Source organism: Erythrobacter sp. (assembly GCF_035194505.1).
GTDB lineage: Bacteria > Pseudomonadota > Alphaproteobacteria > Sphingomonadales > Sphingomonadaceae > Erythrobacter.
Genome location: NZ_CP136573.1, coordinates 1012440 through 1067703, shown reverse-complemented (window position 1 = coordinate 1067703; position 55264 = coordinate 1012440). Strand labels below are relative to the sequence as shown.

Sequence of the window (55264 nt, the reverse complement as noted above, 5' to 3'; positions counted from 1 at the left end):
GGCCGTCAAGGTCGATGCGCAGAACGCGGGCGATCCGCTTTACGTGCCGCTGACGGGTAACGAGGACGGCGCGGCCTTCAGCGCGGCGAAGGAGCTGATCTTCAAGGGCGTGGAGCAGCCCAGCGGCTACACCGAGCCGTTGCTGCACGCTTGGCGTCTGAAGAAGAAGGCGGGTTAGGACAGCGCCTTTGCCAGCGCGATAAACTCCGCGACGCTGACAGTCTCGGCGCGGCGGGTTTCGTCGATACCGAGCACGGCGAGCGCTTCCAGCGCACCCGGCACGCCCTTGAGGCTCTGGCGCAGCATCTTGCGGCGTTGGCCGAAGGCGGCTTCGGTGAGGCGTTCGAGCATCCGCGCCGAGACGCCTTCCGGCATCGCAGCGGGGGTAACATGCACGATCGCGCTCATCACCTTGGGGGGCGGGGTGAAGGCGCTGCGGTGGACCTTCATCGCAAAGCGTGCCTCGGCGCGCCATTGGGCGAGGACGGCAAGCCGCCCATAGGCATCCTCCCCGGCGGCGGCGACGATCCGGTCGGCAACTTCGCGCTGGAACATCAGGGTGAGGGACTGCCACAGGGGCGGCCAAGCCTCGCCGCCGAGCCAGCGCACGAACAGCGCGGTGCCGACGTTGTAGGGCAGGTTCGAGAGCACGTGGAACGGCTCTGCGCCCATCAGTTCGTTGTGATCGAGCTTGAGCGCATCGCCCTCGATCACCGTAAGTTGGCCGGGGAAGGCCTCGCTCAGTTCGGCGAGGGCGGGAAGGCAGCGGCGGTCCATCTCGATGGCGGTGACCTTCGCGCCGGCGCGCAGCAGCGCGCGCGTCAGTCCGCCGGGTCCGGGGCCGACTTCGAGCACGCGGGCGCCTGCCAGATCGCCCGGAACGGCGGCGATGCGCGCCAGCAATTGCTCGTCGAGCAGGAAGTTCTGCCCCAGTGCCTTGGACGCCGACAGGCCGTGGCGCTGGATGACATCGCGGATCGGGGGAAGGTCAGCCATGCGCCGCCGCCCGCGCCTTGGCCATGCCGGCTGCCATGGTGATCGCCGCCGCCATCGCGCCGGGATCGGCAAGGCCCTTGCCTGCGATATCGAAGGCCGTGCCGTGATCGGGCGAGGTGCGGATGATCGGCAGGCCAAGCGTCACGTTGACGCCTTCGTCCACTTCCAGCGCCTTCAGCGGGATCAGCGCCTGATCGTGATACATGCACAAGGCCGCGTCATAGCCGGTGCGGGCGCGCGGCATGAACAGCGCGTCGCCGGGGACCGGACCGAAAGCGGCGATCCCCTCGGCCCGCAAGGCGGTGATGGCAGGCGTGATGATGCGCGCTTCCTCGTCCCCGAACTGCCCGCCTTCGCCCGCATGGGGATTCAGCGCGGCAATCGCGAGGCGCGGCGCGACGATGCCGAAATCGCGGGCCAGACCCGCAGCGACAATCCGCGCCTTGTGAATGATCAGATCGGAGGAAAGCAGCGCCGAAACCTCGGCCAGCGGCACGTGGACGGTGAGCGGCACGGTGCGCAAGCTTGGCCCTGCCAGCATCATCACCGCATCGCGATAGGGCTTGCCGCAGGCATTGGCGAGAAACTCGGTCTGCCCGGGATAGTCCCAGCCGATTGCCGCCAGCGCGCCCTTGGCCACCGGTGCGGTCACCAGCCCGCTCGCTGCGCCCGCGAGCACGCATTTCGCCCCCCATTGCAGCGAGGCCAGCGCGAGGCGTGCGCCATCGCTCGAAGGAGCAGCCGGGTGCCACGGGCCGTCTAGCAAGGCCAGCACCGGCAGACCGACAGCGCTGGCGAAGAGCGCTTCGGATGGCTCGGCAATCGGCACGATCGGGCAATCGATCCCCAGCGCCTCGGCCGCGCTCCGCAGCAACGCCGGACCGCCGACCACGAAGGCGGGCGGGGTGCGGCGTTCGGCGCGCAGCCGCGTCCATGCGCCAAGGATCACCTCCGGGCCGATCCCCGCAGGATCGCCCAGAGAGATGGCAAGAGGCGCTGCGGCTGCGCTCAATTGTATTCGATATAGGCGTCGTTACGCAGATCGCGCAGGTAGCGCTGGGCGCGCTTGTTGACGCGTTCCTGTTCGATCTGGTCCATCACCGCCGCAAAGGACGGTGCGCCCGCATCCTTGGGATCGTCCCGTCCGCACAGCATCAGCACGCGCACGCCTTCCTGCACGCCGCCGAACAGCGGGGTGGTCTGGCCGATTTGCAGGTTGAGGATGATCGCTCGCAGCTGTTCGGGAAGGTTGGCGGCCTTGATCTGGTCGTTCGAGACGACCTGCGCGCCAATCGCCGCCGCGCCCGCATCGACATCGCCGCAACCGCGCAGGCCCTCGACGAACTTGCCGAACTGTTCGACCTTGGCGCTCGCCGCGGCTTCCGAGATGCCAGCGGGGAAGTTGACCGAGATCTGCTTGAGGCTCAGCACCGCCTCGTTGGGATCGGCCATCAGCACCTGACGCTTGTTGATCAGGTAGATGATCGAAAAGCCGCCCGGAATTTCGATCGGGCCGTTGAGCTGGCCCGCCTGCATTTCGCGCGCCACTGCGGCAATCTGCGGGGGCAGCTGGCTCAACCGCACCCAGCCCAGATCGCCGCCGACGACCGCCGTGGTCGCCTCGGAGAACTGGCGCGCATAGGCGACGAAGCTGCCGCCCTGTTGCAGCTGCTCGATGATCGCCTGGACGTTCTTGAGCACCGCATCGCGGTTTTCGGTGGTGGCCGAAAGGTAGATTTCGCCGAGGCGGTATTCGTCGGTGCCCTTGGCCTCGTTCATGCGCTTGAGCACGTCGTTGACCTCTTCGGCCGAGACGTTGACGAAGGGCATGATGTTGCGGCGCAGGAGATTTTCCCACGCCTGTTCGCCTTCGATCTGACGCTTGAGCGAGGTGGGCGAGGAACCGATCGACTTGAGGTAATCGTCCATCTTCTTCGGCTCGTTGCCGAAGTTCTGTGCGGCCAGCTGCAGATAGGTCTTCTCGACCTCGTCAGGGGTGACCTTGAGTTCTGCCGCTTCGGCTGCCTGGATCTTGAGCGTTTCGTCGATCAGGTTGCGCAGCACCTGCACGCGCAGACGCAGCAGCTCGTCCTCTGGTACGGGTGCATCCGATGCGGCGGTAACGAGCGCCACGCGCTGGTCGATATCCGTGCCCGTGATGACGAAGCCGTTGACCACCGCGGTCGCGGTGCGGCGATCGGGATCGGTCTTGCCGAAGATGGTGATGTCCTCGGGCAGGCCGAAGGGGTTCTCGGCGGTCGGCACGGCAACGGTCTGCGCGCCCGCAGCCATCGGCGCCACGGCGAGGCCGAGCATCCCGGCTGCCGCCAGTGCGGTTCCGGTCTTGGCCAGAAGGCCCTTGGAAAACAGCTTCACACTCACTCGTATAATCCCGCTTTGCGGCCCCATGGATGGGCGAAGAATTCTGCGCGACCCCTCACGCATGCCCAGCCGTTGCCATGCAGCGGCTGAATGGAAGCTTGCTCCCGCCCGATCACCTTGGGCAAGGCCTGCTACCTGTCGGGGTGCCTTTAGACCGGATTCGCCGCCCTGCCAAATAACTTGGTCTCACCGGAAGCCCAGGTTCCGCAATGCAAAGAATAGCTGGAACGTGTTGCCGCGCCGCGCGTCGCCCGCATCGATGAAATCGCGCCGCCAGGTCGCGCCGAATTCGATGCAGTCGTCCGAATAGGCGATGCCGAGTCGTGTGCGGATCGGTTCGAACCCGTCGGGCTGGAACACCGGATCTTCGGCGGCATCGGTGAGGTTGAACACCCCCGATCCGAAGGCCGACCAGCGCCGCCCGATGGCCACACGCGCAGCCACGCGCAGCTCCTCGCGGTCGCGCAGGTCTTCCACGGTCTGGATGTCGCGGTTCAGCCGCAGATAGCCGACTTCGACATAGGTGCGGCGCGAGCCGATGGCCGCGTCGATCTCGTTGCGGCGGATCGCGAGGTTGTCCTTGTCGAGCCGGAAGCGGTGGGTGACATTGAGGAAGTCGCGGTAACGGATCTGGGTGCGGCCGACAAAGTCGGACACCCGGTCTGACAGGCCTGCGCCGGGCGGAAAGATCTGCTCTTCGGGCTCGTCGAAGCGATAGGACTGGCCGATCGTGGTCGACACCTTCCAGCCCGGGCGCTGCAATTCCCAGTCCACCCCCCAAGTGACGCGGGTGCCGTCTTCCACCCGGTCGTAGCCGGGGAAGCGGTTCAGGGCGAAGAGGTTCGAATCCTCCAGATCGATCGCGCGCGCGTCCTCGTTGGGCAGATCGAGATTGCGCAGCTTGGGGCTGGCGACGAGCTGGACGCGCGGCTTGAACACCTGGGTCCCGCCGAAGATCTCGCCCACAAAGGGCCATTCGATATCGAGCGCCGCAGTGGCGATGCCGCGTGTCGTCCAGCCTTCGGTGCCGCGATAGCTCGGGGTCGTCGTGGCGAGGATATTGTCGGTATTGTAGATGTCGCCCCGCACCAGTGCGGTCAGCGTTACCATCTGGCCAAGCCCGGTCAGCCGCCGCAGGTCCCACCGGGCTCCGGCAAAGGCGCGCTGGGTATCCTGCCCGTCATTGCGCAGGAGCGCGAGGCTGTTGACCTGCAACTCCACCTTGCCGCCCAGCACCGGATCGGCCACCCGCTGGCGGAAATCGAGCGCGGGCAGCGCGAGCGGGATCTGGCCCTGCTGGGCATTGATCCGCAGCGTCTGCGTGGCCCACCCGGCGAGCGAGAAATAGGAGTTTTCGGTGATCCGCTCGAGATTGATGGTCGAGCGCAAGCGGTCATCGCGGCTGAGATCGTAGCGGCGCAGGAAGGTGCGGTCGCTGGCGAGGCGGATCGATCCGGTCAGGCTCCAGTCCGGCGAGAACTGGAAGCGGCCATTGCTCTCGATATAGCCGCGCAGCTGGTTCTGGAAGCTCTGGCCGCCAGTGAAGTCGGTCAGGCGGTCGCTGGCAGTGAGATAGCCGGTGATCTGATAGGCACCCTTGTCGGTCAGGTGCCGCCAGTTGGCGCTCGCCATCGGGGCGACGCTGGAAAAGACATAGGCGCCCAGCGTCAGATCGCGGTTATCGCCAAGCCGCCAATAGTACTCGCCATTGAGCTCCAGCCCGTTGACCTGGCTGATGCGGAAATCGGGGACGAGAAAGCCGCTTTCTGCCTTGCCGTCGGTGCGCAGGGCAAGACCGGGGAGCGGCAGAATGCGCGCGCCGAACAGCTCCAGCATCGCGCCGGTGAAGCGCACCCGCTGGGCCTTCTGGTCAAAGGTGACGCGGGTGGCGGTGATGCGCCAGCTCGGGTTCTTGGCGCAGCCTTCGTCATCCGTGACAGCGCAGGCCGAATAGGCAGCATCGGCCAGCACCGCGACGCCGTCCTCGCCCCGTTCGGCCGAGCGCGCGGCAAGGCGGCCCCCGGCGCGCAGAGCGATCAGGAGCTCGGCCATGGCGCCGGCCTCGAAGGTCTCGGTCAGCTCGACCTGATCGGTGAACAGCTGGTTGCCGGCATCGTCGACCAGCCGGATATTGCCGCTGGCGATGATCTTCCCACTCTTGCGGTCCCACACGACCTCGTCGGCGCGCACCGAGCGATCGTCCGAGCGCAGGATGACATTGCCGCGCGCGGTGACGGTTTCCGTCTCGTTGTTGTAGGCGATCTCTTTCGCCTCAAAATCGATCTGGCGCGGCGCGGGGGTTCCGGCCTGCGTGGGAGCGGCAACCGGCTCCTGCGCGGCAAGCGGCGCGGCGCATCCCGAGAGGGCAAGGGCAAGGACAAAACGTGGGCCAGCGCCCCGCGTTGGCACGCGCAGGGCGGTATCCGCGGCCTTGCGCGTCTCCACTGGCGAGCCTCCCGACATGGCCTTGCCTATTGCACCGCTCGCGCCTAATCGCAATCGCGTTTGCCGCCTTGTGCGCACGGAATGTCGCACCTGCCGGACACCGTGACAGCCACCCGGCCTGATGCTTTTTCGGGAGACCCCATGCAGATCCTCTTTACCGCCACGCCGCCCGCCGATGTCCGCCTTCAGGCGCGGATCGTGAACCAGGGTGCCAGCCTCACCGGGCTCGATCAGGCGCTGGTCGAAGGGGCAGCGGCGGCACGCTTTTCAGGGCGCACCGGACAGGTGTTCGAAGGCTTTGCCAGCATCGGCGGCAAGGTGCAGCGCATCGCGCTGGCGGGTGCGGGCGAGCCCGGTTCGGCCGAGCGCAAGCTCGAACTGGAGCGCGCAGGCGCGGCGCTTACGGCCAAGTATCTCGTCTCGGGCGAGACCGCGATGGTGCTCGATCTGGCGGGCGCGGGGCTTTCGGCCGATGATGCGGCAGCGATGCTTCTTGGCCTGCGCCTTCGCGCATGGCGCCACGACACCTATCGCACACGGCTTCCCGCCGACAAGCGGCCGAGCCTTGCCACGGTCCACGTCATCGGCGAGCCGGACGGCACGGAAGGCGCCTGGGCACGCGAGCTCGCACTGGCCAAGGGCGTCGAGTTCACCCGCAAGCTGGTGACCGAGCCTGCCAACATCATCTACCCCGCAACCTTCGTCGCCGCTTGCGAGGAAGCCTTCGCGGGCACCGGCGTTGAAATCACCGTACTGGGCGAGGCCGAGATGACGGCGCTTGGCATGGGCGCGCTGGTCGGCGTCGGGCAGGGGTCCGAGCGCGAATCGAAGCTGCTGGCGATCCGCTGGAACGGCGGTGCCGCCGGAGACAAGCCCACCGTCTTTGTTGGCAAGGGCGTCACCTTTGACACCGGCGGTATCTCCTTGAAGCCGCCGCCGGGCATGGAAGACATGAAGTGGGACATGGGCGGTGCCGGTGCGGTGGCAGGGGCCATGCTGGCGCTTGCCGGTCGCAAGGCCAAGGCCAATGTGATTGGCGTCATGGGCCTCGTCGAGAACATGCCTGACGGCAAGGCGCAGCGTCCGGGCGACATCGTCACCACCATGAGCGGCCAGACCGTCGAGGTGCTCAACACCGATGCCGAAGGGCGGCTGGTGCTGTGCGACGCGCTGCATTGGGCGCAGGAGCAGTATGATGCGGCGCGCATCGTCGATCTTGCCACGCTGACCGGCGCGATGATCATCAGCCTGGGCAATGAATATGGCGGGATGTTCGCCAATGACGATACGCTCGCCGCGCAGCTGAGCGAGGCTGGCCTTGCCAGCGGGGACAAGCTGTGGCGCATGCCGCTCGGCCCCAATTACGACAAGATGATCGATTCCCCTGTAGCCGACATCAAGAACGTCGGCCCGCGCGAGGCCGGATCGATCACCGCCGCGCAGTTCCTGCAGCGATTCATCAAGGCCGGCACCCCCTGGGCGCACCTCGATATCGCGGGCATGGTGTGGGCATCCAAGCCCGGCCACAGCTGGGACAAGGGCGCGACCGGCTATGGCGTGCGCCTGCTCGACCAGTTTGTGCGGGATGTGGTCGAGGGTTGATCCGCATTTCCGGCCTCAAGTAGCGCAGCGGTAGGCCGGGCTGGCCTCAAGTAGCGAAGCGATAGGCCAACAATCATGCCGAAGATGCGCAAAAAAAGCGACCTGCCGTCCAAGACCTGCCTCGCCTGCGGGCTGCCGTTCTCGTGGCGCAAGAAGTGGGAGCGGGACTGGGACAATGTGAAGTATTGTTCCGACCGCTGCCGCCGAAGCCCTCAAGTAGCGAAGCGGTAGGGCAACAAGGACTCCGCCGTATGAAAATCGATTTCTGGCAGGTCACCGACGATCCGGTCGAGAAGGTTGTCACGCTGATCGCCCGCCGCGCGCTGGGTGAGGGCGAGCGGGTGCTGGTCGTCTCGGATAATCTCCAGCAGCGCGAAGCCATTGCGCGCGCGCTGTGGCAGGCGGGACCGGAGAGCTTCCTCGCCAATGGCGAGGCGGGCACACCCGGAGCCGAAGCCCAGCCGATCCTCCTTTCCGCCGAACCCGTAGCCGCCAATGACGCAAGCCACCTGATCCTTGCCGACGGCCATTTCCGCGACAGCGAAGGATTTGCGCGGGTTTTCCTGTTATTCCCTCCCGACGGCGCGCCTGCGGCCCGTCAGGCATGGCGCGCGCTTGACGGGCGCGAGGGTGTGACACGGTCCTACTTCGCACAGGAAGAAGGGCGCTGGGTGAAGAAGGGCTGATTTTTCGCAGGCAGGGGAAGGAGCGCAAAATGCGGTTTGCGGCATGGATCATGGCAGGCAGCGCTGCCGCATTGCTGGCGGCCTGCGGATCGGAAACCTCGGGCGAATTCACCACCCAGACCGGCGAGAGCGCGGAATACACCATCGATGAAAAGAGCGGCGAGACCCGCATGACGGTTGACGGGCCGGATGGGCCGGCCACGCTGCGATCGGGGGCCGAGGTTCCGCTCAGCCTGCCCAGGGGTTTCAGCCTTTATCCCGGAGCCAAGGTCGTCACTAACACGGTGGTGAAGAAGCCCGATGGCGAGGGCGTGATGGTGATGTTCGAGACCCCTGATGCCCCTGACAAGGTGATCGCCCATTATCGCCGCGAGGCCGATGCGGCGGGCATCGCCATTTCGGTCGCGATGACGACCGAGCGCACGGTCATGATCGGCGGCGAAGATGATGGCGGCCGGCTCACCTTCTCGGCCAATGCCAATGCGGGGGCGGGCGATGGCGAGCCGACTTCGGTGCAGCTGATCATCGGCAGGAAGACGGGCGGCTAGGCGGCGTCTTTTGCAGGGCCACGGGGCGCTTGCCATTTTGCAGCGCAGCATCTAACGCGCGCGGCCAATAACCCCCCTCTTAAAAAAGACGTTCACAGGAGCATAGTCATGGCGGTCACCCGCACCTTTTCGATCATCAAGCCCGATGCCACCCGCCGCAACCTGACCGGTGCGGTCACCAAGATGCTGGAAGAAGCCGGCCTGCGCGTTGTCGCCTCCAAGCGCATCCACATGACCCGCGAGCAGGCCGAAGGCTTCTACGCTGTCCACTCCGAGCGTCCCTTCTTCGGTGAACTGGTCGAGTTCATGATGAGCGAGCCGGTGGTGGTGCAGGTGCTCGAAGGCGAAGACGCCGTCACCCGCAACCGCGACATCATGGGCGCGACCAACCCGGCCGACGCTGCGCCGGGCACGATCCGCAAGGAACTGGCGCTCTCGATCGGCGAAAACACCGTCCACGGTTCGGACAGCGAAGAAAACGCCGCGATCGAAATCGCGTTCTTCTTCAAGCAGGAAGAAATCGTCGGCTGATTTTCAGCGCTGACACGATGCAAAGGGCCGTCCCGCGAGGGGCGGCCCTTTTGTTTTGGGCTCAACCCGCCTGAGAAAATCGCGCGAGTTGTTCGGCATGGGCGCGGTGGTGGCCTTCTTCGCTTGCCGCCATCACCTTGTGCATCGCGGTGAGCGCCGCATCCGGCAGCGGCAGGCCGAGCGCGGCATAGCAGCGCGTGATTGCGCCCTGCCAGTCTGCGCCCAGCTCCTCGAAAGTCAGCCGCGCCACCGGCCCCTGCCAGCTTGCCAGCACCTCGGTCATCCGTTCCTCTCGCAAGGCAATCTTGTGCTGCCAGCGCGCTTCGATCGCGCCGATTTCGCAACTGTCCGACTGCACTGCCATCTGGTTCGCCGCGAGGCTGACCGCGCTCTTGAGCACTGCGCTGCGATCACGCTGGGCAATCACCAGTCGCGCGTCGGGGAATTCCGCGAGGAGGGTGTCCAGATCCTCGGCAAAGGCGGGTACTTTCATCACGCGCGGCTTGTCCGCAAGGCCGCGATGGGTCGCGTCGGTTTTGAGGATGCGGGAGAATTCGCGGTAGACGGGGGCGGGGTCCCGGGCCTCGCTCCATGCCGAATAAGACGGGATGTGCCACTGGCTTTCGTAGATCGAGTGGTGGAGCGCGGCGGAGATCCACGCCAGTTCCTCCTCCACCTCGGCCGGAGCCATGGGGTGGATCGATTGCAGCCACGGATTGAGCAGGCCGAGCATTGTCAGCTCGGTCGCGCTCACCAGCCGGTTGAGCCCGAAACGCGAGGGCACGGGGTGATAGGCGTCGCAATAGCGGGTGTGCGAGAAGGCCGGATCGGCCGCCAGCAGCTTGTGAATGCGCGTGGTGCCCGAACGCATGTGGCCGATGACGATGATCGGCGGCGCAAGGCGGGTTTCGAGCAATGCGGGCCGGTCGTGCCACAGCTGCCCGAGTGCGAGGCGGTTCTTCACCGCACGGTGCAATTGCCCGAAGGCCATGGCGCGGCCCAGCGGGTTGAGATCGGCCTCGGCAATCATACTCGCGCACAGCCGTTCGAACCGCTCGCGGAAATCGGCGACGTCTTCGTCCGGGCGACCGCCATGCTCGGCGGCCTCGGCCTCGGTGCCGAAGGGCTTGGCGGCGAGCGCCCACAGGGCTTGCGGATCGAGCGCGGGCGGGGGCAACCAGCCGCGCTCCCACGCCTTGCCCAGAAAGTCGCTTGCCCGCTGCGCCAGTGGACCGCGTGCCAGCAGGTGATCGCGCACAGGAGGTGCCATCAGAACTCGTCCGCGATGTCCATCAGGCGGCTGAGGCGCTTGGGCGCCGCGCCCCGCCAGCTGCGCTCCAGCCATGCCGCGACCTCGTCCCAGTCCACGTTCGCGCGGTTGAGGATGATCCCCACCCATCCGCTGGCGCCGTAATAGGCGGGCTTGAAATAGACCTCCGGCTGGCTCTCGACGAGGTTCAACAGCTCGTCCATCGAGCCGGTGCGCACCAGCAGGGCGATGTGGGGGGTGCCATGGTGCTGATCGGCGAAATAGGCGAAATACTTGCCGCTCTTCTCCCCGCCGACGCGAAAGCCCGGGCTGCCATGGCTCTCGCGCTCGTCGGTTTCGGGAAGGGCGAGGGCAGCCGCGCGCACTCGCGCCAGCAACGCCGCCGGATCGCGCCAGCGGGCGACATATTCGGACACTGCGCGGGGATAGAGCTGGTGCTCGGCAAAGCGCACGCGCTCGGCGAGGCTCGCGGGGGTGTCACCGGGCGCGATGGCGACTTTGGCTTGCGCCAGCACCTCGCCCGCATCGAGCTCAGGGGTCACCAGATGGACGCTCGCCCCGGCATGGCTGTCTCCCGCCGCAATCGCGCGGGCAAAGGTGTCGAGCCCCTTGTATTTGGGCAGCAGCGAGGGGTGGATATTGAGCATGCGGCCCGCCCACCGCTCGACGAAGCCGTCCGACAGGATGCGCATGTAGCCTGCAAGGACGATATAGTCCGCGCCAGCCTCAAGCACAGCGGCTTCCATTGCGGCATCGTGGCCCGCGCGGTCCATGCCCTTGTGCGACAGCGCGAAGACCGGCACGCCTTCGAGCGCGGCAAGGGCGAGACCGGGTGCCTCGGGATCATTGCTGGCGACCAGCACCACCTCGTAGGCCGCGTCCGCCATCCGGCTGGCATAGAGCAGCGCGGCCATATTGGTGCCCGCGCCGGAAATGAGGATGGCGATGCGGGCCTTATCAGCCAAGATGCGTCGCGCTCCAGTCCGCCTTGGCCGACCAGGTTTCCACAGAGCCGCGCACGGTGCAGCCCTTTTCGCCCTCTGCGATGTGGCCGACACTGACCACGGTCTCGCCTGCCGCTTCGAGCCGGGCGGTGACCTCGGCGACCTTGTCTGTTGCAACCGCCAGCACCATGCCGACTCCGCAGTTGAAGGTGCGGGCCATTTCTTCCGGCTCGATCGCGCCCTGCGCCTGAAGGAAGGCCATCAGACGCGGCTGCGGCCACAGATCGGCATCGACATGGGCGTGTGCACCCACCGGCAGAATGCGCGGTATATTCTCGAGCAGCCCGCCGCCGGTGATGTGGGCGAGCGCGTTGATATGGCCTTCGCGGATAAGCGGCAGCAGGCTCGCGACATAGATGCGGGTCGGCGCGATCAGTGCGTCGATCAGCAGCTGGTCCTGATCGAACAGGGCAGGGCGATTGAGCTTCCAGCCCTTGTCCGCCGCCAGACGCCGCACCAGCGAGTAGCCGTTGGAATGGACGCCGGACGAGGCAAGGCCGATCAGCACGTCGCCCGGTGCGACCTTGTCGCCGGTGAGCTGCTCGCCGCGCTCGACCGCGCCGACGCAGAAGCCCGCCAGATCATAGTCGCCCGGCGCATACATCCCCGGCATCTCCGCCGTCTCGCCGCCGATCAGCGCGCATCCGGCGATCTTGCAGCCCTCGGCAATCCCCGCGATCACGCGTTCGGCGACCCCGTTCTCGAGCTTGCCCGTGGCGAAATAGTCGAGGAAGAACAGCGGCTCCGCGCCCTGCACGATGAGATCGTTGACGCACATGGCGACCAGATCAATGCCGACGTGATCGTGCCGGTCATGTTCGATCGCGAGCTTCAATTTGGTGCCTACGCCATCATTGGCGGCTACCAGCAGAGGGTCGGTATAGCCCGCCGCCTTGGGATCGAAGAACCCGCCAAAGCCGCCCAGCTCACTGGTTGCGCCGGGGCGTGCGGTGGCCTTTGCCAGCGGGGCGATGGCTTTGACCAGCGCGTTGCCGGCGGCGATCGAAACACCCGCATCGGCATAGGTGTAGGGAGAGTTCTTGATCGTCATACACGCCCCATAGCCTTTCGCGCTTGGAATTCCACCCGCCATTGGGCAAAGGGTTTGGCGTTTCCCCAATGCGTGCCGCTTCCGCCCTGTCCGGCCCTGATGCCGCCCCCGCAGCACCCGCTGCTGCGCGCCGCTGGCTGCGCCCGGTCGCCTCCGCGGCGCTGGCGATTGCGCTGCTGGGCGGCGGCTATGTCCTGCTGGCGCAGGTGGCAGGGGAACGCGGCATCGCGCCGACGGCAGCAACCTCCGACATAGAGGTGAAGGGCGTCAGCGTCGATGTGACGGCCGGCAGCGCCGAGGAGGCGCGGGCCAAGGGCTGGCGCGACGCACAGAAGCTCGCCTGGGCCAAAGTCGGCGGACCGCAGCTTTCCGAAGGCCAGCTGGATGCGCTGGTCTCGGCCATCGTGATCGAGCGCGAACGGCTCGGGCCCCGGCGCTATATCGCGACCTTGGGCGTGGTGTTCGATCGCCAGCGCGCAAGCTCCTATCTCGGCGGCGGCCCGCAGGCTTCGCGCTCGGCGCCGATGCTGCTGATCCCGGTCGAGGTGAGCGGCGGGGCCTACACCACTTACGAACAGCGCAATGCGTGGCAGCGCGCCTGGGCCGAGTTCAATCCCGGAGCCAGCCGCATCAACTATGTCCGGCCGAGCGGGGCCGGAGGCGATTCGCTCTTGATCAATTTCGGCCAGACCGGGCGGCATAGCCGCGTATGGTGGCGCAGCACATTGGACCAGTATGGCGCCTCGGACGCGCTGATGGCTTTCGCACGGCTCGATCATCAGTTCCCAGGCGGGCCGGTGAGCGGCACCTTCACCGCGCGCTACGGCCCTGACAGCCGCCCGCTCGAAAGCTTCACCCTGAAGGCGGACAATCCCGACGCACTGCCCGCTATGCTCGCTCAGGCGGTGGAGCGGATGGACGCGATTTTCACCGCAGCGCTTGCCTCAGGCAAGCTGCGCCCCGACCCGAGCCTGCGGCTTGGCTCCGGCGGGGTGATCGATCCGGCGATTGCCCGCCTGATCGAGATCGGCCGAGCCGCGCGCGAACGTTCTGCCGCCGAGGCCGCTGCTGCTGCGGCCGGCGTGCCGCGGATCGAGGCTCAGCCGATCACCGGGATCGAACCGGGCGAGGTGATGGTTCGCACCATCGTCGTGCAGTTCGCCACGCCTGATGCGGGCGCTTTCGACAATGCCATCGGCGCGGTGCGCTCCGCCGGCGGCGTGCGCGGAGTCGGCGTTACCAGCACCGCGATCGGCGGCACATCGGTGATGAGCGTGAGCTTTGCCGGATCGCTGGACGAGCTTGCCGCCGCGCTCGAAGCGCGCGGATTTTCCGTGCGGCGGGGGGCAAACGCGCTCGCCATCAGCCGTTGATGACGGGGCGCGAGATGCTGCGCGCATGAGCCGCCGTTCCCCCTCCCAGATCGCGCTGCCGCTGAGCGCCGGTGCATCCGCCGAAGCGCGCCGGATCGTTGTCGGCGCGGCCAATGCCCATGTCATCGAGGCCTTGCAGGAACCGGCACGCTGGCCGTTCCATGTCGCCGTGCTGACCGGCCCGCCGCGCTCGGGCAAGAGCCTGATTGCGCGCTGGGCGCAGGGTCTCGCGGGGGCGGAGCGGCTCGAGGTGATCGACGATGCCGAGAGCCTTGACGAGACCGCGCTGTTCCATCGCTGGAATGCGGTGCAGCAGGGCGGAGTGCGCGAAAGCGGGGCCTTGCTGATCATCGTCAACACCGATGAAGAACACGGCGGCTGGCGTATCGGGTTGCCCGATCTCGCCTCGCGCATCGGCGGCTCGCTCCAGCTGGAAATCGGCGCGCCCGATGATGCCTTTGCCGCCGATCTGATCCATGCGCTGGCCGAGCAGCGCGGCCTTAGCCTGCCCGATGGGGCTGCGGAATATTGCGTGCCGCGCACCATCCGCAGCTTTGCCGCAATCGAGGCGCTGGTAGCGACAATCGACCGCATTTCCCTTGAACGCCAGACGCCTGCCACCATGTCGGTGTGGCGCGCGGCGCTTGAAGCCCTGCACGGGCCGGAGCAGCAACGCCTGTTCTAGGCGCGCGCGAGTTGCATCGTGCGGCGAATGATGGGAATGTGAGAGGCCATGTTCGAGGATCTGATCAGCTATCTGGACTCGGTTCGCGCGCGCGATCCCGCGCCGCGATCGCGCTGGGAGATCCTGCTCTATCCCGGAGTATTGGCGCTCGGTTTCCACCGCATCGCGCACTGGCTCTTCGAGGCGCAGCTGTTCTTTGCAGCGCGCTTCGTGAACCATTTCTCGCGTCTGCTGACCGCGATCGACATTCACCCGGGGGCGACCATCGGGAAGAACTTCTTCATCGACCATGGCTTTACCGTGATCGGCGAGACGGCGGAGATCGGCGACAATGTCACGATCTACCAATGCGTCACGCTGGGCGGTACCAATCCTGCCAATGGCAAGGGCGGCAAGCGCCACCCGACCATTCGTGACAATGTCATCATCGGCTCGGGCGCGCAGATCATCGGGCCGATTGTGGTGGGTGAGCGCGCGCGCGTGGGCGCCAATGCAGTGGTCACCGAGGATGTGCCCGCAGGCGCGACGATGATCGGATTGAAGGCCCGCTCGACACTGGTTCCGGCCGAGGAATGGCTCCGCGAATTCATTCCCTATGGCACGCCCTGCGATGATCCGCCTTGCGATGAACAGGGTCGGTCAAGCCGGGACTGCGTGGAAAAGCTCGAGGGCGAAATTGCCGCTCTGCGCGAGGAAATGGCAGTGATGAAGGCGCTGCTCGCCGAGCGCGAAGCCGCGCCTGCGCCGGTGCGCGTGCGCAAGAGCGGGACGAAGGACTAGGCTTGAGGTGAGGGATTGAGCAGTTCTGGGCAGTTGCCGGGTCTTGCCGGACAAGCGGTGGCCTTTCCCGGCCGCGGGGCGCAGCAGGTCGGGTTCGAACGCGCTGAACTGATGCGCATCCTTGATCTTTACGGACGGATGGTCGCTGCCGGGCAGTGGCGCGACTATGCGATGGATTTCGATCGCAACGCCGCCACCTTCGCTGCTTTCCGCCGCGCCGCCGAACGCCCGCAGGCGCGGGTGGAGAAACGCCCGGCCTTGCGCGGCAAGCAGGGCATGTGGACGTTGTTCGGGGAGCATGGCCAGGTGCTCAAACGCGGCCATGACCTGGCCAATGTCCTCGCGCCGATGGAGCGGCGGCTGCTGAAGGCGGTCGACGACTAGGCTCGCTCGAAAAGGGGGAAATGCGTGAAATCTTGGGTTCGTCTGGGGCTGCTCGCCGCGCTGGCGGCTGCTGTTCCCGTGATGCCTGCGCTGGCGGGGGCCAAATACACCGCGCAAGGCTTTGCCATCGATGCACAGCAGCCCCCGCGCGTGGTTGTGGTGCGGCCGATGATCTTCGTTGGCGTGCTCGATTCGCAGAACCGCCAGATCGGAGACCCGGAGTGGCTCGCCGAGACCCATATCAATCTGCAGGCCGCACTGAAGCGCAACCCCTCGGCCAAGGCAGTCCAGTGGCGCTTTGCCGACTGGAACGCGCCTGACTCCAAGCCCCTGTCGGACGCCGTGTGGCAGCCAGCGCGTTTCATCAACGGCGATCTGATCTTCAAGGTGCCGCAGGGCACCATGCCGGTGAAGCCGGGCGAGGATTGGCAGAAGCGGCTGAAGGCCATTCCCAAGGGCTACTACGAATATGCCCTGCCGACCGGCGCGGTTGAGGAGTTGCGCGCAAGCGATCCCGAGGCGCAGTTCGCCCTGCTCATCAACATGCACGATGCCTACACCACCGACGGCGCCAAGCTCGCGCGCCTGCTCGGAGGGATGGGCAATGTGCTGAGCGAGGGGGTCAACACCATGGCCCTGCCGCCGCATCACGGCTTTGCGATGCTGATCGACCTCAGCAACGGCAGGATCGTGTGGTTCTATAATGACGGCGCTTTTGGCGGTGATCTGCGCAAACCCGCATCCGCCGACAAGCGCGTGGCCCAGATGCTGACAGGCTGGCCGCTGCCGCGCTGAACGGGATGCAAAGCAAAAGGCCCGCCCCCTCGCGGGGACGGGCCTTGATGGTTCGCGTTGCCGCTGGCGGGTTTAGCCGCGCGCCGAGCTCGGGCCGGTGCCGGTCACCTTCTGCATGGCGCGCAGGATGTTGCCCGACTGCTCGCTGCCCGACTGCGGGGCGACGAGATTGGTGAAGGAATTGATCTCTTCCCAGCGAGCAGCGAAGCCTTCGACGGTGCGGTCTTCATCCTTGAGCCACACGGCATCGTTCATGACAGTCCACGAAGAGTGGAAGCCGCCAGCGCCTGCGCCGACGATGGCGTTGGTCGGTGCGTCTTCGCTGACGAGGAACAGCGCGGCAGGCACGACGTTCTCGGGCGCGAACAGCTTGAAGGCTTCTTCAGGGAAGAGGTCTTCGGTCATGCGGGTGCCCGCGACCGGCGACAGGGTGTTGCAGCGCACGTTGTACTTCGCGCCTTCCAGTGCCAGCGTCTTGGTGAGGCCTGCGAGACCCAGCTTGGCCGCGCCGTAGTTGGCCTGGCCGAAATTGCCGAACAGACCGGTCGAGGAGGCGGTCATCAGGATGCGGCCATAGCCCTGCTCGCGCATCAGTTCCCAGCACGCCTTGGTAGCGAAGGCCGAACCGGTGAGGTGCACCTTGACGACGAATTCGAAGTCGGCCGGCTCCATCTTGGCGAAGGTCTTGTCGCGCAGCACGCCGGCATTGTTGATCAACACATGGACGCCGCCCCACTTCTGCTTGGCGTCGGCGACCATCTTTTCCATCTGCTCATATTCGGTGACCGACGCGCCGTTGGCGATCGCCTCGCCGCCCATCGCCTCGATCTCGGCAACCACCTGAGCGGCGGCATCCGAGGTGCCGGTACCATCACGCGAGCCGCCGAGGTCGTTCACCACGACCTTCGCGCCGCGCCGCGCGAGTTCAAGCGCATAGGCCTTGCCGAGGCCGCCGCCGGCGCCGGTGACGATGGCGACCTTGTCCTTGAAGCTGATGCTCATGTTCGTTCTCTCCTGTCTTGCGGGAGGGCGGAGCGCTGTGCGCTTTACGCCCGCGTAAACCGATTTGCGGGGCGCTGCGTGGCACTTTCATGAGCGCCTTGCAACTGCCGAACTGACAGGGCTGCTTGCCGTAGGGTCAGAGAGCGGAAGAAAGCCGGCCAAGCGAGGGAATCAGCGCGTCAAACGAATCGATCACGCCGTCCGCGCCAAGCTCGTGCGGGGGGCGGTCGCAATAGCCATAGGCTGCCGCGATCACCGGAACCCCGGCTGCCTTGGCCGCGCGCACATCGTAGGTCGAATCGCCGATGAAGGCGAAGCGGCCGCCTCCGGTCACTTCGCGTGCCTTGAGGACGGGGGCAGGGTGGGGCTTGGCGAGGAATTGTCCGTCCTCGCCCTTGCCCATGGAATCGCCGCCGATCACGGTTTCGAAGGCATCGATCAGATCGAGCTGGGTGAGCACGTTGCGGGCGAAGGCCTCGAACTTGTTGGTCACCACCACCATGCGGATCTGGCGCGCGGCCAGTTCGGCCAGGGCCTCGCGCACGCCGGGGTAGGGCACGGTGTGGACGGCGTTGTGCTCCTCGTAATAGCCGAGCATCGCCTTGTAGAGCCGCTTGAACTCGTCTTCGGGCAAGCCCCCCTGTGCCTCGACTGCGCGGGCCAGCATGATCTTGGCTCCTCCGCCGATCAGGTCCTTCGAGCTTTCCACCGACACCTCGGCAAAACCGCCAAGCACCAGAGCGTGGTTCACCGCCGCGCCCAGATCGCGGAAGGTATCGAGCAGTGTGCCGTCGAGATCGAAACCGATCGCGTCAAAGGGGATATCCGTCATGCGCCTCGCGGTGGCGGATGGATCATCAAACCGCAAGCATTTGCTGGCAGGCGCGGGTTTGCCTACAGGGACTCGCATGACTGATACGACCACGCCGTTCGCCGCCATTATTCTTGCCGCGGGCAAGGGCACCCGCATGAAGAGCGACAAGCACAAGGTGCTGCACCCGATTGCGGGCAAGCCCATGATTGCGCATCTGCTCGATAGCTTCGCGACCCTGTCGCTGGCGCGCACGGTGGTGGTGGCGGGCGACCGGCGCGAACAGCTTGAAGCGGCGTTGCAGGGGCGGGGCGTTACCATCGCCTTGCAGGAGCCGCAGCTTGGCACGGCCCATGCCGCGCTGATGGCGAAGGCGGCGCTCGCTGATTTCGACGGCGATGTGCTGGTGTGCTTCGGCGATTGCCCGATGGTGCGCGCCGAAACCGTGCAGGCGATGTTTGATCGTCTCCACGGCGCGGACAGCCCGGCGACGGTGGTGCTCGGCTTCGAGCCGGAGGATCCGCTGCATTATGGCCGGGTGATCGCGGACGACGATGGCCGTATCCTCAAGATGGTCGAATACAAGGATGCCGACGAAGGCGAGCGCGCCTGCCACCTGTGCAATTCGGGGCTGGTCGCGGCCCGCGCTGCCGATCTGTTCGCGCTGCTCGAACGGGTCGGCAACGACAATGCCCAGAGCGAATACTACCTCCCTGATATCGTCAACATCGCGATTGCCGACGGGCGCGCCTGTGCGGTGATCGTGGCACAGAGCGCCGACGAGGTGGCGGGCATCAACAGCCGCGCCGAACTCGCAGCCGCAGAAGCCCGCTGGCAGGCCGCCCGCCGCCTTCGGGCGATGGACGAGGGCGCAACCCTGATCGCGCCCGAGACGGTGTTCTTCGCCCATGACACGGTGTTGGGCCGCGATGTCACGATCGAGCCCAACGTCTTCTTCGGCCCCGGCGTGCGCGTTGCGGACAATGTGCTGATCCGCGCCAACAGCCACATCGAGGGCGCTTCGCTCGCCAGCGGGGTCAAGGTCGGGCCTTTCGCGAGGCTAAGGCCCGGCACGGTGCTGGAGGAAGGCAGCTTCATCGGCAATTTCGTCGAGGTGAAGAACGCGGTGATGCACGCCGGAGCCAAGGCGAGCCACCTCACCTATCTGGGCGATGCCACCATCGGCGCGGGCGCGAATATCGGCGCGGGCACCATCACCTGCAATTATGACGGCTACTTCAAGTACAAGACCGTGATCGGCCCCGGCGCCTTCATCGGATCGAACTCCGCGCTGGTCGCTCCCGTCACCATCGGGGCGGACGCGATTGTTGCGGCAGGCTCCACTGTCAGCCGCGATGTGGCCGCAGGCGAGCTCAGGATGGTGCGCGCCGAGCAGCTGGTGAAGGACGGATGGGCGGATCGCTTCCACGATACCATGAAGAAGAAAAAGGCGGCGGAGAAGAAGGGGTGAGCGAGGGTAGCAATCTCAGCTGTTGGCTCTGCGACCGCCCCTTGGGCGATATCGAGCAGTGGCATCATCCAGTCCCGAAGGCCAAGAAGGGCAAGGTGAAGGTGCCGGTCCACCCGATCTGCCACAAGACCATCCACGCGAACTTCACCAACAACGAGCTGGCGCGGATCGGCGAGGATGCGGAGAAGATCCGCGACAATCCGGCGATCGCCAAATTTGTCGCCTGGATCGCCAACAAGCCCTCCGATTTCGACGCACCGACGCGCTAGCAATCCGCGTTCCGCTCAGGCGTCCTGCATCCGGGCAGCGTCCCCGCCGCTGGCGATGTAGTCGGCTTCCCATTGTTCGAACTCGCTGCGGCTCAGCAGTTAGCGCTGGCGCGCTTCGTGGAAGCTGATCGCCTGATCGCGCACCGCCCGCACCACGTCGTCCTTGCGCGCCTTCGACCAGTGCACGCGGTGATTGCGCGGCAGGCCGTAGCGCTTGATCGCCTCAGCGATGGAAACATCTCGGGGGTAGGCCATGGGTCAGCTCCTTGCGTATCCTTGCGTTGTCGCCCCATGGCGCCAATGTTGACGGGCAGGCTTAACGAGACCCTGTCGAAGATGGTTAAGCAGGCGTTGAGCGCCCCTCTCGTGCCTTGCTTGCGATGAGCCGAGGCAAAACTGTCGGGCCGCTTTACAAACCCCTCGCGCGGCAGGCTTTTGCGGGCGCAAAAAAAGGGCGACTCCATTACTGGAGCCGCCCTTGTTTTCGGGCCTTGAAGGGCGTGCTTACTCGCCGCTGCGCGCGTCCATCAGGCGCTGCATCAGGTAAATGAACTGGAGCGCCTGCAGCTTGGCGCGCTGGTCATTATCGACCCCGCCCGAATGGCCGCCGGTGGTGTCCTCGAAGTAGTAATAGGGCTGGCCCAGCTCCTTCAGCCGCGCGGCACCCTTGCGGGCGTGAGCGGGGTGGGTGCGGTCATCCGCGGTCGAGGCCCAGAGGAAGGGCGAGGGGTAATCCACCCCGGCCACGATCTTCTGGTAGGGCGAATAGCCCTCGATCCACTTGCGCTGTTCGGGGATGCGCGGATCGCCATATTCGCCGATCCACGAGGCCCCGCGCCCGATCAGGTGATAGCGCAGCATGTCGAACAGGGGGATCTGAACGATCGCCCCGCCGAACAGATCGGGCCGCTGGGTGAAGGCCGTGCCGACCAGCAGGCCGCCTTGCGAGCCGCCCTGGATGCCGAGGTGCTGGGGCTTGGTGAAGCCGCGCTGCACCAGATCCTCGGCCACGGCGATGAAATCGTCCCAGGTGCGCTGCTTGTTCTCGCGGATCGCGGTCTGGTGCCAGCCGGGGCCGAATTCGCCGCCGCCGCGCATGTTGGCGAGCACATAGGCGCCGCCCTTCTCGACCCACAGCTTGCCTGTGCTGCCAAGGTAGCTGGGCAGGCGCGGCACCTGGAACCCGCCGTAGCCGGTCAGCAGCGTTGCGGTGGAGCCATCGGCCTTCATGCCCTTGGGCTTGACGATGAAGTAGGGGATCTTGGTCCCGTCCTTGCTGGTCGCCTCGTGCTGCTCGACGTCCATTCCCGCCGGATCGAAGAAGCTCGGCGAGGTCTTGATCTTGGTGGGCGGCGCGGTGCCGTCCGAATAGTAGAGCGTGGTCGGATTGAGGAAGCCGCTGACCATGTACATGATCTGGTCGGTTTCGTCCGAAGAGGAGGCGATGCCCAGCGTAGCATTATCGGGCAGGGCAACCTGCTTGCTCGCCCACTGGCCGTTCTCGAAATTGAACTGGAGCACCTTGCCCACGACATTATCGAGCAGCGTCACGAACAGCGAGGAGCCGGTGATCGAACCGCCCTGCTTGGTCTGGCGCGGCCCCGGCGCCCAGACGAGCGTCTTTTTCGCGCCGTTGGGATTGGCCTTCCACTCCTCCAGATCCATCGCGATCAGGCTGTCGGCCGCGAAGGCCTGGCCATCGACGCTCCAGTCCTCGTCGATCGAATAGAGCAGGTGTCCATCGACGATCCCGTAGAGCGAGGCCTTCTTGGGCATGTCGAGCTGCAGCCACGCGCCGTCCTTCCAGACGTAGTAGAGGCTTTCGTGGAAGCTGATGCCGCGGAAGGCGGTGCGGGCATGGATCGTGCCCTTGTTGTCGCGCAGCAGGTTTGCGCCGGCCCAAACATCGCTCGGCTCACCGCGGAAGATTTCCTCGGCCGCTGCAATGTCGGTGCCGCGCTTCCACACGCGGGTGGTGAAGGGGTACTCGCTCTCGGTGACCGTGCCTTCGCCGAACTTGCGGCCCACCAGCAGCGTGTCCGCGTCGATCCAGCTGATGCCGCCCTGGCTCTTCTGATCAAGCACGAAGCCGCCCGCGACGAACTGCTTCGTCGCCATGTCGAATTCCCGCATGATGGTGGCATCCTCGCCGCCATCGGAGAGCGCGATCATGCACTTGTTGAGCGCCGGCGGCAGGCAGGTCGATCCCTGATAGACCCATTCCTTGCCATCGGCCTTGGCGAGCGCATCGATGTCGAGCACGATCTCCCATTCGGGCTTGTCGCTGCGATAGCTTTCAAGGCTGGTGCGGCGCAGGATGCCCTTGGGGTTCGCCTTGTCCTGCCAGAAATTGTAGAGCCCGTCGGGACGGAAGCTGACCATCGGGATGCGGTCATTATTGTCGAAGATTGCCAGCGCCTCGGCCTTCGCTTGCGCATAGCGCGGATCGGCCTCGAAGGCGGCGAGAGTGCGCTCGTTCTCCTTGGCGACCCAGTCGAGCGCTTCGGGCGAGCGGGCTTCCTCAAGCCAGATGTAGGGATCCTGCTGCGGGCCGGGCACGCCGTCCACGGGGGTTTCTTGCGCGGCCGCGCCGGTCGTGGAGGCGACTGTCATTGCGAGAGCCAGTGCGAAAGTGGAGACAAGTTTCAAGCGTCCTCTCCTCAGGGAATTGCTGGAGGATGTTGTGCCGAGGCAAGGGCGCAAAGGGAAGGGGATACAAACAAAAAGGGCGAGCCATTGGCCCGCCCTCGTTGGTCGTTCGTCGATTGGCCGGAGGGCTTATCCCTCGACGTGCTCGGCAAGGACGGTCAGGCCCTTTTCGTTCACTTCAGCAAAGCCGCCGCGCACCTGGATGATCTCCGGCGCGGCATTCGCGCTGGCATAGACCTGCACCGCGCCGTCGCGGATGGTGCTCATGAAGGGCGCATGGCCTTCAAGCACACCGAATTCGCCCTCGGTGCCGGGGACGACCACCATGTGGACGTCCTCGGAACGGACGAGCTTGGCCGGGGTGACGAGTTCGAAGTGGAGGGGCATGATGCCTTACGCCTCTTCGGCCATCTTCTTGGCCTTCTCGACCACCTGGTCGATCCCGCCGACCATGTAGAAGGCCTGCTCGGGCAGGTGGTCATATTCGCCGTCGACCACTGCCTTGAAGCTCTTCACGGTGTCTTCGAGCTGCACGAACACGCCCGAGATGCCGGTGAAGACTTCCGCGACGTGGAAGGGCTGCGAGAGGAACTTCTGCAGCTTGCGCGCGCGGGCGACGATCAGCTTGTCCTCTTCCGACAGTTCATCCATCCCGAGAATGGCGATGATGTCCTGCAGGCTCTTGTACTTCTGCAGGGTTTCCTGAACACGGCGGGCGGTTTCGTAGTGCTCTGCACCGACGACGCGCGGTTCGAGCACGCGGCTGGTCGAGTCCAGCGGGTCCACCGCCGGGTAGATACCGAGCTCCGAGATCGCGCGCGACAGGGTGGTCGTGGCGTCAAGGTGCGCAAACGAGGTGGCGGGCGCCGGGTCGGTCAAGTCGTCCGCCGGCACGTAGATCGCCTGCACCGAGGTGATCGAGCCCTTGGTGGTCGAGGTGATGCGCTCCTGCAGCTTGCCCATGTCGGTCGCGAGGGTCGGCTGGTAGCCCACCGCCGAAGGAATACGGCCGAGCAGAGCCGACACTTCCGAACCCGCCTGGGTGAAGCGGAAGATGTTGTCGACGAAGAACAGCACGTCCTGGCCTTCGACGTCGCGGAAATATTCCGCCATGGTCAGACCCGAAAGGGCGACGCGCGCACGGGCGCCCGGGGGCTCGTTCATCTGGCCGAACACGAGCGCCACCTTGGAGCCTTCCGAGGTCGCATTGCCATCGGCGTCCTTGGCGATAACGCCGGCGTCGAGGAATTCGTGGTAGAGGTCGTTGCCCTCGCGGGTACGCTCACCCACGCCGGCGAAGACGGACACGCCGCCGTGGCCCTTGGCGATGTTGTTGATAAGCTCCTGGATGAGCACGGTCTTGCCGACGCCCGCGCCGCCGAACAGGCCGATCTTGCCGCCCTTAGCGTAGGGGGCGAGGAGGTCGATCACCTTGATGCCGGTGACGAGGATCGCGGCTTCGGTCGACTGGTCGATGAAGGCCGGAGCTTCGGCGTGGATCGGGGCGGTGGTTTCAGCGCCGATCGGGCCACGCTCGTCAATCGCTTCGCCGACGACGTTCATGATGCGGCCGAGCACCTTGGGGCCAACCGGCACGGAGATCTGCGCGCCGGTGTTCACCACTTCGCTGCCGCGGGTGAGGCCTTCGGTCGCGTCCATCGCGATGGTGCGCACGGTGTTTTCGCCAAGGTGCTGGGCGACTTCGAGCACCAGCGTCTTGTCGCCGTTCTTGGTTTCGAGCGCGGTGAGGATCGCGGGCAGGTCCCCGGGGAACTGCACGTCGACGACAGCGCCGATGACCTGCGAAATGGTGCCGTTGGTCGACTGGTTCAGCACCGGAGCAGGCGCCTTCTTGCGGGTGGTGGTCTTGGCTGCGGTTGCCATGTCTCGTTCCTTGCCTTCGATTAGAGCGCTTCAGCGCCAGCAATAATTTCGATGAGTTCGGTGGTGATCGCGGCCTGGCGGCTGCGGTTGTACTGGATGGTGAGCTTCTGGATCAGCTCGCCCGCGTTGCGCGTGGCGTTGTCCATCGCCGTCATCGAGGCGCCCTGTTCCGAGGCCTCACGTTCAAGCAGCGCGCCGAACAGCTGGGTGCGCACATAGCGCGGCAGCAGTTCTTCGAGGATTTCCTCTTCGCCCGGCTCGTAATCCACCACCGCGCCAGCATCGTCGGACGAGGTCGGGGCGGGGACGGGGATCAGCTGGGTGACGGTCGGATCCTGTGCCAGCGCCGACTTGAAGGTCGGGAAGATCAGGTGCGCGACATCGAACTTGCCTTCGTCGAACAGCGCGATCAGCTCGTTCGCAATCGCTTCCGCCTCGGCAAAGCCCGGGGTCTTGGCGACGGTGGTGTCGAAGCCCGCGCCGACCAGCGAGGGGAATTCGCGCTTCAGCGGCGCGCGGCCCTTCTTGCCGACGAGATAGAATTCGACCGACTTGCCAGCCGCCTGCAGCTCGCGCGCCTTGGCCTTGGCGGCCTTGACGAGGTTCGAGTTGAGACCGCCGCACAGGCCCTTGTCGGTGTTGACCACCACGAGCAGGTTGCGCTGGTCCGAACCGGTGCCAGCCAGCAGGCGGGGCGCGCCGTCACCGGCGACCTTGCCCGCGAGGCTTGCCATCACGGCCGACAGGCGCGTGGCGTAGGGCCGGCCGGCCTCGGCCGCAGCCTGGGCACGGCGCAGCTTGGCCGCCGCGACCATCTGCTTGGCCTTGGTGATCTTCTGGGTCGATTTGACCGAGTTGATCCGACCTTTCAGTTCCTTGAGTGAGGGCACTGCCGGGTGTCCTTACGCGAACTGCTTGCCGAAGGCTTCGAGCGCGGCCTTGGTCTTGTCCGCGACTTCGCCTTCGAACTTCTTCGAGGTGCGGATCTCGGCCAGAACAGCGCCGTGTTCGCGGCGCATGTAGTCGAGCATCTGCGCTTCGTATTCGTTCACGCGGTTCACCGGGATGCTATCCAGGAAGCCATTGGTGCCGGCGTAGATCGACACGGTCTGCTCTTCGAAGGGCATCGGCGAGAACTGCTTCTGCTTCAGCAGCTCGGTCAGGCGCGCACCGCGGTTCAGCAGCTTCTGGGTCGCGGCATCGAGGTCCGAGCCGAACTGCGCGAAGGCCGCCATTTCGCGGTACTGCGCAAGATCGAGCTTCATCGAGCCCGAGACCTTCTTCATCGCCTTGGTCTGGGCGGCACCGCCCACACGCGACACCGAAAGGCCGACGTTAATCGCCGGACGGATACCCTGATAGAACAGGCCGGTTTCGAGGAAGATCTGGCCGTCGGTGATCGAGATCACGTTGGTCGGGATGTAGGCCGACACGTCACCCGCCTGGGTTTCGATGATCGGCAGCGCGGTCAGCGAGCCGTGGCCGTTGTCCTCGTTCATCTTCGCAGCGCGCTCGAGCAGGCGGCTGTGGAGATAGAACACGTCGCCCGGATAGGCTTCGCGGCCCGGAGGACGACGCAGCAGCAGCGACATCTGGCGGTAGGCGACGGCCTGCTTGGAAAGGTCGTCATAGACGATCACGGCGTGCATGCCGTTGTCGCGGAAGAACTCGCCCATGGCGCAGCCGGTGTAGGGCGCGAGGTACTGGAGCGGGGCGGGCTCCGAAGCGGTCGCGGCGACCACGATGGAGTATTCCATCGCGCCGTTTTCTTCGAGCTGCTTGACGATCTGCGCCACGGTCGAACGCTTCTGGCCGACGGCGACATAGACGCAGTAGAGCTTCTTCTTCTCGTCGTCGCCCTGGTTGGCTTCCTTCTGGTTGATGAAGGTGTCGATCGCGACAGCGGTCTTGCCGGTCTGGCGGTCACCGATGATCAGTTCGCGCTGGCCGCGGCCGACGGGCACGAGCGCGTCGATCGCCTTGAGGCCGGTCTGCACGGGCTCCGACACGGATTCGCGCGGGATGATGCCCGGGGCCTTCACTTCGACGCGCATGCGCTTGTCGGCGACGATCGGACCCTTGCCGTCGATCGGGTTGCCGAGCGCGTCGACGACGCGGCCGAGCAGGCCCTTGCCGACCGGCACGTCCACGATGGTGCCGGTGCGCTTGACGACATCGCCTTCCTTGATCTCGGCGTCCGAGCCGAAGATCACGACGCCGACATTATCGGCTTCGAGGTTGAGGGCCATGCCCTGCACGCCATTGGCGAATTCGACCATCTCGCCGGCCTGAACCTGATCGAGGCCGTGGATGCGGGCGATCCCGTCACCCACCGACAGCACGGTGCCGGTTTCGCTGACTTCGGCCTCGGTGCCGAAATTGGCGATCTGGTCCTTGATGACCTTCGAGATTTCTGCGGCGCGGATTTCCATTGGTTTGTCCTTTAGGCCTTCATGGCTTGGGCAAGCGAGTTGAGACGGGTGCGGATCGAGGCATCAATGCGCTGCGATCCGATGGTAACGACAAGGCCGCCGAGCAGGTCGGGATCGACCGAGGCGGAGAGCATTACAGTGCGGCCTTCGCGCGCGGTCAGCTTGGTCTTGAGTGCAGCCAGCTGATCGGCCGACAGCGGGTGGGCGCTGGTGACGGTGGCCGCCACTTCGCCACGCTGGGCCGCGGCAATCGCGCGGAAGGCAGAGATAATCGCCGGCAGCTTGGCGAGGCGGCGGTTGGCCGCAAGCACGCCGAGGAAATTGGCGGTCAGCGCATTCAGCTTCAGCGCCTTGGCGACGGCGGCAATCGCCTTGCCAGCCGCGTCGCGGGTGAGCTGCGGATTGGTGGTGAGCGCGGCCAGATCGCCCGATTCGGCGAGCGCGCTGGCGAGCTTTTCGAGATCGCTCTCGACAGGCGTCACCTTGCCGTTCTCGCTCGCGAGATCGAACAGGGCAGAGGCGTAACGCCCAGCCAGGCTAGCCTTGATACCGGCGGAAATATCCACGCGCTTGCAATCCTCTCGGAAGCCAAAATGGGTAATGCTTGGGCCTTGGGGACAGGGCACGCACAAAGGGTGCCCGCCAAAGCTGGCGCGCGCCTAGCAATTGATTCCCGCTCGTGCAAGCCAAGAGGGGCGGGAATTGTGCAGGTGCGAAGAAATGCGGCGCTAGGGCTGCTTCAATTCGCGCCCGCCGCCGGTCTTCGGCCCGCAGGCATAGACCAGCCGTTCGTTCGGAGTTTCGGGCAGCAGGGCGGTGATGGCCGACTGCTGTTCGCCCAGTTTGCGCGCTGCCTCGCTCACGCCGCAGGCGGGCGGGGCATATTGGCCGCGCGCGTCCAGCACCTTGTCCATCGCGTCCTTGGAAAGAAGGTAGCGGTCTGAGCGGAAGCTGCGGCTCGCCGGATCATAGCGGTTGACCGCGACCGCGGCCTCGTCCTCCAGCACCAGCACGCGGCTCCATTCGCCGCCTGCGGCTTGCCCGTACTGGGTGCGGGTGTTGACGCAGCCGTCCGCCGCCCAGTCGAAAGCGACATCGTCGGTGCGCGCGGTTGTGACCCGGCTGCGCTCGGGCACGAGGGTGCAGATCAATGCGCCGTCGGCCGCCTCGCTGTCTGCTGCGGGCGCGTTACCGCCCGCTTCGCTCGTGCTCATTGCCGCTGCGACCCGCTCCTCGATGGCCGCCAGCCCGGGGCGGGTGACCCACAGCAGCACTGCCGCTGCAAAGAACAGGGCGGCCATCCCCGCCGTGATCGCAGCGCGGCGGCGGGTTTCTGGGATGCGCCGCCACAGCACCGCCGCATAGCCGCAGCCGACCGCCGCCATCAGCGCCAGCAGCGCCAGCGCCATGGCATTTTCGCGCTCGGCCAGAACGTCCATCTGCGCTTTGAGCATGGCGGCCTCGCGGGCTTGGGTGTCCTTTGCTGCGCGCTCGGCCAGCCGTTCGCGGGCGGCGGCCTGTTCGGCTTCGAGCCGCTGGCGCTCCTCGGCATTGAGGTCTGCGAGCGAGCGGCAGGGCAGGGCGTTCACCACCGGCTCCACCTTGTTCTCGCGCAGGAAAGGCAGCAATTCGGCAAGGCTGACGGCGAAGTAGAACTCCGCATCCCCGCTCGCCGAATCCGCACTGAAGCTGTTGACCCCCAGCACCCGTCCGCAAGGATCGAGCAGCGGCCCGCCCGAATTGCCGCGCGCAATCGGCGCAGTGTGGAGCAGGGTGTCGAACTGGCGCGAGGGGCGCTTGCCGGACAGGAACCCGCGCGATTTCACCGCCGGTTGTGCGCGAAAAATATCTGTTATTGCAAGGCCTTGGGCAAGATCGACATTCATCGGATAGCCCACCGCCGAGACCTCGCCCAGATCCGCGCCACCGCCACCTGCAAGCGTCAGCGGCGGCAGGCGCAGGCTGCCCTTGGTGATTTCGAGAAGGGCGAGATCATTGCGCGGCGAGACCGCGATGATGCGGGCAAAGGTGCCGCGCTCACCCTCGGACGGGACCACGCCGATGCGCAGCGTATCGTCCTGCGCGGCCTCGCTTACCACATGAGCGTTGGTGACGATCATCGTGGGCGAGACCGCAAAGCCGCTGCCGTGGCTGACGGGCGCATATTCGCCGCCCCGCTCGCCAATCAGCACCACCCGCACCACCCCGCGTGCGGCAGCATCGATATCGGCGGGATCGGCCAGCGCAGGGGCGGCAAGGGCGGCAAGCAGCAGCGCAGCCCAGAGGCGAAGCAGGCGTGTCATGAACGGACCCATAACCGCCTTCTTCCTGAACGCGACATTGCGCGCAAGAGTTGGGGGTGCATGGGGCCATCCCTTATGCCAGAATGTTTCACGTGAAACATTTTGAGAACATTTCTGACGAGGAGCGCTGGCAGGCGGTGCTGGCGAAGGACCGCCGCTTCGACGGGGCCTTCCTAACCGGCGTCCATTCGACCGGCATCTATTGCCGCCCCTCCTGCCCGGCGCGGGCGCCCTTGCGCAAGAATGTGCGCTTCTACATGACCTCGAATGAGGCTGAAGATGATGGATTAAGAGCTTGTAAACGTTGCTCTCCAAACGCGCAGAGCGCCGAGGAAGCCTGCGTCCTCGCCGCTATCGCCGCGATCCGCGAGGACGGCGCGATGACGCTGGAGGCGCTGTCCAAGCTCACCGGATATGCCCCCACACACTTCCAGCGATTGTTCAAACGCAGCGTCGGATTATCCCCCGCAGCCTTTGCCAGAGCCTGCCGCGAGGAGCGCGTGCGTGAGGCTCTGGCGCAAGGGCAAGGGGTAGCCAAAGCCCTGTCATCTGCGGGTTATGGCGGGGTCAAACAATTCTATGCGGAAACGAAAGGCAGGCTGGGAATGAGCCCGAGCGACTGGAGCAAGGGCGGCGCGGGCCGCCTGATACATTGGGCGGTGCTGGCGACCTCGCTGGGGCCGATGCTGGTCGCCGCTACGACCAAGGGCGTGTGCTGCCTTGCCTTCGGTGAGGGCGAGGCGGAATTGCAAGCGCGCTTCCCAAGAGCGCAACTGGTGCCAGCGGGCGAGGACTTTCGCGCGCTGTTTACGGACGTTGTGGCGGCGGTCGAACAGCCCGGCCCGGGCAATGCCGCGATCCCGCTCGACGTCCACGGCACCGCCTTCCAGCAGCGCGTCTGGGAAGAACTGCGCCGCATCCCTCACGGCGAGACGCGGAGCTATGGCGAACTGGCGGCGGCTCTGGGCAACCCCAAGGCGAGCCGCGCGGTCGGCGGGGCGAATGGGGCGAACAATGTCGCGGTGCTGATCCCCTGCCACAGGGTGATCGCAAGCGACGGGTCGCTGGGCGGCTATGCCTATGGGCTGGAGATCAAGGCGGAGTTGCTCAGGCGCGAGGGGGCGTGAGGCAGCGGGACCCCGGAACACGTCCGGGGTGACGAGGGGCGTCTTATCCTTCGTCATTGCGAGCCGAAGGCGTGGCAATCCATGGCCTGAGGTCTCCGCCAGCGGTACCTCTCGTCGATGGATTGCTTCGTCGCCTTCGGCTCCTCGCAATGACGAGGTTTGCCCTCAATCCAGCTTGGGCGGCATCCCCGGCTCGCACTTCGCCATCGCACGCTGGTAGGCTTCGCGCTCGCCGATGCGCTTCAGGTACGCTTGCAGGTTCGGCAGGTGGTCAATCGCCATCCCGCTCATCGTGCGGCTGGTGGTGAGCTGGAAGCCCATCATGATGTCCGCGGTGGTGAGCTGTGCGCCGCCGAAATAGTCGGCCTCGCCCAGCCGCTTTTCGACGATCGCCCAGCCTTTCGCGAAGCGGTCCGCCACAAACGGCGGCATCTCGGTGGCGCCCATGAACTGCGCCACCAGCGCCATCATGCCGTTGGTCATGAAGGTCGCATTGGCCCAGTGGTAGAAGAACAGGTGATCGGCGAAATCGGGGTGGTCCGCGCCCGGCACCAACGCCGTATCCGGCGCATATTTCGCCACGATGTAGTCCATGATCGCGCCGCTTTCGCCCAGCACGAGGTCGCCATCGGTGATGACCGGGGCGATGCCCATCGGGTGCAGCGCCTTGTATTCGTCGGGCGCCAGGCGGTTGTCGGTGCGGCGGGTGTAGAGCTTGAGGTCGTATGCGATCCCCAGCTCCTCGGCGAGCCAGACGATGCGCTCGGACTGCGACAGGCGCAGGTGGTGGATGGTCAGCATGATATCGGCTCTCTCCCTAATTGCTTCGCGCCCATCCTTCACGCGCAGGCTCGAGAGAGTCGAGAAATTTTTCGGCCGTTTCCAGATATTCGCGCTGCTTGGCCGCGCCCATCCGGTCCCAGGTGGCATAGATGCGCCCGATGCGGTGATTGCTTTCGAGGCGGGCGCGGTTCGCGTCCATGAAGTGCCAGTAGAGCGGGTTGAAGGGGCAGGCGTTCGGGCCGGTCTTCTGGGCGACCTTGTAGCGGCAGCCCGAGCAGTAGTTGGACATTTTGTTGATGTAGTTGCCCGAGGCGGCATAGGGCTTGGTCGCGAGCCTGCCGCCATCGGCATAGAGCACCATGCCCGCCACGTTGGGCAGCTCGACCCATTCGAAAGCATCGGCATAGACCGCGAGATACCAGTCGGCGACCTCTTGCGGATCAATGCCCGCGATCAGGCAGAAATTGCCGAGCACCATCAGCCGCTGGATGTGGTGCGCGTGGGCATCCTCGCGCGTGGTGCGGATGCAATCGGCAAGGCAACGCATGTCGGTTTTCCCGGTCCAGAAGAACTCGGGCAGCGGGCGGTGGGCGGCCATTTCATTGGCCTCGGCCAGCTGGGGCATCTGGTGCCAGTAGAACCCGCGCACATATTCGCGCCAGCCGATGATCTGGCGGATGAACCCCTCGACGGAATTGAGCGGCGCGCGGCCCTTGCGGTATTCGTCCTCGGCGCGGCCGCACAGTTCGAGCGGGTCCAGCAGCCCGATATTGAGGCTGGTCGAGAGCATCGAATGGTAGAGATCGTCCGATCCATGCACCATCGCGTCCTGATAGGGGCCGAACAGGGTGAGGCGGCGGGCGAAGAACGCCTCGGCGGCCTCCAGCGCCTCAGCCCGGGTGACGGGCCAGCCGAAGGGTTCGAGATCGCCGAAGTGGTCGGCAAAGCGTTCGCCGACGAGTGCGATGACCTCTTGCGTGATCGCATCGGGGGCGAACTTGGGGGTGGGCGGGGCGCGCAGGCCTTCCTGAGGCGGCTCGCGGTTTTCGCTGTCGAGGTTCCACACGCCGCTCGTGGGCTTTTCGCCGTCCATCAGCAGCCCCGTCTTGCGGCGCATCTCGCGGTAGAAATACTCCATGGTGAGGTGCTTGCGCCCCTCGGCAAACCTGCGGAAATCCGCGTGACTGGCGATGAAGCGCGTGTCGGGCAGGATGGAGACGGGGCAGGGGAAGCGGCCCTCCCATTCGAGCATCGCATTGTGCACCCGCCACTCGCCGCTTTCCGTGACGCGCACTTCGGACGGGGCGTGGCGTTCGATGGCGCGGGCGACTTCGCCGGTGAAGTTGCCGGTGTTTTGCGCGTCGTCGAGCCGAACGTAATCGACCTCGAACCCCTCCGCGCGAAGCTCTTCGGCAAAGTGGCGCATGGCAGAGAAGATCAGCACGATCTTCTGCTTGTGGTGCTTCACGTAAGTCGCCTCGTCCCACACCTCCATCATAAGAATTGTCGCTTCGGACGCACTCAGCCCTTCAAGGCTCGAAAGATTGCGCGACAGCTGGTCGCCGAGGATCGGCACGAGGATGGGGCGGGTCATGCGCAGGGATACGCGTGGGCCTCGGGTTTGGTTGCGTCAGACGAAGGAATAGGGGTCCACATCCACGCCCACCCGCACGCCGGGGGCGAAGCTGACCGCGCTGATCCAGTCGCGCAGCACGGCCTGAAGATTGGCGCTGCGCTTGGCGTTGACGAGGAAGCGGTAGCGATAGCGTCCGCGCAGCAGCGCCAGCGGGGCAGGGGCCGGGCCGAGGATCTGCACATCGGCCAGCCGCGGGCGCGCATCGCCCAGCCGGATCGCCGCCTCGCGCGCTTCCTTCTCGTCTTCCGAGGAGAGGATGATCGCCGCCCAGCGCCCGAAAGGCGGCGCACCGGCATCGCGGCGGGCGGCGGTCTCGGCGGCGTAGAAGGCGTCGCGGTCCCCGTCGGCCAGCGCGGCGATCACGGGCGCATCAGGGTGGCGGGTCTGGATCAGCACCTCGCCCGGCTTGGCCCCGCGCCCCGCACGTCCCGCGACCTGCGCGACCTGGGCATAGGTGCGCTCGGCCGCGCGCAGATCGCCGCCTTCGAGGCCAAGGTCCGCATCGACCACGCCCACCAGCGTCAGATCGGGGAAGTGGAAGCCTTTCGTGACGAGCTGCGTGCCGATGATGATGTCGATCGCCTTGCCTGTCGCCTCGGCGATGAACTGCGCGGCGCGCTCGGGCGTGTTGAGCGTGTCAGACGTCGCCAGGGCGATGCGTGCCTGCGGGAAGAGGTCGCGCACCTCGTCGGCAATGCGCTCAACCCCCGGCCCGCAGGCGACGAGGCAGTCCCTCTCCCCGCATTCGGGGCAGGCCTCGGGCACGCGCGTCTCGAAGCCGCAATGGTGGCAGGCGAGCCGCGATGACAGGCGGTGTTCGACCAGCCATGCACTGCAAGAGGGGCATTTGAAGCGATGCCCGCAATTCCTGCAAAGTGTGAGCGGGGCATAGCCGCGGCGGTTCAAAAACAGCAGCGATTGCTCGCCGCGTTCCAGCCGCGCGCGCAAGCCCTCGACCAGCGGCCCGGCGAGCCAGCGTTGGCTCCCCGGTTTCTCTTCGGTGAGGTTGATCAGCCGCACGCTCGGCAGGCTCGCCCCGCCGAAGCGGCTGGGCAGATCGAGCTTGGTGTAGATGCCTTGGGCGGCCATGTGCAGGCTTTCGAGCGCGGGCGTGGCGCTGGCGAGCACCACCGGCACGCCTTCAAAGCGCGCGCGCATCACCGAGACATCGCGGGCGTTGTAGCGCACCCCGTCATCCTGCTTGAAGCTCACCTCGTGGGCCTCGTCGACCACGATCAGGCCGAGGTTTGCATAGGGCAGGAACAGCGCCGATCGCGCGCCGACCACGACCTGCGCGGTTCCATCGGCAATCGCCCGCCAAGCGCGGCGGCGCTCGGTCGATTTCAATGAGGAGTGCCACAGCACCGGCGCGGCACCGAAACGCGCGGCGAAGCGGGCGAGGAAGTTCTCGGTCAGCGCGATTTCGGGCAGCAGGACCAGCACCTGACGGTCCATCCGCAGCGCCTCGGCGACGGGTTCGAAATAGGTCTCGGTCTTGCCGGAGCCGGTCACCCCGTCGATCAGGAAGGGGGCAAAGGCGCGCGCCTTGACCGCCGCGACCAGCTGGCTCGCCACCGCAGCTTGCTCGGGCGAGAGGTCAGGCGGGGCATGATCGGGATCGGCAGGAGGGTAGGGCCGGTCGATGGTGACAGTCACCGGTTCGAGCAGCCCTGCGCCCGCCATCCCGCGCAGCACGCCTTCCGAGACTCCGGCTTGTGCCGCAAGCTCGCGCATCGTGCCCTGCTCGCCCGCGAGCGCCTCCAGCGCGGCCTTGCGCTGGGCGGTCAGGCGGCCGGTCATCTCCGCGCCCGAGAGGCGATATTCGGTCATTGTCGCAGGCCCGCCCAATGCCCCGCCGCTCGACAATGCCATGCGCGCGACGCTGGCGAGCGGTGCGCAGTAATAATCCGCGGTCCATTCTATCAGGCGGCGCAGCGCCTCGGGCAGGGGCGGCACGGGCAGGACCTCGAGAATCGGGCGCAGGCGCTCGAAGGCGATGTCCTCGCCGGGCAGGCGGCCCTCGTCCCACACGATGCCTGTCACCTTGCGCGGCCCCAGCGGCGCCACCACCACGCTCCCCGCAGGCGCGGCGACGCCTTCGGGCAGCCGGTAATCCAGTGGGCCGAGCGCGGCGTTGAGGACAAGCAGGCGGATACGGTTCATCGTGGGGTTATATGGAGACCGGCATAGGGTGCGGGCAAGCATGGAGAGACGTGAAATGACCGGGATTGTCGAAGCTGCCCCCACCCGCCGCGCGCTGCTGGCCGGAGCCGTGAGCGCGGGTGCGCTGCTGCTGCTGCCCGCCTGTGCCAGCACCGGGCCTGCCTTCACCATGGAAGAGGTGGTGCGCCGCCTGCTGCTGGCCGCGTCCGAAAGCGCTTTTGCCCGCCTGACCGCGCCCGGCGGCTTCTGGGACGAACAGGTGGCGACCATCGGCCTCGACCGCTTTTTGGGAACGCGCGGCAACACCCTGTCGCGCATCCTGACTTCGCAATTGTTCAAGGACCGGCTGGAGGAACGCGTCGCCACTTTCGCCATTGATGCGAGCTTCCGCGCCGCGCCGCTGGTGACCGATGCGGTCGAGGTGATCGGCTTTGCCAATGCGCTGGAACTGGTGCGCGGCGGGCCGACGGCCGCGAGCGACTTCCTGCGGCTGGAGCTGGGCTCGGCGCTGATCGACGGGATCGTGCCGGAACTGGGCGAGGCGATCCGGCTCGCCAATGATCCGCTGCTGGGCGAGGCGCTGGGCGCGCTCACCGGCGTGCGGGTGGGTGAGGTTGCGGGGCGCATCGGGCGCGCAGTCGATGATGCGATCTGGGGCGAGATCGGGCGCGAGGAAGCCGCGATCCGCGCCGATCCGCGCTCCACCCGCGATCCGGTGCTGATCGGGGTGTTCGGGCTCGGCAGCCGGGTCTAGAACCGATAGGTCAGCACAGTCTGCGGCACGTGGCTGATGCGTCCGGGCCGGTCGCCGCGCGGGAAAGCCAGCAGCCAGTAATTGGCGCCCACCTCCAGCTTGTCGCTGATCTGGTAGACGATTCCTGCCTGCGCGCGCCATTGCTCGGTCGAGGCACCTTGCCCGGCATTGCGGCCCTGCAGTAGCCCGAGCCATTCGCCTCCCACATTCGCGCGCCAGCCTTTGCCGAGCGGCTGGCTATACTGGATGCGCTGGCGCAGGCGCAGTTCGACCCGGTCTGCGCCGTCGAAGAAGCGTTGCTCCAGCCGGGTACGGAATTCGAACTTCCCTGCGACGAATATCACCTGCTGGTGCGGGCGGATTTCGGTGTTGCCGCCTGCGTCGAACACTGCCGCGCCGCCGCCGATTCGCACATCCTTCGCCACGGTCTGCTCGATGGTGAAGCGAATGGATTGCTGTTCGTCGCCGCGCGCCTGTTCGCGCCAGCGCTGGCTCGCATCGACGGTAAGGCGGGTTCCATCGGCAATATCGCCCGTGGCATTGACGATTTGCCACAATTGCACGTCTTCATCGGCAGCCATTGCTTTCGATGGTTGCCAAGCCGCGAGTCCGGCGGCAAGCAGCAGCGCGAAACGCATCGGCATCCGTGTCATGCTCGCCCCCTAGGCCGCATATCCCGATGCTGGCTACCTGAAAAATGCTGGAGTGAACCCATGAAATTCTTCGTCGACACCGCTGAGATCGAGGCGATCCGCGAACTTGCGGCCACCGGCCTGCTCGACGGGGTGACGACCAATCCCTCGCTGATCGCCAAGTCGGGGCGGGATTTCATGGAAGTGACCGCGGAGATCTGCGGCATCGTCGATGGCCCGGTCAGCGCCGAAGTCGTCGCGCTGGATCACGCGACGATGATGAAGGAGGCCGAAGTCCTCCGCAAGATCGCCGACAATGTCTGCATCAAGGTGCCGCTCACCGTCGATGGCCTCAAGACCTGCAAGGCGCTGTCCTCGGAAGGCACGATGGTCAATGTCACCCTGTGCTTCTCGGCCAATCAGGCGCTGCTCGCGGCCAAGGCCGGGGCGACTTTCATCTCGCCCTTCGTCGGCCGGCATGACGATAACGGCTTTGACGGGATGGACCTGATCGAGGACATCCGCCTGATCTACGACAATTATGCTTTCGAGACCGAAATTCTGGTCGCCAGCGTGCGCCACACCACTCACGTCTTGCAGGCGGCCAAGATCGGCGCCGACGTGATGACCGCGCCGCCGGCTGTGATTCACGCTCTCTTCAAGCACGTGCTGACCGACAAGGGCATCGAAGGCTTCATGGCCGACTGGGCGAAGACGGGCCAGAGCATCCTTTAACCCCCATGGCTGACCAGTCCCCGCTCGATCTGTTCAAGCAGGCGCTGACCGGCGCGAGCCGTGCGATTGCGCGCGACGCGGAGGTCGAGGTTGCATGGAGCGCCGATGTGCCGGGCGCGGCGGGCAACCGCTTCCGCGTGCCGCTGCCGGGGCGCGATCTGCCGGCCGATCAGGTGACCGAAGCGCGCGGCTTCGCCGATAGTTTTGCGCTGAAGCTGCGTCACCATGATGCCGCCCTCCACGCCAAGTCCGCGCCGCCCGAGCCGATTGCGCGGGCCTGTTATGATGCGATCGAGCAGGTGCGTTACGAGGCTTTGGGCGCGAACCGTTTTGGCGGGATCAAGGCCAATCTCGATGCGGCGACCGAGATGCGCACCGCATCCGACAAGATCGTGCGCGCGCAGAATTCCTCCGAGGTTCCGCTGCAAACCGCGCTGGCCCTGCTGGTGCGCGAGGCGCTGACCGGCGAGGTGGTGCCCGCGAAGGCGGCTGGCGGGATCGAGCTGGTGCGCGACTTCCTCGAAGAGAAGGTCGGTGGGGATTTTGCCGGTCTGGCCGAAAAGATTGGCGATCAGGAAGCCTTCCAGAAGCTCGCGCTCGACATGCTGCGCGAGCTTGATCTCACCCGCCCGACCGACGCGCCCGACGAGAGCGACAGCGACGAGCCCGATGACGAGGACGCCCCCGACGACAGCGAGGGCGAGGACGAGAACCAGGGCGAGGGCGATCCGCAATCTGCGGAAATGGCTGGCGACATGGCCGAAGGCGAGGGCGAGGGCGAGCAGTCCTCCGACACCCAGACCGACAGCGAGATGTCCGACGGCGATCCTTCCGACGACGGCGACGGCGCCGAAGCTCCGGTGCGCCCCAATCGCCCGCAGGCCGAAGTGCCCGCGAGCGTCGATTACAAGGCCTTCACGACCCGCTTCGACGAGGAAGTCGCCGCGCCAGACCTGTGCGACGCGGAAGAACTTGATCGCCTGCGAGCCTATCTCGACAGCCAGCTGACCGGCCTTCAGGGCGTGGTGACGCGGCTCGCCAACCGCTTGCAACGCCGCCTGATGGCGCAGCAGAACCGCAGCTGGGATTTCGATCAGGAAGAGGGCGTGCTCGATGCCGCGCGTCTCGCACGGGTGATCATCTCGCCCGGCACGGCGCTGTCCTACAAGGTTGAGCGCGATGTCGAGTTCAAGGACACCATCGTAACGCTCCTCATCGACAATTCCGGCTCGATGCGCGGCCGCCCGATCAGCATCGCCGCGATCAGCGCCGATATTCTGGCGCGCACGCTGGAGCGCTGCGGGGTCAAGACCGAAATCCTCGGCTTCACCACCCGCGCGTGGAAGGGCGGGCAAAGCCGCGAGGCATGGCTCGCCGATGGCAAGCCGCAGAACCCCGGCCGCCTCAACGATCTGCGCCACATCATCTACAAGCAGGCCGACGAGCCGTGGCGCCGCGCGCGCCGCAATCTCGGGCTGATGATGCGCGAGGGGTTGCTGAAGGAAAATATCGACGGCGAGGCGCTGATCTGGGCGCATTCCCGCCTGCTCTACCGCCCCGAAGAACGCCGCATCCTGATGGTGATCTCCGACGGCGCGCCGGTGGACGATTCGACGCTGTCGGTGAACTCCGCAGGCTATCTCGAGGCGCACCTGCGCGGCGTGATCGAGTGGATCGAGAAGGTCTCGCCCGTCCAGCTGGTCGCCATCGGCATCGGCCACGATGTGACGCGCTATTATCGCCGCGCGGTGACGATCATGGACGTCGAGCAACTCGGCGGCACAATCATGGAGCAGCTCGCGGAGCTGTTCGAGGATGAGAAGGGTGTGAAGGGGCGGTGAGCCTGCGCGAGGAAAGTGTGGAGTATATCCACCTGCCTGCGGGCTCGGCGCTACCGCCGCTTGAGCCTGCCCTCAGGCGCGTGATCGTGATCGTCGAACAGGATGTAACCAGCCAGTGGCAGGATGAGGTCAGCGAATGGATCGTGGACAGCGGCTGCCTCTACATGATGGCGTGGGGTTGCAACTGCTCATCGTGGGACGACAGCGTCGACTGGGCAAACCTCAAGCGCATCGGTGGTGCCGAGCTGACTGACGACAATCACGTCATGACCACGTGGCACGCTGATGAGCCTTTGTCCGAGGTCTTCTTCCATTGTCTGATGTGTGCTTTTCACCCGACGCTCGACCTTCATCTCGTGACGATCCTCGATGTGAACGAGCAGGAACGGTCGTCCGAGATTGTCTCGGCTTACAATCAACAGCACAAATCTCTGGAATTGGGGAACTCTGAATGAACGTCACCGAAGCTGTCACCACCCGCCGCTCGATCCGGGCCTTTCTCGACACGCCGGTCGATCTCGCCACGCTTACCCGCGTGATGGACAAGGCGCGCTGGGCGGCCTCGGGCTGCAATTACCAGCCGTGGGAAGCCAGCATCGTCACCGGCCAGGCCTTGAAGGACTTGCAGGCAAAGATCATCGCCAACGGCCCCGGCGCCGCCGAATATGACTGGGCCGCACCGGGGCAGGAAGAAGCCTACAAGGCGCGGCTTGACGGTGTTTCGGCTGGCATGTTCGGCGCGATGGGGATTGCGCGTGATGATGGCGCGGGGCGCATGGCCGCAATGGCCAAGAACACCACCAGCTTCGATGCGCCCGCGGTGCTGTTCGTCTATTTCCCGCGCCTGATGAAGGAGCCGCAGTGGTCCGACGTCGGCATGTGGCTGCAAACCGTAGCGCTGTTGCTGCGCGAGGAGGGGCTCGATTCCTGCTTCCAGGAATTCATGGCGCTCTATGCAAACACCATCCGCGACTTCCTCGGCCTCGATCACGAGCGCTACATGTTCTTCTGCGGCATGGCGATCGGCCACCGCGATCCGGACGCACCGGTGAACAATTTCGAGCGCGAGCGCGTGCCGCTGGGTGAGCAGGTCAAGTTCATCGGGTTCTGACCCACCTCGTCATTGCGAGCCGCAGGCGAAGCAATCCATGGCCAGAGTTGTCCGAGGGCGCGCCGTCCATCCATGGATTGCCGCGTCGCCTGCGGCTCCTCGCAATGACGAGATAATTGACGGCGCGCGCTCTGCTGGCCAAAGCACGCCCCCATGACCGACGTGCCTCTGAAACTGTTCAACTCGCTCACCCGTTCGCTCGAGGTGTTCGAGCCCGTCCATGCCGGCGAGGCGCGCGTCTATACCTGCGGGCCGACGGTCTATAACTACCCGCATATCGGCAATATGCGCGCCTATGTGTTTGCCGATGTGCTGGGGCGCACGCTGAGCTGGAAGGGGCTGAAGCTCACCCACGTGATCAACATCACCGATGTCGGCCACCTCACCGATGATGCCGACGCGGGCGAGGACAAGATGGAGAAGATGGCTGCCGAACGCGCGCAGTCGATCTGGGACATCGCCGAGCATTACAAGCAGGCCTACTGGGCCGATGTGCGCGCATTGAATATTCGCCAGCCGGCGCAGTGGACGGTCGCGACCGACTACGTCCCGCAGATGATCGAATTCGCCAAGGGCATTGCGGACAAGCACTGCTACGAGCTCGACAGCGGGCTCTATTTCGACGTTTCGACCGTGGCGGACTACGGCCGGCTGGCGCGCGCCAACACCGAAGAGGGCGAGGGCCGGATCGAAGCGGTCGAGGGCAAGCGCAACGCGGCTGACTTCGCGATATGGCGCAAGACTCCGGCGGGCGAAACGCGCCAGATGGAATGGGATTCGCCCTGGGGCCGGGGCGCGCCGGGGTGGCACCTCGAATGCTCGGTGATGAGCGGCGAGGTGCTGGGCTTTCCCTTCGACATCCACACCGGCGGGATCGACCACCGCGAGATCCACCACCCCAACGAGATCGCGCAGAACCAGGCGCATTGCTGCACGAACGGGCTCGACGATCCGCGCAATTCCGGCGCGCGCATCTGGATGCACAACAACTTCCTCGTCGAGCGTTCGGGGAAGATGTCGAAGTCCTCGGGCGAGTTCCTGCGGCTGCAACTGCTGATCGACAAGGGCTACCACCCGCTGGCCTATCGTCTGATGTGCTTGCAGGCGCATTATCGCTCTGAGCTGGAGTTCTCGTGGGAAGGCTTGGGCGCTGCACTGACGCGTTTGAAGCGGATGGTGATGGGGATCGCCAAGTGGCGTGACCAGCTTCGTCTGCCCGAACGGGAAGTGCCCGGCGATAGCTGGGAGCGCGAGCGCGTGACCCGCGATCTGGTTGCGCGTTTCGATGCGGCCATCGCCAATGACCTCAACACTGCCGAGGCGCTGACAGTGCTTGAGGAAATGCTCGGGCTGAAGAAGGTCGCGTCCGAATGCATTGTCACAGCGGCGAGCAAGATGGACGCGGTGCTGGGGTTGAACCTGTTCAGCCTCACCCGCGCCGACCTGCGCATCCGTCCCAAGGCTGCGACCATCACCGAGGACGAAATCACCGCCGCGCTCGCCCGCCGCAAGGAGGCCCGCGCTGCCAAGGACTTCGCCGCTTCGGATGCGATCCGCGACGAGCTTGGCGCCCTGGGCGTTGAAGTGATGGACGGCGATCCGCTCGGGTGGGAGTGGAAGCTCTAGATCGGTTCGAGGCGAGCGGAACACATCCTCCCCCGCCCGGGCTTGATCCGGGGCGACGGGTAGATTGAGCTTGCGTCCAACGGTCCCGAAGTTAAACCAGTTGCATGATGCAACCGATTCTCTGGCTCATCCTCGCCGCGATCCACGCCATGCCCGCGCTCGCGCTGTTTCGGCCGGCGACGCTGACGACGCTCTATCGCCTCCAGCCGGACAATCCGCTGTTCCTGTTGATGCACCACCGCGCGGGCCTGTTCTTTGCGGTGTTCGTGGCCTGCATCTTCGCCGCTTTCGTTCCGGAGGGACGGCGGCTGGCGGTGCTGGTGGTGGGCATCAGCATGGTGAGCTTCCTGCTGCTCTACTGGCAGGCCGGATCGCCCGCGCCCTTGCGCAAGATCGCCCAGATTGATCTTGCCGGACTGCCGGTTCTGGCAGGGGTGGCGTGGCTCGCTTTCCGGCAGTAACGCTGTCGCCATGACCATTCTCGCCATCTCCGGGCTGATCCGCCCGATGCTCGAACCGCATCTGCCGGCCAATCTCGATGTGCGCTGGTTCATGACCCACGAGGAGGCGATGGACGCGGTTGCCGAGGCCGAAATCGGCTGGTTCGACATGAACGATCAGGCCGCGATGGCCGAAACCCTTCGCGCGGCGAAAAAGCTCAAGTGGCTCAATTCGATTTACGCGGGTCTCGATTTCCTGCCGATGGATGTGCTGATCGAACGCGGCATCACCGTCACCAACGGGGCCGGGATCAATGCCATCACCATCGCCGAATATGTGCTGATGGGGATGCTCAACATCGCCAAGGGCTACCGCGAGGTGGTGCGTGCGCAGGACCGGCACGAATGGCTGCTCGATTCGCCCGGCAAGCGCGAACTGGCCGGATCGAAGGCGCTACTGCTGGGATATGGTGCGATCGGCAGGCTGATCGAGCCGCGCCTAAAGGCCTTCGACGTCGATGTTACAGTCGTCCGCCGCAGTGCGGGGGAGAACACGCTCGGCCCGGATGAATGGCGCGCTCGCTTAAGCGAATTCGACTGGGTGATCCTCGCCGTGCCCTCTACCCCCGAGACCGAAGGGATGATCGGAGCGGCAGAGTTGGCCGCGATGAACCGCGAATGTGTCATCGTCAACATCGCGCGCGGCTCTGTGATCGACCAGCCGGCGCTGGTGGAAGCGCTTGAAAAGAAAGCGATTTCTGGTGCATTTCTCGATGTGACCACGCCCGAACCTCTGCCTGCCGATCACCCGCTCTGGAGCCTCGACAACGCCCATATCTCGATGCACCTGTCGGGCCGCGCGCAGAGCAAGATGTTCATCCGCTCGGGCGAGCGCTTCCTCGAAAACTTGCACAAATATCTGCGCGGGGAGCCGGTTGCCCCGGTTTTTGATCCACGCCTCGGATATTGAATCGCACGGCCGCATTGCGCCTTGGCGCTTTTCTGCAATACTTGGGGCTTGGGTTGCGTCATCACGACGCCGTCATGATGCCGGGCTATCCGCATGGGGGCGGGTAGCGCAAGGCCGGCAAAGGCGCGCATCGCGCCGCATATGCAGTTGGGGGGAATTGCAGCAATGAGCGATACCAAGAAAGCCTCGGACGTCTTTGTCGAGTGCCTCGAAGCAGAGGGCTGCGAGTATATTTTCGGCGTTCCGGGGGAAGAAAACCTCGATTTTCTCGATTCGCTCAGCCGGTCGAAGCAGATCAAGCTGATCCTCACCCGCCACGAACAGGGCGCCGGCTTCATGGCTGCGACCTATGGCCGCCACACCGGCAAGACCGGGGTGTGCGTCGCAACGCTCGGCCCGGGCGCGACCAATTTTGTGACCTCGGCGGCCTATGCGCAGCTGGGCGGGATGCCGGTGCTGATGATCACCGGGCAAAAGCCGATCAAGAAGTCGAAGCAGGGCCGCTTCCAGATCGTCGATATCGTCGCGCTGATGAAGCCGATCACCAAATATGCGATCCAGATTGCCGCGGGCGACAACATCCCCAGCCGCGTGCGCGAAGCCTATCGCCTCGCCGAGGAGGAAAAGCCCGGCGCTACCCTGATCGAGCTGCCCGAGGATATCGCGGAAGAGCCGACCACCGACTGGAAGCCGCTGCCCAAGAGCATCGCGCGCCGTCCCAGCGCCGAGCCCAAGGCCGTGCGCGCCGCTGTGCAGGCGATCGAAAGCGCCAAGAATCCGGTGCTCGTGATCGGCGCGGGCGCCAACCGCAAGCTGTGCGGGCGGATGCTCGAACAATTCGTCGAGAAGACCGGCATCCCCTTCCTCACCACCCAGATGGGCAAGGGTGTGATCGACGAGCGCCACCCCAAGTTCCTGGGCTGCGCGGCGCTGTCCGCCGGAGATTTCGTCCACCGCGCGGTGGAGGATTCCGACTGCATCATCAATGTCGGCCATGACGTGATCGAAAAGCCGCCCTTCTTCATGAAGGACAATGGCGTCACCGTGATCCACGTCTCGACCCGCACCGCCGAGGTCGATCCGGTGTACTTCCCGCAGATCGAGGTGATCGGCGATATCGCCAACGCGATCTGGCAGATGAAGGAAGACATCAGCCCCAATCGCAGCTGGGATTTCGCCCACATGCTGGCCTATCACAAGGCCGAGGTCGACCACACCAGCGCGCTTGCCGCCGATACCCGCTTCCCGATCTTCCCGCCGCATCTCGTCCAGCAGGTGCGTGACGCGATGCCGCATGACGGGATCATCTGTCTCGACAACGGGGTCTACAAGATCTGGTTCGCGCGCGGATATACCGCTTACCTGCCCAACACCGTGCTGCTCGACAATGCGCTGGCGACGATGGGAGCAGGTCTGCCGTCGGCGATGATGAGCGCGATGCTTTACCCTGAGCGCAAGGTGATGGCGATCTGCGGCGATGGCGGCTTCATGATGAACAGCCAGGAGATGGAAACCGCGGTGCGCCTCGGCCTCAATCTCACCGTGCTGATCCTGCGCGACGATGCCTACGGGATGATCCGCTGGAAGCAGGCCAACATGGGCTTTGTCGATTTCGGCCTGACCTATGGCAATCCGGACTATGTGAAATATGCCGAGAGCTATGGCGCACACGGCCACCGGGTAACCTCGTCGGAGCACCTGCGCGAATTGCTCGCCCATTGCCGCGATACGCCGGGCGTGCACCTGATCGATTGTCCGGTCGATTACACCGAGAACGACCAGATCCTGAACAAGGACATCAAGCGGCTTTCGAAGGAGCTGTGATCACCGGTCAGGGTAAGGACATCTGCCATGCATGAAGTGGTCAATCCCTTCGACCTGTCGGTGATCGGCTCTGTGCCAACGCATGACTGGGCAGCGGTGGACGCGGCGCTCGCCCGCGCCCACCGGCTGGCCCGCGACCGCAGCCAGTGGAAGAAGCCGCACCAGCGCGCGGCGATCCTCCACCGGGCCTGCGAGATCATGCGCGAACGGCGCGATCATCTCGCCTTCCAGATCGCGAACGAGGGAGGCAAGCCGCTGATCGATGCGCGGGTGGAGGTGGACCGCGCGATCAACGGGATCGAACTGTGCATCCACGAGATCGGCTCTCTGCGCGGCACCGAGATCCCGATGGGGCTGACGGCGGCGAGTGATGGCCGCCTCGCATGGACCACGCGTGAGCCTATTGGCGTGGTGGTGGCGGTTTCGGCCTTCAACCACCCGCTCAATCTGATCGTCCATCAGGTCGCGCCCGCCGTGGCGGTGGGCTGTCCGGTGATCGTCAAGCCCGCGGCCGACACCCCGCTGTCGTGCTTCGAATTCATTTCGATCCTGCACGAGGCGGGGCTGGAGCCGGACTGGGCACAGGCGGTCCAGCCGCCGCGCGATGTGTCGGAACGGATGGTCAGCGATCCCCGCGTCGCCTTCTTCAGCTTCATCGGCTCGGCAGGTGTGGGCTGGTCGCTGCGGACCAAGCTTGCGCCCGGCACCCGCTGCGCGCTGGAGCATGGCGGGGTGGCGCCGGTGATCGTCGATCCCAGCGCCAATCTCGACCTTGCGGTGCCGAGCATTGCCAAGGGCGGGTTCTACCATTCGGGGCAGGTCTGCGTTTCGGTGCAGCGGGTCTTTGCCCATGTGAGCATCGTCGGCGAGCTGGCCGAGCGGCTGGCAACAGCGGCAAGCGCCTTGAAGGTCGGCAACGCAATCCACGCGGATACCGAATGCGGGCCCCTGATCCGGCCGAAGGAAGTCGAGCGCGTCGGCAAATGGATCGACGAGGCCCGTGCGGGCGGCGCGCAGATCCTGTGCGGGGGCGAGAAGCTCTCGCACACCACCTATGCGCCGACCGTGCTGCTGAACCCGTCGGTGGATGCCACGATCTCGCGCAATGAAGTCTTCGGCCCGGCGGTCTGCGTCTATGGCTATGAGGACGTCGACGCTGCGATTGCCCAGGCCAATTCCTTGGATGTGGCGTTTCAGGCGGCGGTCTTCACCAATGATCTGGCGGCTGCGCTCTACACCTATCGCAACATCGATGCCTCAGCCGTGATGGTGAATGATCACACCGCCTTCCGCACCGACTGGATGCCCTTTGCGGGCTTGCGGACATCGGGGCATGGCGTGGGGGGGATCCCCTATACCTGCCACGAGATGACCATCGAGAAGATGATCGTGTTCAGGGGTTAGGGTGTTTGTGTTACGCTCGCCCATCCGGGCGAGCGTCCTCGCTTGACGCGCAGCAAAGCTGCGCCCGCTGCGGGCGGGCGGTCGCCCTTGCGGGCCTGTGGCCCGATGGCGCCTCCCCTCACGGTCAGGCTCTTTCACCCCTCCTCCAGCAGCAGCAGGACGCAGGTCACTTCCAGCCGTTCCATCGCGCCGAAGCGGTGGTCGACCATGGCGATGGTGGCATCGGCGACCAGCTGGCCGGGGATCGCGAATTCGTGATCGGGCAGGCGCTCGATCAGGTCCTCGCCGCAGGCAACCGCATCGATACCGCAGAATTCCATCACTACGCAGTGGCGGGTACCGGAAAAGGTGATCGAGGCCCATGCGGTCTCGTCATGGCTGAGCAGGGTGCCCTTGCCCCCGGCGAGGCCGGCGAGCGCGGCGCGCACCCGGTCTGCCGTGGTGCGGCGCGGGCGGAAGGCGGCGGCGAGCGATTTGACCTCGAAATCATCGAGATCGGCAAAGGCGTGGGCGAAGGGATCGCGGTGGCTCTCGGTCAGCATCATACCATCTCCTTCATCTGGGCATTGGCGCGGTCGGAATAGCCCTGCATCCATGCGCGGGTGCGCAGCTCGGTGTCGCGGCGGGGCGAGCGGCCCATGCGCAGATCGAGCACGAAGCGCGGATCATGGGCAGCGAGCCGCCCGAATTTGGTGGCGGGCATGTCGTGTGTCCGCAGGAACGACTCGATGGTCCGAAGCAGCATGGTTTGACCTCCCTCTTGCGCGCTGACGGCGGGGCCGACACCGAACGAATCGCCCGATGTTCCTGAAATGTTTCACTACATTTCCTACTTGTCTAGGAAAAATCCTACGTGTAGGATGTTTTCATGCTTAATGACCCGCAAAACCCCGTCCAGAGCCTCGCCGGACCGCGCGCCAGACTGCTTGCCCTGTCGCAGGAGCGGGGGGTGAGTCTCGCCTCCCTGTCCGAGTTGCTGGGGCGCAATCCGACCTATCTCCAGCAATTCATTCGCAAAGGCTCGCCGCGCAAGCTGGAGGAGCAGGACCGCGCGACGCTCGCCCGCTTCCTTGGGGTGACGGAGGCAGAGCTGCGCGAGGCGCAGGATAATTCCTATGTAAAGGCCCCTAGGCGCGAAACCGGGGTATGGGTCGATGTGCCGCGGCTCGATCTCGGCGCGTCAGCCGGACCGGGAGCAGTGCCAGGGGGCGAGGGCGCCTTCGACACCTTCCGCTTCTCGCGCCGCTGGCTCGCCGAACAGGGGCTCGAAAGCGCGCAGCTTTCCGCGATCCGCGTGGAAGGAGATTCGATGGAGCCGCTCCTCAATGATGGCGACGAAATCCTCGTCGACCGATCCCCGCGTGCCTTCCGCGACGGCATCCACGTGGTGCGCCTCGGCGACACGTTGATGGTCAAGCGCGTCGCCAGCGCGGGGGCAGGGCGGATCGCGCTGCTCTCGCAGAACCTCGCCTACCCGCCGGTCGAGGTCTCGGCAGACGAGGTGGCGATCATCGGGCGGGTTGTGTGGAAGGGTGGGAGGATTTAAGCCCGCTCTCATGACGGACCAAACGACACTCCCCATTCGCGCCGCGATCATTCCGGTGACACCGCTGCAGCAGAACTGCTCGCTGATCTGGTGCACCAAGACCATGCGCGGCGCGCTGGTCGATCCCGGCGGGGATCTCGACAAGCTGAAAGAGGCTGTCGCCAAGGCGGGCGTGACGCTCGAGAAGCTGCTCGTCACCCACGGGCATCTCGACCATTGCGGGCAGACCGGGATGCTGGCCGACGAACTCGGCCTCCCCATCGAAGGCCCGCATGAGGATGACCGCTTCTGGATCGACCAATTGGACGATGACGGCCCGCGCTGGGGGATGGTGGCGAAGAGCTTCACGCCCACCCGCTGGCTGAAGCACGGGGACACGGTAACGGTGGGCGAACTCACCTTGGATGTGATCCATTGCCCCGGCCACACCCCCGGCCACGTGGTGTTCTACCACGCGCCCAGCCGGTTCGCGATTGTCGGCGACGTGCTGTTCCAGGGCTCGATCGGCCGCACCGACTTTCCGCGCGGCAATCATCAGGACCTGATCGATTCGATCACCCAGCGCCTCTGGCCGCTTGGCGAGGACGTGATGTTCATCCCCGGCCACGGCCCCACCAGCACCTTCGGCCGCGAGCGCAAGACGAACGCTTTCGTCTCGGATTATGCCTTGTCCTGAATGATCGTCATTGCGAGCCGCAGGCGAAGCAATCCATCAACCAGCATGGCTATTGGGTGCCAAGGTCCGGTCATGGATTGCCGCGTCGCCTCCGGCTCCTCGCAATGACGAGGGTGAGCTTACATCACCCCCGCGGCCGTCAGCGTCGCCACCACCGCGAGGCCGAGCTGAATCAGCATCGTCGCCAGCGTTCCGATCATCCGGCCGACCTTCAGCTTGGCGCCGTCCATGCCGAAGCCGTGCAGCACACGGCCGATGAAATAGGCCGCTGCCACGTAAGCCAGCCACCAGCTGCCGACGCCGGCGAGTTCGATGGCCGCGATCAGCACCAGCACGAAGGCGGTGTTCTCGACATAGTTCAACTGCGCGCGCATCCGGCGCTGCAGGCTTTCGTGTCCGCCATCGCCGATGCTCACCTGCAGCGCGGTGCGCAGGGCGCCGATGCGGATCCCCAGCCAGATGTTGAGCACGGCGGCAGCCGCCGCGGCGGCGAGCGTTACAGGAAGCACGGTCATGATGGAGATCCCCTCGTTTGTGTGACGCCCTTGCTAGGGTGAGCCCGAGCGGGTTGCAACGCGCGAATTTTACGCTATAGCGCGCGCCTTCCCGCCATTGCTGGCCAAGGAAAGCGCGCTCGGCTTGTGCTTGTGCGTGCGCCAACCTTGCCGTAAGGGCGGCCTTCGAGAATCACAGGCGCCAAAGTCCTAGGGTGGTGGTGCCACGTCAGTTATTTGAGGAAATGGTGCCACCATGGCTGTCCCCAAGAGAAAAGTATCGCCTTCCCGTCGCGGCATGCGTCGTTCGCACGATGCCCTGAAGGTCGAGGCATTCCACGAATGCTCGAACTGCGGTGAGCTGAAGCGTCCGCACAACATCTGCGGCCACTGCGGCCACTACAACGGGCGTCAGGTTGTTGCCGTCGGCTGATCGCCGCTGGCATTGACATTAGACCGGAGAGAAGCACGATGAGCCTGCCGCGTATCGCTGTCGATGCGATGGGCGGGGACGAAGGCGTGCGCGTGATGGTCGAAGGCGCGGCGCTGGCCCGCCGCCGTCACGAGGACTTCAAGTTCCTGCTGGTCGGAGACGGCCCGCGTATTGAAGCCGCGCTCGAAAACCACCCCAATCTTCGCGCGGCCTCGGAAATCCTGCATTGCGATGACGTGGTCGGCGGAGACGAACTGCCGAGCAAGGCGATCCGCCGCGCCAAGACCACCAGCATGGGCCTTGCCGTCAATGCGGTGAAGACCGGCGAGGCCGGCGCGGCTGTCAGCGCGGGCAACACCGGCGCGCTGATGGCAATGAGCAAGCTTGCCTTGCGCACCATGCCGGGGATCGATCGTCCGGCGCTCGCCGCGATCATGCCGACCTTGCAGGCCCATGACGTGGTGATGCTTGACCTCGGCGCCAACACCGAAGCGGACGCGCGTAACCTCGTGCAATATGCGGTGATGGGCGCGGCCTACTCGCGCATCGTCAACGGCTTCGACAAGCCGGTGGTGCGCCTGCTCAACATCGGCACCGAAGAGATCAAGGGCACCGAGGCACTGCGCGATGCCGCCGCCATGCTCACCGCCGCCGCGCGCGAGGATGGCAAGCTGGCGCTGGTGTTTGACGGCTTCGTCGAGAGCGACAAGATCAATCGCGGTGAGACCCATGTCGTCGTCACCGATGGCTTCTCGGGCAATATCGCGCTGAAGGCGATCGAGGGCTCGGCCCGCTTCGTCACCGATCTGCTGCGGCAGGCCTTCACTTCCTCGCTGCGCTCCAAGATCGGCTTCCTGGTCTCGCGCCCCGCGACCGAGCTGCTGAAGCACCATCTCGATCCCAATAATCACAACGGCGCGGTGTTCCTCGGCCTCAATGGTGTGGTGGTGAAGAGCCACGGCAGCGCCAATGCCAAGGGTGTCGCCAATGCCGTCGCGGTGGCCGCGCGCCTGCTCGAAAACAAGCTGACCGAGCGGATCGCGCAGGACCTCTCGCAACTCGGCGAGGACGCGCTGCGCAAGAGCGCACGTGGCACTTCGGCCAAGAACAACAACGACGGGAACCCCGCATGAGCGGCTCGCGCATCCTCGGCACCGGATCGGCTCTGCCAGCCCGGATTGTGACCAATGCCGAGCTGGCCGAGACGGTCGAAACCTCGGACGAGTGGATCGTCGAGCGCACCGGCATCCGCCAGCGCCACGTCGCCGGCGAGGGCGAGACCACCGCGACCCTCGCCACCGCTGCCGCGCGCGCAGCGCTCGCCGATGCCGGGGTGGATGCGTCGAGCATCGGGCTGATCGTGCTGGCCACCGCCACCCCCGACAACACCTTCCCCGCCTCCGCCACGAAGGTGCAGGACACGCTGGGCTGCAATGGTGGGATCGCGTTCGATGTCGCGGCCGTGTGCTCGGGCTTTCTCTATGCGCTGAGCATCGCCGATTCGATGCTGCGCACCGGCATGGCAAAACGCGCGCTGGTGATCGGCGCGGAAACCTTCAGCCGCATTCTCGATTGGGAAGACCGCACTACCTGTGTGCTGTTCGGCGATGGCGCGGGGGCGGTGGTGCTCGAAGCGCCGAACGCCGAAGCGAGCGCCAGCAAGGACGCGCCCGGCATTCTCGCCACGCGGCTCCATGCCGACGGGGCGCAGCACGATCTGCTCTATGTCGACGGCGGCCCCTCTACCACGCAAACAGTTGGTCATGTCCGCATGCGGGGGCAGGAAGTGTTCCGCCACGCGGTGGTGAACCTTGCCGATGTGCTGAAGGAAGTGCTTGAAGGTACAGATGTTTCGGTTGACCAGATCGACTGGGTCGTGCCGCATCAGGCGAACAAGCGGATCCTCGATGCCACCGCCCGCAAGCTTGGCATTTCGCCGGACAAGGTGGTTGTGACCGTCAACCAGCACGCCAACACCTCGGCTGCATCCGTGCCGCTGGCGCTCGATGTGGCGCGCAAGGACGGGCGGATCAAAGCGGGCGATCTGGTGATGCTGGAAGCGATGGGCGGTGGCTTTACCTGGGGCGCGAGCCTGATCCGGATGTAGCGCGCGCAGGGGCCTTGGCCCCGCGTGCCTAACACAAATGCTGAAAACGTGGGCAACCACGCGGCATCGCGTTGCAAAATCGGTGAAAAATTGTAAACCTCGAGTCTCTCGGATGGGTCGCGCCAACGAGGGAGAAAACGCATGATGCGTTCGGTAGGCACCCTGACCCGCGCAGATCTCGCGGAAACGATCAATCGCAAGATGGGCTTCAGCCGCGCGGAATCGCTCGACATGGTCGAAGCGATCCTCGGCAAGATGAGCGACGCACTCGCCAAGGGCGAGAACGTCAAGATTTCCGGTTTCGGCAGCTTCGTGCTGCGCGACAAGAACGAGCGGATTGGCCGCAACCCCAAGACCGGGGTGGAAGTTCCGATCACCCCGCGCCGGGTGATGACCTTCCGGGCGAGCCAGCTGCTCAAGGAACGGATCGCCAAGGGCTGACCGGCCTGCAAGCGAAGCACAAGGTGAGGGCTGATGGCCGGGTTCGATGACGGAAAAGACGACGGCGCGCTGCGCACCATCGGCGAAGTCAGCGAGGCGCTCGGCATCAAGCCCCACGTGCTGCGTTACTGGGAAGCGCAATTCCCGCTTTTGAAACCGCTGAAGCGCAGCGGCGGTCGCCGCTATTACCGCGCCAGCGATGTCGCGCTGGTCGAGACGATCGACCGGCTGGTCAACCGCGAGGGCTATACCCTGAAAGGCGCCGAAGCGGTGCTGCGCGCCTCGGCCAAGTCGGGTCTGGATCGTCGCAGCGAGGATCGCCGTGCCGGTGCAGACCGCCGCGCCGCAGCCGAACCTGCCGATACCCCCGGCGTCCGCCTGCTGGTGAGCGAAGGGCCGGACATGGCCGAAGTGATCGCCGGGCTTAAGGCCGTCCGCGCAAGGCTGGCGGCGGCGCTGGAGGCCTAGAGCACTTTCCGGCCATTCCGGCCCGCCCCTTGCGGGGTCTCGTCAGGAAGCCCGCTGGCTTCGTCGTGACGCTTGCCCGGGGGCCTAAGGGCCCGCGCTGCGCGCCACTCCTGTCCAGCGGGCTTCCTGACGCGATCAGGGTGGATCGGAATGGCCGGAAAGTGCTCTAGCCTACTCGGCGGCCATCAGCGCCGCTTCTCCCAGATCGACGCTGACGAGGCGCGAGACGCCTTTTTCCGCCATTGTCACCCCGAACAAGCGGTGCATCCGGCTCATCGTCACCGCATTGTGGGTGACGATCAGGTAGCGCGTGGTGGTGGTGGCAACCATCGACTCGAGCAGATCGCAGAAGCGTTCGACGTTAGCGTCATCAAGCGGCGCGTCGACTTCGTCGAGCACGCAGATCGGCGCGGGGTTGGTGAGGAACAGCGCGAAGATCAGCGCGGTCGCCGTCAGCGCCTGTTCGCCGCCCGACAGCAGCGAGAGCGACTGCAACCGCTTGCCCGGCGGCTGGGCGTAGATTTCGAGCCCTGCCTCCAGCGGATCGTCGCTGTCCACCAGCGCAAGGTGCGCTTGCCCCCCTTCGAACAGCCGGGTGAAGAGCACGCGGAAATGGGCGTCCACTTCCTCGAAAGCGGCGCGCAGCCGCTCGCGGCCCTCGCGGTTGAGGCTGCCGATCGAACCGCGCAACCGGGCGATGGCTTCGGCCAGTTCGGCCTGCTCGCCGGCATTGCTGCCGTGTTCGGCCTCGATCCGCGCCAATTCGTCGGCGGCGACGAGGTTGACCGGTCCGATCCGCTCGCGCGCGGCAGTGAGGCGTTCGAGCTCCTCGGATTCGCTGCTGGCGGGCGCGATGTCGTCCTCGCCGAAGCCGAAGCGTTCGCCCAGCAGCGGGGGCGGGCACTGGAAGCGCTCGCCGGAAATGCGGGCGAGTTCGGTGCGGCGCGATTCCTCGTTTTCTGCGCGGGCGGCAAGGCTGGCGCGGCCTTCGCGGGCCTGGGCGAGAGCTTCGGTGCGCGCGGCAAGGTCAGCATCGGCGGCGCGGGCACGGGTTTCGGCCTCGCGCATCGCGGCCTCGGCAGCGGCAAGTTCTGCCGCGAGGCGGTTGCGGGTGGCCTCGCCAGCTTCGATTTCGGCGGTGAGTGCGGCGGGCTTGGCGGCGTGGACGGCGCGCTCCTCGGCGATTTCGGCGAGGCGGCGGGCGGCTTCGGCCATGCGGCGTTCGGCATCGCTGGAGCGGGCCTTCCAGCCCGATTGCTCGGCGGTCTGCGCCGCCAGCCGCTCGCGCGCGACGGCCAGCGCCTGATCCTGCGCGGCGAGTTCTGCCAAGGCGGCCTGCACGGCGGAGCGCGCGGCCTCGTTCTTCGCCTGCGCTGCCTCAAGCGCGGCGCGCCCGAGATCGCGCGCGGGCAGCCCTTCGCGTGCGGCGAGGGCGGCGGCGCATTCCTCCTTAGCGGCCGCGATCTGGGCCTCGGTCTCGCTCTGGCTGGTCGCGAGTTCGGCGAGGCGGGCGGCGATGCGCTCCTTGGCGGCCTCGGCCTGATCCATCCGCCGCAGCGCCTGGCGCTCGGCCTCGATCGCGCCGGCAATGCTGCGCTCCTGTGCGACCAGCGCTGTCTGGAGCTGGCCGAGTTCCTCGCGCACAGCGGCATCCTCGGCCTCGGCGGCAGCAAGGGCTTGGCGCAAGGGCGGCAGCGCGGCTTCGAGCTCGGCGAAGCGGTTGGCGGCTTCGAGCTGCGCGGCTTCGGCAGCCCCTTCGCCGCGCGCCACGAAGCCGTCCCAGCGGCGCAGGTGTCCGGTGCGGGTCACAAGCCATTCGCCGGGCGCCAGTTCGCGCCCGTCATCGGCATCGACGCAATGCACCAGCGCAAGGCGGGCTTCGAGTTCGGCGGGGCAATCCTTGAGGTGCGCGAGCAGGCTGTCGGCCACCCGTTTGGGCGCAGCAGCGCCGGTCCAGAAGCGTCCGTCCTGCGGGCTGACGGGCGCGCCCAGCGGCGACTTGCCGTCACGCCCCAGCACCGCGGCGAGCGCGCGTTCATAGCCGGGGGCAACGCGCACCTTGTCGAGCGCGGCGGCAAGGCCCTGCCGCCCGGCCTCGCGCTTGGCGCGGGCTTCGCGGTCACGGGCCAGGGCAGTGTATTCGCGCTCCACCCCGGCAAGTTCGGCGCGGGCAGTGGCGAGCCGCGCCGAGGCTTCGTCGCGCGCGCCTTGCAAATCACCCTTGCGCGCCTGATCGGCAGCGAGCTTTTCGCGCAAGGCGGTGAGTGCTTGGACGGCATCTTCGGAAGACTTGCGCGCCGCGACCACCTCGGCTTCCGCATCGCCGCTCTGGGCCAGCTCAGCGCGGGTGCGTTCGAGCCGCGCCAGATCCGCCTCGATCCGCGCCAGCCGCCCCTGCGCCTGTTCCACCGCGGCTTCGGCGACGCGCCATTCAGCCTCGACCCCGGCGTGATCCGCCGTTGCCTTGGCGAGCGCGAGTTCGGCCGCGCGGCTGGCGCGTTCGCTATCCTCGGCGCGGTTGGCAAGCGCGGGGCGGGCGGTCTCGGCAGCGGCGAGCGCGGTGCGGCTGGTGGCAATTTCGGTTTCGAGCCGCGCCAGTGCCTCGACCGCGCTGCTGGTCAGCCGGTCGGCATCCGCGCGGTCTTCCTCGAGGCGGGTCTGCTGGCGGGTGAGATCGGCGAGGCGGGTTTCGGCGGCTTC

General features: G+C 65.9%; 56 protein-coding genes (2 of these 56 only partly in view). 31 read left to right on the top strand and 25 right to left on the bottom strand.

The genetic code is table 11. The annotated features are described in order from the left end of the window. Positions 1-178, top strand: partial view of a malate synthase G gene (locus tag RSE14_RS05335; protein ID WP_324076195.1) — the final stretch only. Its footprint begins 1922 nt before the window's first position; only the last 178 of its 2100 coding nucleotides appear in the window; its start codon lies off the left edge, out of view; the stop codon is at positions 176-178. On the opposite strand, the gene rsmA is transcribed toward RSE14_RS05335, so the two are convergent. From rsmA to RSE14_RS05315, 4 genes are all read right to left on the bottom strand, one after another. Further along, complete coding sequence (gene rsmA, locus RSE14_RS05330; RefSeq protein WP_324076194.1) at positions 175-996, bottom strand: 16S rRNA (adenine(1518)-N(6)/adenine(1519)-N(6))-dimethyltransferase RsmA; 822 nt, start codon at positions 994-996, stop codon at positions 175-177. The two genes, RSE14_RS05335 and rsmA, sit on opposite strands and share 4 nt — an antisense overlap. Beyond that, positions 989-2008, bottom strand: a complete 1020-nt coding sequence (gene pdxA / locus RSE14_RS05325) for a 4-hydroxythreonine-4-phosphate dehydrogenase PdxA (RefSeq protein WP_324076193.1) — start codon at positions 2006-2008, stop codon at positions 989-991. The genes rsmA and pdxA overlap by 8 nt, the downstream gene beginning before the upstream one ends. After that, positions 2005-3405 (bottom strand): peptidylprolyl isomerase, encoded by a 1401-nt coding sequence (locus RSE14_RS05320; RefSeq protein WP_416379365.1) that lies wholly within the window; start codon positions 3403-3405, stop codon positions 2005-2007. Before RSE14_RS05320 ends, pdxA begins: the two co-directional genes overlap by 4 nt. A gap of 159 nt (positions 3406-3564) precedes the next feature. Further along, positions 3565-5841 carry an LPS-assembly protein LptD gene (locus RSE14_RS05315; RefSeq protein WP_416379364.1) on the bottom strand — a complete coding sequence of 759 codons (2277 nt, stop codon included), beginning with the start codon at positions 5839-5841 and terminating at the stop codon, positions 3565-3567. Positions 5842-5964: 123 nt separating this feature from the next. Between RSE14_RS05315 and RSE14_RS05310 the strand changes: the two genes are divergently transcribed. The 5 genes from RSE14_RS05310 (at position 5965) to ndk (ending at position 9190) form a co-directional block, all read left to right on the top strand. Next, positions 5965-7425, top strand: a complete 1461-nt coding sequence (locus RSE14_RS05310; RefSeq protein WP_324076191.1) for a leucyl aminopeptidase — start codon at positions 5965-5967, stop codon at positions 7423-7425. Between the two features lie 75 nt (positions 7426-7500). Further along, entirely contained in the window at positions 7501-7656 is a 156-nt protein-coding gene (locus RSE14_RS05305) for a DUF2256 domain-containing protein (RefSeq protein WP_324076190.1), read from the top strand. Between the two features lie 20 nt (positions 7657-7676). After that, complete coding sequence (locus tag RSE14_RS05300; protein WP_324076189.1) at positions 7677-8111, top strand: DNA polymerase III subunit chi; 435 nt, start codon at positions 7677-7679, stop codon at positions 8109-8111. A 29-nt stretch (positions 8112-8140) separates the two neighbouring features. Next, entirely contained in the window at positions 8141-8659 is a 519-nt protein-coding gene (locus RSE14_RS05295; protein WP_324076188.1) for a hypothetical protein, read from the top strand. 108 nt (positions 8660-8767) lie between these two features. Next, a complete protein-coding gene (gene ndk, locus RSE14_RS05290) occupies positions 8768-9190 on the top strand; it encodes a nucleoside-diphosphate kinase (protein WP_324076187.1) in 423 nt (140 codons plus the stop codon). Between the two features lie 61 nt (positions 9191-9251). On the opposite strand, the gene RSE14_RS05285 is transcribed toward ndk, so the two are convergent. The 3 genes from RSE14_RS05285 to purM are packed head-to-tail and all read right to left on the bottom strand — an operon-like array spanning position 9252 to position 12515. After that, positions 9252-10460, bottom strand: coding sequence for a sulfotransferase family protein (locus tag RSE14_RS05285; RefSeq protein WP_324076186.1), 1209 nt, complete (start codon positions 10458-10460; stop codon positions 9252-9254). Next, positions 10460-11425 carry a phosphoribosylglycinamide formyltransferase gene (gene purN, locus RSE14_RS05280; RefSeq protein ID WP_324076185.1) on the bottom strand — a complete coding sequence of 322 codons (966 nt, stop codon included), beginning with the start codon at positions 11423-11425 and terminating at the stop codon, positions 10460-10462. Before purN ends, RSE14_RS05285 begins: the two co-directional genes overlap by 1 nt. Continuing rightward, the gene (gene purM / locus RSE14_RS05275; RefSeq protein WP_324076184.1) at positions 11418-12515 is read right to left on the bottom strand and encodes a phosphoribosylformylglycinamidine cyclo-ligase; all 1098 of its coding nucleotides are present in this window, start codon (positions 12513-12515) and stop codon (positions 11418-11420) included. Before purM ends, purN begins: the two co-directional genes overlap by 8 nt. 68 nt (positions 12516-12583) lie before the next feature. Between purM and RSE14_RS05270 the strand changes: the two genes are divergently transcribed. The 5 genes from RSE14_RS05270 to RSE14_RS05250 are packed head-to-tail and all read left to right on the top strand — an operon-like array spanning position 12584 to position 16532. Then, positions 12584-13888, top strand: a complete 1305-nt coding sequence (locus RSE14_RS05270) for a heavy-metal-associated domain-containing protein (protein ID WP_324076183.1) — start codon at positions 12584-12586, stop codon at positions 13886-13888. Positions 13889-13913: 25 nt separating this feature from the next. Continuing rightward, positions 13914-14573: a P-loop NTPase family protein gene (locus tag RSE14_RS05265; RefSeq protein ID WP_324076182.1), complete on the top strand. Its 660-nt coding sequence runs from the start codon at positions 13914-13916 to the stop codon at positions 14571-14573. A gap of 48 nt (positions 14574-14621) precedes the next feature. Further along, positions 14622-15353, top strand: coding sequence for a serine O-acetyltransferase EpsC (gene epsC, locus RSE14_RS05260; protein WP_324076181.1), 732 nt, complete (start codon positions 14622-14624; stop codon positions 15351-15353). Between the two features lie 15 nt (positions 15354-15368). Next, positions 15369-15737 (top strand): DUF2794 domain-containing protein, encoded by a 369-nt coding sequence (locus tag RSE14_RS05255; RefSeq protein WP_416379363.1) that lies wholly within the window; start codon positions 15369-15371, stop codon positions 15735-15737. A 24-nt stretch (positions 15738-15761) separates the two neighbouring features. Beyond that, the gene (locus RSE14_RS05250; protein ID WP_324076180.1) at positions 15762-16532 is read left to right on the top strand and encodes a hypothetical protein; all 771 of its coding nucleotides are present in this window, start codon (positions 15762-15764) and stop codon (positions 16530-16532) included. Between the two features lie 72 nt (positions 16533-16604). On the opposite strand, the gene RSE14_RS05245 is transcribed toward RSE14_RS05250, so the two are convergent. Both RSE14_RS05245 and RSE14_RS05240 read right to left on the bottom strand, forming a co-directional pair. Continuing rightward, entirely contained in the window at positions 16605-17534 is a 930-nt protein-coding gene (locus tag RSE14_RS05245) for an SDR family NAD(P)-dependent oxidoreductase (RefSeq protein ID WP_324076179.1), read from the bottom strand. Positions 17535-17670: 136 nt separating this feature from the next. Continuing rightward, on the bottom strand, positions 17671-18366 hold the full coding sequence (locus tag RSE14_RS05240) for an HAD-IA family hydrolase (protein ID WP_324076178.1): 696 nt from the start codon (positions 18364-18366) through the stop codon (positions 17671-17673). 76 nt (positions 18367-18442) lie between these two features. Here RSE14_RS05240 and glmU point away from each other — a divergent pair, with 76 nt between their 5' ends. Together glmU and RSE14_RS05230 are read left to right on the top strand one after the other, a co-directional pair. Beyond that, positions 18443-19816, top strand: a complete 1374-nt coding sequence (gene glmU, locus RSE14_RS05235; protein ID WP_324076177.1) for a bifunctional UDP-N-acetylglucosamine diphosphorylase/glucosamine-1-phosphate N-acetyltransferase GlmU — start codon at positions 18443-18445, stop codon at positions 19814-19816. Beyond that, positions 19813-20085 carry an HNH endonuclease gene (locus RSE14_RS05230; RefSeq protein WP_324076176.1) on the top strand — a complete coding sequence of 91 codons (273 nt, stop codon included), beginning with the start codon at positions 19813-19815 and terminating at the stop codon, positions 20083-20085. Before glmU ends, RSE14_RS05230 begins: the two co-directional genes overlap by 4 nt. Before the next feature lie 99 nt (positions 20086-20184). On the opposite strand, the gene RSE14_RS05225 is transcribed toward RSE14_RS05230, so the two are convergent. From RSE14_RS05225 to RSE14_RS05190, 8 genes are all read right to left on the bottom strand, one after another. Then, positions 20185-20340: a hypothetical protein gene (locus RSE14_RS05225; RefSeq protein WP_324076175.1), complete on the bottom strand. Its 156-nt coding sequence runs from the start codon at positions 20338-20340 to the stop codon at positions 20185-20187. A 249-nt stretch (positions 20341-20589) separates the two neighbouring features. Further along, on the bottom strand, positions 20590-22698 hold the full coding sequence (locus tag RSE14_RS05220) for a prolyl oligopeptidase family serine peptidase (RefSeq protein WP_324076174.1): 2109 nt from the start codon (positions 22696-22698) through the stop codon (positions 20590-20592). 165 nt (positions 22699-22863) lie between these two features. Beyond that, a complete protein-coding gene (locus tag RSE14_RS05215) occupies positions 22864-23121 on the bottom strand; it encodes an ATP synthase F1 subunit epsilon (protein ID WP_324076173.1) in 258 nt (85 codons plus the stop codon). A 6-nt stretch (positions 23122-23127) separates the two neighbouring features. Continuing rightward, positions 23128-24618 (bottom strand): F0F1 ATP synthase subunit beta, encoded by a 1491-nt coding sequence (gene atpD / locus RSE14_RS05210; RefSeq protein WP_324076172.1) that lies wholly within the window; start codon positions 24616-24618, stop codon positions 23128-23130. A 20-nt stretch (positions 24619-24638) separates the two neighbouring features. Beyond that, the gene (locus RSE14_RS05205) at positions 24639-25508 is read right to left on the bottom strand and encodes a F0F1 ATP synthase subunit gamma (protein ID WP_324076171.1); all 870 of its coding nucleotides are present in this window, start codon (positions 25506-25508) and stop codon (positions 24639-24641) included. A gap of 12 nt (positions 25509-25520) precedes the next feature. Beyond that, positions 25521-27050, bottom strand: coding sequence for a F0F1 ATP synthase subunit alpha (atpA, locus tag RSE14_RS05200; protein WP_324076170.1), 1530 nt, complete (start codon positions 27048-27050; stop codon positions 25521-25523). 11 nt (positions 27051-27061) lie between these two features. Beyond that, the gene (locus RSE14_RS05195; protein ID WP_324076169.1) at positions 27062-27616 is read right to left on the bottom strand and encodes a F0F1 ATP synthase subunit delta; all 555 of its coding nucleotides are present in this window, start codon (positions 27614-27616) and stop codon (positions 27062-27064) included. A gap of 162 nt (positions 27617-27778) precedes the next feature. Beyond that, entirely contained in the window at positions 27779-29353 is a 1575-nt protein-coding gene (locus RSE14_RS05190; RefSeq protein ID WP_324076168.1) for a S1 family peptidase, read from the bottom strand. Positions 29354-29445: 92 nt separating this feature from the next. Here RSE14_RS05190 and RSE14_RS05185 point away from each other — a divergent pair, with 92 nt between their 5' ends. Then, complete coding sequence (locus tag RSE14_RS05185; protein WP_324076167.1) at positions 29446-30480, top strand: bifunctional transcriptional activator/DNA repair enzyme AdaA; 1035 nt, start codon at positions 29446-29448, stop codon at positions 30478-30480. Between the two features lie 165 nt (positions 30481-30645). On the opposite strand, the gene RSE14_RS05180 is transcribed toward RSE14_RS05185, so the two are convergent. Genes RSE14_RS05180 through RSE14_RS05170 form a run of 3 tightly spaced genes read right to left on the bottom strand, consistent with a single transcriptional unit; the run spans position 30646 to position 35062 of the window. Beyond that, positions 30646-31281 (bottom strand): glutathione S-transferase family protein, encoded by a 636-nt coding sequence (locus RSE14_RS05180; protein ID WP_324076166.1) that lies wholly within the window; start codon positions 31279-31281, stop codon positions 30646-30648. A gap of 16 nt (positions 31282-31297) precedes the next feature. Beyond that, the gene (locus RSE14_RS05175; RefSeq protein ID WP_324076165.1) at positions 31298-32857 is read right to left on the bottom strand and encodes a cryptochrome/photolyase family protein; all 1560 of its coding nucleotides are present in this window, start codon (positions 32855-32857) and stop codon (positions 31298-31300) included. A 36-nt stretch (positions 32858-32893) separates the two neighbouring features. Beyond that, positions 32894-35062, bottom strand: a complete 2169-nt coding sequence (locus tag RSE14_RS05170) for a primosomal protein N' (RefSeq protein ID WP_324076164.1) — start codon at positions 35060-35062, stop codon at positions 32894-32896. Between the two features lie 40 nt (positions 35063-35102). On the opposite strand from RSE14_RS05170, the gene RSE14_RS05165 reads away from it, so the two are divergent. Beyond that, positions 35103-35816 carry a DUF4197 domain-containing protein gene (locus RSE14_RS05165; RefSeq protein WP_324076163.1) on the top strand — a complete coding sequence of 238 codons (714 nt, stop codon included), beginning with the start codon at positions 35103-35105 and terminating at the stop codon, positions 35814-35816. Here RSE14_RS05165 and RSE14_RS05160 read toward each other — a convergent pair. After that, positions 35813-36469: a DUF2490 domain-containing protein gene (locus tag RSE14_RS05160; RefSeq protein WP_324076162.1), complete on the bottom strand. Its 657-nt coding sequence runs from the start codon at positions 36467-36469 to the stop codon at positions 35813-35815. The genes RSE14_RS05165 and RSE14_RS05160 overlap by 4 nt on opposite strands. 60 nt (positions 36470-36529) lie before the next feature. On the opposite strand from RSE14_RS05160, the gene fsa reads away from it, so the two are divergent. The 9 genes from fsa to RSE14_RS05115 all read left to right on the top strand — a co-directional run bounded on the left by fsa (position 36530) and on the right by RSE14_RS05115 (position 46399). Further along, positions 36530-37183: a fructose-6-phosphate aldolase gene (gene fsa / locus RSE14_RS05155; protein WP_324076161.1), complete on the top strand. Its 654-nt coding sequence runs from the start codon at positions 36530-36532 to the stop codon at positions 37181-37183. Positions 37184-37188: 5 nt separating this feature from the next. Beyond that, positions 37189-39024, top strand: coding sequence for a cobaltochelatase subunit CobT (gene cobT / locus RSE14_RS05150; RefSeq protein WP_324076160.1), 1836 nt, complete (start codon positions 37189-37191; stop codon positions 39022-39024). Next, positions 39021-39479, top strand: coding sequence for a DUF7684 family protein (locus tag RSE14_RS05145; RefSeq protein WP_324076159.1), 459 nt, complete (start codon positions 39021-39023; stop codon positions 39477-39479). The genes cobT and RSE14_RS05145 overlap by 4 nt, the downstream gene beginning before the upstream one ends. Further along, positions 39476-40135, top strand: coding sequence for a nitroreductase (locus RSE14_RS05140; protein WP_324076158.1), 660 nt, complete (start codon positions 39476-39478; stop codon positions 40133-40135). The genes RSE14_RS05145 and RSE14_RS05140 overlap by 4 nt, the downstream gene beginning before the upstream one ends. A 153-nt stretch (positions 40136-40288) precedes the next feature. Beyond that, positions 40289-41761: a cysteine--tRNA ligase gene (gene cysS, locus RSE14_RS05135; RefSeq protein ID WP_324076157.1), complete on the top strand. Its 1473-nt coding sequence runs from the start codon at positions 40289-40291 to the stop codon at positions 41759-41761. A 104-nt stretch (positions 41762-41865) separates the two neighbouring features. Then, entirely contained in the window at positions 41866-42222 is a 357-nt protein-coding gene (locus RSE14_RS05130) for a hypothetical protein (RefSeq protein WP_324076156.1), read from the top strand. Between the two features lie 10 nt (positions 42223-42232). Continuing rightward, positions 42233-43171 carry a D-2-hydroxyacid dehydrogenase gene (locus RSE14_RS05125; protein WP_324076155.1) on the top strand — a complete coding sequence of 313 codons (939 nt, stop codon included), beginning with the start codon at positions 42233-42235 and terminating at the stop codon, positions 43169-43171. Positions 43172-43336: 165 nt separating this feature from the next. Next, positions 43337-44995: an acetolactate synthase large subunit gene (locus tag RSE14_RS05120; RefSeq protein WP_324076154.1), complete on the top strand. Its 1659-nt coding sequence runs from the start codon at positions 43337-43339 to the stop codon at positions 44993-44995. Positions 44996-45022: 27 nt separating this feature from the next. Then, positions 45023-46399, top strand: coding sequence for an aldehyde dehydrogenase family protein (locus RSE14_RS05115; protein ID WP_324076153.1), 1377 nt, complete (start codon positions 45023-45025; stop codon positions 46397-46399). Positions 46400-46533: 134 nt separating this feature from the next. Here RSE14_RS05115 and RSE14_RS05110 read toward each other — a convergent pair whose 3' ends face one another. Next, entirely contained in the window at positions 46534-46944 is a 411-nt protein-coding gene (locus tag RSE14_RS05110; protein WP_324076152.1) for a hypothetical protein, read from the bottom strand. Further along, positions 46941-47102, bottom strand: coding sequence for a hypothetical protein (locus RSE14_RS05105; RefSeq protein WP_416379362.1), 162 nt, complete (start codon positions 47100-47102; stop codon positions 46941-46943). The genes RSE14_RS05110 and RSE14_RS05105 overlap by 4 nt, the downstream gene beginning before the upstream one ends. A gap of 165 nt (positions 47103-47267) precedes the next feature. On the opposite strand from RSE14_RS05105, the gene RSE14_RS05100 reads away from it, so the two are divergent. Both RSE14_RS05100 and RSE14_RS05095 read left to right on the top strand, forming a co-directional pair. Then, positions 47268-47945: a S24 family peptidase gene (locus RSE14_RS05100; RefSeq protein ID WP_324076150.1), complete on the top strand. Its 678-nt coding sequence runs from the start codon at positions 47268-47270 to the stop codon at positions 47943-47945. Between the two features lie 10 nt (positions 47946-47955). After that, positions 47956-48621, top strand: a complete 666-nt coding sequence (locus RSE14_RS05095; protein ID WP_324076149.1) for an MBL fold metallo-hydrolase — start codon at positions 47956-47958, stop codon at positions 48619-48621. Between the two features lie 119 nt (positions 48622-48740). Here the strand turns inward: RSE14_RS05095 and RSE14_RS05090 are convergent, their stop codons facing one another. Continuing rightward, positions 48741-49136 carry an MAPEG family protein gene (locus tag RSE14_RS05090; RefSeq protein WP_324076148.1) on the bottom strand — a complete coding sequence of 132 codons (396 nt, stop codon included), beginning with the start codon at positions 49134-49136 and terminating at the stop codon, positions 48741-48743. Between the two features lie 235 nt (positions 49137-49371). Between RSE14_RS05090 and rpmF the strand changes: the two genes are divergently transcribed. The 5 genes from rpmF to RSE14_RS05065 all read left to right on the top strand — a co-directional run bounded on the left by rpmF (position 49372) and on the right by RSE14_RS05065 (position 52564). Beyond that, the gene (gene rpmF / locus RSE14_RS05085) at positions 49372-49548 is read left to right on the top strand and encodes a 50S ribosomal protein L32 (RefSeq protein WP_026092120.1); all 177 of its coding nucleotides are present in this window, start codon (positions 49372-49374) and stop codon (positions 49546-49548) included. Between the two features lie 38 nt (positions 49549-49586). Further along, positions 49587-50681 carry a phosphate acyltransferase PlsX gene (gene plsX / locus RSE14_RS05080; protein ID WP_324076147.1) on the top strand — a complete coding sequence of 365 codons (1095 nt, stop codon included), beginning with the start codon at positions 49587-49589 and terminating at the stop codon, positions 50679-50681. After that, complete coding sequence (locus tag RSE14_RS05075) at positions 50678-51655, top strand: beta-ketoacyl-ACP synthase III (protein WP_324076146.1); 978 nt, start codon at positions 50678-50680, stop codon at positions 51653-51655. The genes plsX and RSE14_RS05075 overlap by 4 nt, the downstream gene beginning before the upstream one ends. A gap of 141 nt (positions 51656-51796) precedes the next feature. Next, positions 51797-52096: an integration host factor subunit alpha gene (locus tag RSE14_RS05070; RefSeq protein WP_324076145.1), complete on the top strand. Its 300-nt coding sequence runs from the start codon at positions 51797-51799 to the stop codon at positions 52094-52096. Positions 52097-52129: 33 nt separating this feature from the next. After that, positions 52130-52564 (top strand): MerR family transcriptional regulator, encoded by a 435-nt coding sequence (locus RSE14_RS05065; protein ID WP_324076144.1) that lies wholly within the window; start codon positions 52130-52132, stop codon positions 52562-52564. A gap of 171 nt (positions 52565-52735) precedes the next feature. Here the strand turns inward: RSE14_RS05065 and RSE14_RS05060 are convergent, their stop codons facing one another. Then, a protein-coding gene (locus tag RSE14_RS05060; RefSeq protein ID WP_324076143.1) for a chromosome segregation SMC family protein crosses the window boundary here: on the bottom strand, positions 52736-55264 show its 3' portion. The gene runs 894 nt beyond the window's last position; the window shows 2529 of its 3423 coding nt (coding positions 895-3423); its start codon lies beyond the right edge, outside the window; the stop codon is at positions 52736-52738.

Bases quoted from the DNA above. Each gene is read 5' to 3' on its own strand.
- rsmA (WP_324076194.1), bottom strand. From the start codon at position 996: ATGGCTGACCTTCCCCCGATCCGCGATGTCATCCAGCGCCACGGCCTG.
- RSE14_RS05320 (WP_416379365.1), bottom strand. From the start codon at position 3,405: ATGGGGCCGCAAAGCGGGATTATACGAGTGAGTGTGAAGCTGTTTTCC.
- RSE14_RS05315 (WP_416379364.1), bottom strand. From the start codon at position 5,841: ATGTCGGGAGGCTCGCCAGTGGAGACGCGCAAGGCCGCGGATACCGCC.
- RSE14_RS05310 (WP_324076191.1), top strand. From the start codon at position 5,965: ATGCAGATCCTCTTTACCGCCACGCCGCCCGCCGATGTCCGCCTTCAG.
- RSE14_RS05305 (WP_324076190.1), top strand. From the start codon at position 7,501: ATGCCGAAGATGCGCAAAAAAAGCGACCTGCCGTCCAAGACCTGCCTC.
- RSE14_RS05300 (WP_324076189.1), top strand. From the start codon at position 7,677: ATGAAAATCGATTTCTGGCAGGTCACCGACGATCCGGTCGAGAAGGTT.
- RSE14_RS05295 (WP_324076188.1), top strand. From the start codon at position 8,141: ATGCGGTTTGCGGCATGGATCATGGCAGGCAGCGCTGCCGCATTGCTG.
- ndk (WP_324076187.1), top strand. From the start codon at position 8,768: ATGGCGGTCACCCGCACCTTTTCGATCATCAAGCCCGATGCCACCCGC.
- RSE14_RS05285 (WP_324076186.1), bottom strand. From the start codon at position 10,460: ATGGCACCTCCTGTGCGCGATCACCTGCTGGCACGCGGTCCACTGGCG.
- purM (WP_324076184.1), bottom strand. From the start codon at position 12,515: ATGACGATCAAGAACTCTCCCTACACCTATGCCGATGCGGGTGTTTCG.
- RSE14_RS05270 (WP_324076183.1), top strand. From the start codon at position 12,584: ATGCGTGCCGCTTCCGCCCTGTCCGGCCCTGATGCCGCCCCCGCAGCA.
- RSE14_RS05265 (WP_324076182.1), top strand. From the start codon at position 13,914: ATGAGCCGCCGTTCCCCCTCCCAGATCGCGCTGCCGCTGAGCGCCGGT.
- epsC (WP_324076181.1), top strand. From the start codon at position 14,622: ATGTTCGAGGATCTGATCAGCTATCTGGACTCGGTTCGCGCGCGCGAT.
- RSE14_RS05245 (WP_324076179.1), bottom strand. From the start codon at position 17,534: ATGAGCATCAGCTTCAAGGACAAGGTCGCCATCGTCACCGGCGCCGGC.
- RSE14_RS05240 (WP_324076178.1), bottom strand. From the start codon at position 18,366: ATGACGGATATCCCCTTTGACGCGATCGGTTTCGATCTCGACGGCACA.
- glmU (WP_324076177.1), top strand. From the start codon at position 18,443: ATGACTGATACGACCACGCCGTTCGCCGCCATTATTCTTGCCGCGGGC.
- RSE14_RS05225 (WP_324076175.1), bottom strand. From the start codon at position 20,340: ATGGCCTACCCCCGAGATGTTTCCATCGCTGAGGCGATCAAGCGCTAC.
- RSE14_RS05220 (WP_324076174.1), bottom strand. From the start codon at position 22,698: ATGACAGTCGCCTCCACGACCGGCGCGGCCGCGCAAGAAACCCCCGTG.
- RSE14_RS05215 (WP_324076173.1), bottom strand. From the start codon at position 23,121: ATGCCCCTCCACTTCGAACTCGTCACCCCGGCCAAGCTCGTCCGTTCC.
- atpD (WP_324076172.1), bottom strand. From the start codon at position 24,618: ATGGCAACCGCAGCCAAGACCACCACCCGCAAGAAGGCGCCTGCTCCG.
- atpA (WP_324076170.1), bottom strand. From the start codon at position 27,050: ATGGAAATCCGCGCCGCAGAAATCTCGAAGGTCATCAAGGACCAGATC.
- RSE14_RS05190 (WP_324076168.1), bottom strand. From the start codon at position 29,353: ATGACACGCCTGCTTCGCCTCTGGGCTGCGCTGCTGCTTGCCGCCCTT.
- RSE14_RS05180 (WP_324076166.1), bottom strand. From the start codon at position 31,281: ATGCTGACCATCCACCACCTGCGCCTGTCGCAGTCCGAGCGCATCGTC.
- RSE14_RS05175 (WP_324076165.1), bottom strand. From the start codon at position 32,857: ATGACCCGCCCCATCCTCGTGCCGATCCTCGGCGACCAGCTGTCGCGC.
- RSE14_RS05170 (WP_324076164.1), bottom strand. From the start codon at position 35,062: ATGAACCGTATCCGCCTGCTTGTCCTCAACGCCGCGCTCGGCCCACTG.
- RSE14_RS05165 (WP_324076163.1), top strand. From the start codon at position 35,103: ATGGAGAGACGTGAAATGACCGGGATTGTCGAAGCTGCCCCCACCCGC.
- RSE14_RS05160 (WP_324076162.1), bottom strand. From the start codon at position 36,469: ATGACACGGATGCCGATGCGTTTCGCGCTGCTGCTTGCCGCCGGACTC.
- fsa (WP_324076161.1), top strand. From the start codon at position 36,530: ATGAAATTCTTCGTCGACACCGCTGAGATCGAGGCGATCCGCGAACTT.
- cobT (WP_324076160.1), top strand. From the start codon at position 37,189: ATGGCTGACCAGTCCCCGCTCGATCTGTTCAAGCAGGCGCTGACCGGC.
- RSE14_RS05140 (WP_324076158.1), top strand. From the start codon at position 39,476: ATGAACGTCACCGAAGCTGTCACCACCCGCCGCTCGATCCGGGCCTTT.
- cysS (WP_324076157.1), top strand. From the start codon at position 40,289: ATGACCGACGTGCCTCTGAAACTGTTCAACTCGCTCACCCGTTCGCTC.
- RSE14_RS05130 (WP_324076156.1), top strand. From the start codon at position 41,866: ATGATGCAACCGATTCTCTGGCTCATCCTCGCCGCGATCCACGCCATG.
- RSE14_RS05125 (WP_324076155.1), top strand. From the start codon at position 42,233: ATGACCATTCTCGCCATCTCCGGGCTGATCCGCCCGATGCTCGAACCG.
- RSE14_RS05120 (WP_324076154.1), top strand. From the start codon at position 43,337: ATGAGCGATACCAAGAAAGCCTCGGACGTCTTTGTCGAGTGCCTCGAA.
- RSE14_RS05115 (WP_324076153.1), top strand. From the start codon at position 45,023: ATGCATGAAGTGGTCAATCCCTTCGACCTGTCGGTGATCGGCTCTGTG.
- RSE14_RS05110 (WP_324076152.1), bottom strand. From the start codon at position 46,944: ATGATGCTGACCGAGAGCCACCGCGATCCCTTCGCCCACGCCTTTGCC.
- RSE14_RS05105 (WP_416379362.1), bottom strand. From the start codon at position 47,102: ATGCCCGCCACCAAATTCGGGCGGCTCGCTGCCCATGATCCGCGCTTC.
- RSE14_RS05100 (WP_324076150.1), top strand. From the start codon at position 47,268: ATGCTTAATGACCCGCAAAACCCCGTCCAGAGCCTCGCCGGACCGCGC.
- RSE14_RS05095 (WP_324076149.1), top strand. From the start codon at position 47,956: ATGACGGACCAAACGACACTCCCCATTCGCGCCGCGATCATTCCGGTG.
- RSE14_RS05090 (WP_324076148.1), bottom strand. From the start codon at position 49,136: ATGACCGTGCTTCCTGTAACGCTCGCCGCCGCGGCGGCTGCCGCCGTG.
- rpmF (WP_026092120.1), top strand. From the start codon at position 49,372: ATGGCTGTCCCCAAGAGAAAAGTATCGCCTTCCCGTCGCGGCATGCGT.
- plsX (WP_324076147.1), top strand. From the start codon at position 49,587: ATGAGCCTGCCGCGTATCGCTGTCGATGCGATGGGCGGGGACGAAGGC.
- RSE14_RS05075 (WP_324076146.1), top strand. From the start codon at position 50,678: ATGAGCGGCTCGCGCATCCTCGGCACCGGATCGGCTCTGCCAGCCCGG.
- RSE14_RS05070 (WP_324076145.1), top strand. From the start codon at position 51,797: ATGATGCGTTCGGTAGGCACCCTGACCCGCGCAGATCTCGCGGAAACG.
- RSE14_RS05065 (WP_324076144.1), top strand. From the start codon at position 52,130: ATGGCCGGGTTCGATGACGGAAAAGACGACGGCGCGCTGCGCACCATC.